General features: G+C 60.3%; 56 protein-coding genes (1 of these 56 only partly in view). 52 read left to right on the forward strand and 4 right to left on the reverse strand.

Annotation, left to right across the window (positions count from 1 at the left end; translation table 11 throughout):
• Positions 1–90 precede the first annotated feature (90 nt).
• The 13 genes from ACTQVX_RS06270 to ACTQVX_RS06330 all read left to right on the forward strand — a co-directional run bounded on the left by ACTQVX_RS06270 (position 91) and on the right by ACTQVX_RS06330 (position 12,670).
• Positions 91–657, forward strand: a complete 567-nt coding sequence (locus ACTQVX_RS06270) for a hypothetical protein (protein WP_427726912.1) — start codon at positions 91–93, stop codon at positions 655–657.
• 13 nt (positions 658–670) lie between these two features.
• Entirely contained in the window at positions 671–2,740 is a 2,070-nt protein-coding gene (gene mrdA / locus ACTQVX_RS06275) for a penicillin-binding protein 2 (RefSeq protein ID WP_154516187.1), read from the forward strand.
• Between the two features lie 9 nt (positions 2,741–2,749).
• Complete coding sequence (locus ACTQVX_RS06280; protein WP_154516190.1) at positions 2,750–3,976, forward strand: FtsW/RodA/SpoVE family cell cycle protein; 1,227 nt, start codon at positions 2,750–2,752, stop codon at positions 3,974–3,976.
• Positions 3,977–3,994: 18 nt separating this feature from the next.
• Entirely contained in the window at positions 3,995–4,924 is a 930-nt protein-coding gene (locus ACTQVX_RS06285; protein WP_441560592.1) for a YcjF family protein, read from the forward strand.
• A gap of 9 nt (positions 4,925–4,933) precedes the next feature.
• Positions 4,934–6,811, forward strand: a complete 1,878-nt coding sequence (locus tag ACTQVX_RS06290) for a TIGR03960 family B12-binding radical SAM protein (RefSeq protein ID WP_441560594.1) — start codon at positions 4,934–4,936, stop codon at positions 6,809–6,811.
• Entirely contained in the window at positions 6,808–7,620 is an 813-nt protein-coding gene (locus ACTQVX_RS06295; RefSeq protein ID WP_441560596.1) for a TIGR03936 family radical SAM-associated protein, read from the forward strand. Before ACTQVX_RS06290 ends, ACTQVX_RS06295 begins: the two co-directional genes overlap by 4 nt.
• Before the next feature lie 67 nt (positions 7,621–7,687).
• Positions 7,688–8,062, forward strand: a complete 375-nt coding sequence (gene rplU, locus ACTQVX_RS06300) for a 50S ribosomal protein L21 (RefSeq protein ID WP_035138585.1) — start codon at positions 7,688–7,690, stop codon at positions 8,060–8,062.
• A 33-nt stretch (positions 8,063–8,095) separates the two neighbouring features.
• Positions 8,096–8,353 (forward strand): 50S ribosomal protein L27, encoded by a 258-nt coding sequence (gene rpmA, locus ACTQVX_RS06305; protein WP_154516202.1) that lies wholly within the window; start codon positions 8,096–8,098, stop codon positions 8,351–8,353.
• A gap of 85 nt (positions 8,354–8,438) precedes the next feature.
• Complete coding sequence (gene obgE, locus ACTQVX_RS06310; RefSeq protein WP_195838549.1) at positions 8,439–9,905, forward strand: GTPase ObgE; 1,467 nt, start codon at positions 8,439–8,441, stop codon at positions 9,903–9,905.
• A gap of 27 nt (positions 9,906–9,932) precedes the next feature.
• A complete protein-coding gene (gene nadD, locus ACTQVX_RS06315) occupies positions 9,933–10,586 on the forward strand; it encodes a nicotinate-nucleotide adenylyltransferase (RefSeq protein ID WP_441560598.1) in 654 nt (217 codons plus the stop codon).
• Between the two features lie 87 nt (positions 10,587–10,673).
• Complete coding sequence (gene yqeK, locus ACTQVX_RS06320) at positions 10,674–11,207, forward strand: bis(5'-nucleosyl)-tetraphosphatase (symmetrical) YqeK (RefSeq protein WP_427718844.1); 534 nt, start codon at positions 10,674–10,676, stop codon at positions 11,205–11,207.
• A gap of 27 nt (positions 11,208–11,234) precedes the next feature.
• Positions 11,235–11,690, forward strand: a complete 456-nt coding sequence (gene rsfS, locus ACTQVX_RS06325) for a ribosome silencing factor (protein WP_427726898.1) — start codon at positions 11,235–11,237, stop codon at positions 11,688–11,690.
• 230 nt (positions 11,691–11,920) lie between these two features.
• Positions 11,921–12,670: a transposase gene (locus tag ACTQVX_RS06330; RefSeq protein WP_441560600.1), complete on the forward strand. Its 750-nt coding sequence runs from the start codon at positions 11,921–11,923 to the stop codon at positions 12,668–12,670.
• Between the two features lie 228 nt (positions 12,671–12,898).
• Here ACTQVX_RS06330 and dinB read toward each other — a convergent pair whose 3' ends face one another.
• Positions 12,899–14,155, reverse strand: a complete 1,257-nt coding sequence (gene dinB, locus ACTQVX_RS06335) for a DNA polymerase IV (protein ID WP_427794791.1) — start codon at positions 14,153–14,155, stop codon at positions 12,899–12,901.
• Positions 14,156–14,356: 201 nt separating this feature from the next.
• On the opposite strand from dinB, the gene rpsP reads away from it, so the two are divergent.
• The 26 genes from rpsP (at position 14,357) to ACTQVX_RS06465 (ending at position 41,094) form a co-directional block, all read left to right on the forward strand.
• The gene (gene rpsP / locus ACTQVX_RS06340) at positions 14,357–14,698 is read left to right on the forward strand and encodes a 30S ribosomal protein S16 (protein ID WP_022094749.1); all 342 of its coding nucleotides are present in this window, start codon (positions 14,357–14,359) and stop codon (positions 14,696–14,698) included.
• Between the two features lie 42 nt (positions 14,699–14,740).
• On the forward strand, positions 14,741–14,986 hold the full coding sequence (locus tag ACTQVX_RS06345; RefSeq protein WP_154516529.1) for a KH domain-containing protein: 246 nt from the start codon (positions 14,741–14,743) through the stop codon (positions 14,984–14,986).
• 34 nt (positions 14,987–15,020) lie between these two features.
• Positions 15,021–15,512 carry a ribosome maturation factor RimM gene (gene rimM / locus ACTQVX_RS06350; protein WP_441560632.1) on the forward strand — a complete coding sequence of 164 codons (492 nt, stop codon included), beginning with the start codon at positions 15,021–15,023 and terminating at the stop codon, positions 15,510–15,512.
• 10 nt (positions 15,513–15,522) lie between these two features.
• Positions 15,523–16,281, forward strand: a complete 759-nt coding sequence (gene trmD / locus ACTQVX_RS06355; RefSeq protein WP_154516229.1) for a tRNA (guanosine(37)-N1)-methyltransferase TrmD — start codon at positions 15,523–15,525, stop codon at positions 16,279–16,281.
• Positions 16,282–16,283: 2 nt separating this feature from the next.
• On the forward strand, positions 16,284–16,847 hold the full coding sequence (gene lepB / locus ACTQVX_RS06360; RefSeq protein ID WP_441560601.1) for a signal peptidase I: 564 nt from the start codon (positions 16,284–16,286) through the stop codon (positions 16,845–16,847).
• Positions 16,848–16,906: 59 nt separating this feature from the next.
• Positions 16,907–17,818: a glycine--tRNA ligase subunit alpha gene (locus tag ACTQVX_RS06365; protein WP_006236091.1), complete on the forward strand. Its 912-nt coding sequence runs from the start codon at positions 16,907–16,909 to the stop codon at positions 17,816–17,818.
• A 3-nt stretch (positions 17,819–17,821) separates the two neighbouring features.
• Positions 17,822–19,918 carry a glycine--tRNA ligase subunit beta gene (gene glyS / locus ACTQVX_RS06370; protein WP_441560602.1) on the forward strand — a complete coding sequence of 699 codons (2,097 nt, stop codon included), beginning with the start codon at positions 17,822–17,824 and terminating at the stop codon, positions 19,916–19,918.
• 34 nt (positions 19,919–19,952) lie between these two features.
• Positions 19,953–20,819, forward strand: coding sequence for a pyruvate, water dikinase regulatory protein (locus tag ACTQVX_RS06375; protein WP_441560604.1), 867 nt, complete (start codon positions 19,953–19,955; stop codon positions 20,817–20,819).
• 350 nt (positions 20,820–21,169) lie between these two features.
• Positions 21,170–23,920, forward strand: coding sequence for a pyruvate, phosphate dikinase (gene ppdK / locus ACTQVX_RS06380; protein WP_441560606.1), 2,751 nt, complete (start codon positions 21,170–21,172; stop codon positions 23,918–23,920).
• Positions 23,921–24,129: 209 nt separating this feature from the next.
• Positions 24,130–24,471, forward strand: coding sequence for a 50S ribosomal protein L19 (rplS, locus tag ACTQVX_RS06385; RefSeq protein ID WP_117583231.1), 342 nt, complete (start codon positions 24,130–24,132; stop codon positions 24,469–24,471).
• 93 nt (positions 24,472–24,564) lie between these two features.
• Complete coding sequence (locus tag ACTQVX_RS06390; RefSeq protein WP_154516244.1) at positions 24,565–25,353, forward strand: ribonuclease HII; 789 nt, start codon at positions 24,565–24,567, stop codon at positions 25,351–25,353.
• Positions 25,354–25,541: 188 nt separating this feature from the next.
• Positions 25,542–26,027, forward strand: coding sequence for a YraN family protein (locus ACTQVX_RS06395; RefSeq protein WP_441031093.1), 486 nt, complete (start codon positions 25,542–25,544; stop codon positions 26,025–26,027).
• Complete coding sequence (locus ACTQVX_RS06400) at positions 26,027–27,550, forward strand: YifB family Mg chelatase-like AAA ATPase (RefSeq protein WP_154516248.1); 1,524 nt, start codon at positions 26,027–26,029, stop codon at positions 27,548–27,550. Before ACTQVX_RS06395 ends, ACTQVX_RS06400 begins: the two co-directional genes overlap by 1 nt.
• Positions 27,550–28,482 (forward strand): DNA-processing protein DprA, encoded by a 933-nt coding sequence (locus ACTQVX_RS06405; protein WP_441560608.1) that lies wholly within the window; start codon positions 27,550–27,552, stop codon positions 28,480–28,482. Before ACTQVX_RS06400 ends, ACTQVX_RS06405 begins: the two co-directional genes overlap by 1 nt.
• A 14-nt stretch (positions 28,483–28,496) precedes the next feature.
• Positions 28,497–29,834, forward strand: coding sequence for a methylenetetrahydrofolate--tRNA-(uracil(54)-C(5))-methyltransferase (FADH(2)-oxidizing) TrmFO (gene trmFO, locus ACTQVX_RS06410; protein WP_154516252.1), 1,338 nt, complete (start codon positions 28,497–28,499; stop codon positions 29,832–29,834).
• Positions 29,835–29,842: 8 nt separating this feature from the next.
• Entirely contained in the window at positions 29,843–30,751 is a 909-nt protein-coding gene (locus ACTQVX_RS06415; RefSeq protein ID WP_441560634.1) for a tyrosine recombinase, read from the forward strand.
• Between the two features lie 230 nt (positions 30,752–30,981).
• Positions 30,982–31,710 carry a 30S ribosomal protein S2 gene (gene rpsB, locus ACTQVX_RS06420; RefSeq protein WP_055285135.1) on the forward strand — a complete coding sequence of 243 codons (729 nt, stop codon included), beginning with the start codon at positions 30,982–30,984 and terminating at the stop codon, positions 31,708–31,710.
• Between the two features lie 45 nt (positions 31,711–31,755).
• Positions 31,756–32,625: a translation elongation factor Ts gene (gene tsf / locus ACTQVX_RS06425; protein WP_022094736.1), complete on the forward strand. Its 870-nt coding sequence runs from the start codon at positions 31,756–31,758 to the stop codon at positions 32,623–32,625.
• Between the two features lie 117 nt (positions 32,626–32,742).
• Positions 32,743–33,465, forward strand: coding sequence for a UMP kinase (gene pyrH, locus ACTQVX_RS06430; protein WP_427717558.1), 723 nt, complete (start codon positions 32,743–32,745; stop codon positions 33,463–33,465).
• Between the two features lie 2 nt (positions 33,466–33,467).
• The gene (gene frr, locus ACTQVX_RS06435; protein WP_006236112.1) at positions 33,468–34,004 is read left to right on the forward strand and encodes a ribosome recycling factor; all 537 of its coding nucleotides are present in this window, start codon (positions 33,468–33,470) and stop codon (positions 34,002–34,004) included.
• 1 nt (position 34,005) lies between these two features.
• Entirely contained in the window at positions 34,006–34,800 is a 795-nt protein-coding gene (locus ACTQVX_RS06440; RefSeq protein ID WP_441560610.1) for an isoprenyl transferase, read from the forward strand.
• A gap of 2 nt (positions 34,801–34,802) precedes the next feature.
• Positions 34,803–35,702: a phosphatidate cytidylyltransferase gene (locus ACTQVX_RS06445; RefSeq protein ID WP_427717552.1), complete on the forward strand. Its 900-nt coding sequence runs from the start codon at positions 34,803–34,805 to the stop codon at positions 35,700–35,702.
• On the forward strand, positions 35,702–36,889 hold the full coding sequence (gene dxr, locus ACTQVX_RS06450) for a 1-deoxy-D-xylulose-5-phosphate reductoisomerase (RefSeq protein WP_427717549.1): 1,188 nt from the start codon (positions 35,702–35,704) through the stop codon (positions 36,887–36,889). The genes ACTQVX_RS06445 and dxr overlap by 1 nt, the downstream gene beginning before the upstream one ends.
• A gap of 25 nt (positions 36,890–36,914) precedes the next feature.
• Positions 36,915–38,276, forward strand: a complete 1,362-nt coding sequence (locus tag ACTQVX_RS06455; RefSeq protein ID WP_441560611.1) for a M50 family metallopeptidase — start codon at positions 36,915–36,917, stop codon at positions 38,274–38,276.
• Between the two features lie 13 nt (positions 38,277–38,289).
• A complete protein-coding gene (gene ispG / locus ACTQVX_RS06460; RefSeq protein ID WP_441067760.1) occupies positions 38,290–39,372 on the forward strand; it encodes a flavodoxin-dependent (E)-4-hydroxy-3-methylbut-2-enyl-diphosphate synthase in 1,083 nt (360 codons plus the stop codon).
• A 12-nt stretch (positions 39,373–39,384) separates the two neighbouring features.
• Positions 39,385–41,094 (forward strand): proline--tRNA ligase, encoded by a 1,710-nt coding sequence (locus ACTQVX_RS06465; RefSeq protein ID WP_441560636.1) that lies wholly within the window; start codon positions 39,385–39,387, stop codon positions 41,092–41,094.
• A gap of 173 nt (positions 41,095–41,267) precedes the next feature.
• Here ACTQVX_RS06465 and ACTQVX_RS06470 read toward each other — a convergent pair whose 3' ends face one another.
• Entirely contained in the window at positions 41,268–42,032 is a 765-nt protein-coding gene (locus ACTQVX_RS06470) for an aminoglycoside phosphotransferase family protein (protein ID WP_154516259.1), read from the reverse strand.
• Positions 42,033–42,119: 87 nt separating this feature from the next.
• Positions 42,120–44,768: a bifunctional acetaldehyde-CoA/alcohol dehydrogenase gene (gene adhE / locus ACTQVX_RS06475; RefSeq protein ID WP_427795671.1), complete on the reverse strand. Its 2,649-nt coding sequence runs from the start codon at positions 44,766–44,768 to the stop codon at positions 42,120–42,122.
• 232 nt (positions 44,769–45,000) lie between these two features.
• Here adhE and ACTQVX_RS06480 point away from each other — a divergent pair, with 232 nt between their 5' ends.
• The gene (locus tag ACTQVX_RS06480) at positions 45,001–45,444 is read left to right on the forward strand and encodes a hypothetical protein (RefSeq protein ID WP_441548254.1); all 444 of its coding nucleotides are present in this window, start codon (positions 45,001–45,003) and stop codon (positions 45,442–45,444) included.
• Between the two features lie 229 nt (positions 45,445–45,673).
• Here the strand turns inward: ACTQVX_RS06480 and rpmB are convergent, their stop codons facing one another.
• Positions 45,674–45,862, reverse strand: a complete 189-nt coding sequence (gene rpmB, locus ACTQVX_RS06485) for a 50S ribosomal protein L28 (RefSeq protein WP_022094725.1) — start codon at positions 45,860–45,862, stop codon at positions 45,674–45,676.
• Positions 45,863–46,312: 450 nt separating this feature from the next.
• Between rpmB and pyrR the strand changes: the two genes are divergently transcribed.
• The 12 genes from pyrR to ACTQVX_RS06545 all read left to right on the forward strand — a co-directional run.
• A complete protein-coding gene (gene pyrR / locus ACTQVX_RS06490; RefSeq protein WP_138374176.1) occupies positions 46,313–46,897 on the forward strand; it encodes a bifunctional pyr operon transcriptional regulator/uracil phosphoribosyltransferase PyrR in 585 nt (194 codons plus the stop codon).
• A gap of 4 nt (positions 46,898–46,901) precedes the next feature.
• Positions 46,902–47,846, forward strand: coding sequence for an aspartate carbamoyltransferase catalytic subunit (locus ACTQVX_RS06495; protein WP_035138537.1), 945 nt, complete (start codon positions 46,902–46,904; stop codon positions 47,844–47,846).
• Positions 47,830–49,119, forward strand: a complete 1,290-nt coding sequence (locus tag ACTQVX_RS06500; RefSeq protein WP_427717534.1) for a dihydroorotase — start codon at positions 47,830–47,832, stop codon at positions 49,117–49,119. The genes ACTQVX_RS06495 and ACTQVX_RS06500 overlap by 17 nt, the downstream gene beginning before the upstream one ends.
• Before the next feature lie 92 nt (positions 49,120–49,211).
• Complete coding sequence (locus ACTQVX_RS06505) at positions 49,212–50,003, forward strand: dihydroorotate dehydrogenase electron transfer subunit (RefSeq protein ID WP_441540757.1); 792 nt, start codon at positions 49,212–49,214, stop codon at positions 50,001–50,003.
• 14 nt (positions 50,004–50,017) lie between these two features.
• Entirely contained in the window at positions 50,018–50,926 is a 909-nt protein-coding gene (locus ACTQVX_RS06510) for a dihydroorotate dehydrogenase (RefSeq protein WP_427717595.1), read from the forward strand.
• On the forward strand, positions 50,920–51,636 hold the full coding sequence (pyrF, locus tag ACTQVX_RS06515) for an orotidine-5'-phosphate decarboxylase (RefSeq protein ID WP_441540758.1): 717 nt from the start codon (positions 50,920–50,922) through the stop codon (positions 51,634–51,636). Before ACTQVX_RS06510 ends, pyrF begins: the two co-directional genes overlap by 7 nt.
• Positions 51,637–51,876: 240 nt before the next feature.
• Positions 51,877–52,185, forward strand: a complete 309-nt coding sequence (mihF, locus tag ACTQVX_RS06520; protein ID WP_006236130.1) for an integration host factor, actinobacterial type — start codon at positions 51,877–51,879, stop codon at positions 52,183–52,185.
• Positions 52,186–52,755 (forward strand): guanylate kinase, encoded by a 570-nt coding sequence (gmk, locus tag ACTQVX_RS06525; protein WP_370450596.1) that lies wholly within the window; start codon positions 52,186–52,188, stop codon positions 52,753–52,755.
• A gap of 5 nt (positions 52,756–52,760) precedes the next feature.
• The gene (locus ACTQVX_RS06530; RefSeq protein ID WP_370450597.1) at positions 52,761–53,042 is read left to right on the forward strand and encodes a DNA-directed RNA polymerase subunit omega; all 282 of its coding nucleotides are present in this window, start codon (positions 52,761–52,763) and stop codon (positions 53,040–53,042) included.
• Entirely contained in the window at positions 53,043–54,287 is a 1,245-nt protein-coding gene (gene thiI / locus ACTQVX_RS06535) for a tRNA uracil 4-sulfurtransferase ThiI (protein WP_427794782.1), read from the forward strand.
• A 214-nt stretch (positions 54,288–54,501) separates the two neighbouring features.
• Positions 54,502–55,212, forward strand: coding sequence for a helix-hairpin-helix domain-containing protein (locus ACTQVX_RS06540; RefSeq protein ID WP_441560613.1), 711 nt, complete (start codon positions 54,502–54,504; stop codon positions 55,210–55,212).
• Positions 55,209–57,510, forward strand: the 5' portion of a protein-coding gene (locus tag ACTQVX_RS06545; RefSeq protein WP_441560614.1) for a DNA internalization-related competence protein ComEC/Rec2. The gene runs 2 nt beyond the window's last position; only the first 2,302 of its 2,304 coding nucleotides appear in the window; the start codon lies at positions 55,209–55,211; its stop codon straddles the right edge of the window (only 1 of its three bases is visible, at position 57,510). Before ACTQVX_RS06540 ends, ACTQVX_RS06545 begins: the two co-directional genes overlap by 4 nt.

The raw sequence follows: 57,510 nt of genomic DNA on the forward strand, positions 1-57,510 counted from the left end.
GCGACTCAGCCTAAGGACGAGAAATCGGATGATGATTCCGACACGGCCGAAGCGTCCGATTCTGGATCGAGCGAATAGGGAGGCATGTCCATGGATCTACACGAGCAGGGGACTGGCTCCCGTGCCTTTGCAATCGCCGCTATCGTCTGCGTGCTGCTGCAGGCGGGACTGGCACCGCAAATCTCCATCGCGGGCGGCCGCGTCAACTTTATGATCATCTTGGTGTGTCTGAGCGTGTTTTCGGGCGACCCTACGCGTGCCGTCGTGTGCGGCTTTTGCAGCGGTCTGTTTTACGACCTTTCCGCCGCCGTGCCGGTGGGCGTTATGTCGCTGCTGCTGACCGTGGGCAGTTTTGCTTTGGTGCACAGCGCGGCTGGTCAGACGGGCGGCTCGCCGAGCGCGCGCGGCGTTACCGTGGGCGCCTTTGCGCTTGCCATCAACGTGGTCTACAGCATCATCTTGCTGTTTATGGGTCTGGAGACGAGCTTTGTGGTGGCCATCTTTGGGCACGCTCTGCCGTCCTCGATCCTGACGGGCTTGATTGCCATTCCGTTTTTGATGTCCGGTGCCGCTCCGCAGTCTGGCTATGGGTTCTCCGCACGCGGTGGGCGTCAGACGGGCATGCGCTTTAAGCCCAAGACCCGTAAGCTCAAATAGGGGAGGCCTCAAGATGTCTTCCCAGTTGACGGTTGTTGTCGCCGGTATCGCGCTGGTCGTGGCCATTGTGGTCGCGCTGGTCATCATGCGCCGCGGCGACTCCCGCTTTACCTACGACACACAGCACGGAACGGCCCCGCGCGCCACCGAGGGCGAGGGCAATACGGCCGCCACGGCCTTCAAGGGCCGCTTCTCCATCCTCACCACGGGCGTGGGTGCCATGTTTGCCGCGCTTGCCGTTAAGCTGTGGGGCATGCAGATGGTCTCGTCGGACTACTATGACAAGCAGGCCAAGAGCAATCAGACCCGTACCGTTACCACGCCGGCCGTGCGTGGCCGCATCTTGGACCGCAACGGCGTCGCACTGGTGCAAAACCGCCCCTCGCTCGCCGTCGTCGCCTATCGCGATCTTGCCGACGACAAGGTGCTGGTGCGTCATCTTGCCAACGTGCTCGGCATGCCGTATGTCGCGGTGCTGCGCAACATCCAGGACAATTCCGAGGGCGCGCAGAGCCTGCATACGATCGCGACTGACGTGCGCCGCTCTACCGTCGCCTACATTCAGGAGCACGCCGGTGAGTTTCCCGGCGTGAAGATCGCCGAGCGCACCGAGCGCCAGTACCCGTATGGCGAGACCGCCTGCCATATTTTGGGCTATACCGGCACCATTACCTCCGAGCAGCTCGAGGCGCAGAACAAGAAGTCGTCGGACGGCAACGAAAGCGCGGCTGGCCAGATCTCGTATCAATCGGGCGATATTGTGGGTCAGGCGGGCGTAGAGATTTACTACGAAAATCTGCTGCAGGGCATTCGCGGTGAGCAGACCGTGAAAGTTGACGCCTCGGGTAACGTTACCGGTCAAGCCGGCGCCGTTCCCGCCAAGGCCGGTTCTGACATTAAGCTTACGCTCGATCTTAAGATTCAACAGGCCTGCGAGACGGCTCTGGCGAATGCCATTGAGCTTGCCAAGACTACGGGCCATAGCAATGCCGGCAACGGTGCCGTGGTGTGCCTTGACCCCAACAACGGCGAGATCTTGGGCATGGCAAGCGAACCCAAGTTTGATCCTTCTGTCTTTATCGGCGGTGTTTCCAATGACGTGTGGACCGAGCTTAACGATGACGAGGGCTCGCATCCGCTGCTCAACCGCGCCATTAGCGGCCAGTACATGTCCGCCTCGACCATCAAACCCCTCTCGGCGTTGGCTGGCCTCGAATTTGGCACGTACACTTCGAGTCAAACGACCAACTGCACGGGATATTGGACCGGCTTGGGCAAATCTTGGGGAAAGTACTGCTGGCTGCACTCCGGCCACGGCACGATGACGCTGCAGTCCGGTATCGCCAACTCCTGCGACCCCGTGTTCTACGATATGGGCAAGGCCTTTTTCTACAACGACCAGCATCCCGAAGGCCTGCAAGAGGTCTTTCGCCGTTGGGGCCTGGGCAAGACCTGCGGCATCGACCTGCCGAGTGAGGGTGCGGGCCGCATTCCCGATGCCGAGTGGAAAGAGTCGTACTTTACCGACGCCTCGGCCGAGGACCGCAAGTGGAATGCCGGCGATATGACCAACATCGCCATCGGCCAGGGCGACATTCTGGTGACACCGCTGCAGATGGCCTGCGCCTACATGGGTATTGCCAACGGCGGCAAACAGTATGTGCCGCATGTGTTCTTGTCTGCTGTCTCGCGTGATGGCGACGGCGATGCCTACAAGTACAACGGCAAGGGCAAAAAGAAGCGCCTTGAGGCCCAAATTAACAACGATGCCGATCTTGCGCTGGTCCGCAACGGCATGCACGATGTGATTTACTCGGCGTCGACTTCGACCGCCGCGCACTTTAACTCCCTGACCCCTACGGTCTACGGCAAGTCCGGCACGGGCGAGAAGAGCGGCGAGGACGATTACGCGTGGTTTTGCGCCTACGCGCCGGCCGATGACCCCAAGTACGTGATCGCCACTGTCTTGGAACAGGGCGGTGGCGGCTCCGATACCGCGCTGCACGTTGTGCGCGATGTCCTCGGTGCGATTTATGACGAGCCCGACACGTCGACGGCCACGGGCGATTCCTCGGTTCGATAGGAGGTTGCGATGGACTTTTCGCCGGCGGACCTGTTCCGCTCAACCAAAACCGGCTCTCGCAGCAGCCTGGACCGCGTCAACAAGCAGATTTCCGCATCGCGCGGAACGTTTCGCCAAAAGGTGCACGTCGGCGTGCTGTTGGCGACTGTGGCGCTCGTCACCTATGGCGCCATTATTATCTGGTCCGCCTCGCAGTTTAAAGCCGATGCCTCGTTCTCGCGTCACCTGCTGGGTATCGGTATTGGCGCGGTGCTGGCGGTGCTCGTCTGGCGCACCGACCTGCGCGGCATTTCCAACTTTTCGACGGCCCTGCTCGTCATCGATCTCATCGTGATCTTCTCGCCTAAGATTCCGGGCCTGTCCTACACGGGCGGCTTGGGAATGACGGGTTGGATCAAGATTCCCGGTATCGGTTTAACATTCCAGCCCGTTGAGCTTGCCAAGCTCATCACCATCTTCTTTATGGCCACGCTTGGCTCGCAGTACAACGGGCGCATCGATACCGCTCGCGACTACATTAAGCTCTGCGGCATGCTGTCCGTTCCGTTTTTGGCCGTCGTCGCCATGGGCGATTTGGGCTCGGGTCTGGTCGTGCTGGTGTCGGGCGCCATCGTCATCTGCATGAGCGGTGCACGCCGCGAATGGGTGCTGTCGACTTTGGCTCTGCTCGTGGGTTTGGTGGCGCTCGTCCTGGCGCTCGATTCGGTCTTCGATTCGCTGCTCGGCCACGATGTGCTCATTAAGCAGTACCAGATGAATCGTCTGACGGTCTTTATCGACCCCGACAACGCCGATTCGGACGATGCGTACAACCTGCAGCAGTCGTTGATCGCGGTCGGCTCGGGCGGTTTCTTTGGTAAGGGGCTGGGGCATGCGACGCAGTCGGCCGGCGGCTTTCTGCCCGAGTTCCATACCGACTTCGTCTTCGCCTTTTTGTCAGAGACGTTCGGCTTCTGCGGTTCCTTTTTGTTGCTGTGCCTGTACGTACTGCTCATTTTCTCGACGATCCGCGTCGCCTTTAAGTGCGAGTCTCTGTTTCTACGCTTGTCATGCGTGGGTATTGTCGGCATGTGGGCATTCCAGACGTTCGAGAACATCGGCATGTGCATTGGCATGATGCCGATTACCGGTATTCCGCTGCCGTTTATTAGCTTTGGTTCGTCGTCGATGATGATCCAGTTGTTGACGGTGGGTATCGTACAATCCATATGGCGGCATCGTTCGGGCGCCGCGTAACCGCTGGAGGGGTTTGCCATGAAGATTCCCGTGGAAAAGCTGACCCGCGCTTTTAAAATGGGCGCGACCACCAAGAGGGATTCCGATACGCCGGTACGCGTTTCGGTCTACCTGGATTCGACCGCCTCGCGTTTTTTGGTCGAGACGGTTCGCGATGCCTTTGTGCCGCAGACGACCTCGGGCATTGTGCGCGTTGAGCGCCTGGGTGAGGAGCGTATCGTCCCCAAGACCGATACCGACGTGGTGCTGGTGCTTTCGTGCGGTTCCGACCGCCTTGAGAGCGCCGTGCAGGAGCTCGTCATTGCCGGCGCGCCCGTGTGCGTGCTGGCCGAGTCCGCTGTCGAGGTGCCTTTTATCCAGGAGTCCACGCCCATGCTCGGCGTGGTGGCGGCCACCGATAAGACGTATCTGCTCGAGACGCTCGCCCGCTGGATCCTGGACCGTACGGAAAAGGAGACGGCCTTTGCGGCGAACTTTGGCTTTATGCGCATCGCCGCCGCCAACCGCATCATCACCTCGTGCGCGCTTACCAATATGGCGACGGGCGCGCTGGTGTTTTTGCCGGGGGCCGATTATCCCGTTATGGCGCTGGCGCAGGTTGGCATGCTCTTTGAGCTTGCGGCTATCTTTGGGCGCGGCATTAAGCCCGAGCGCGGCTATGAGGTCGCGGGCGTGCTTGCCGGCGGCTTGGTAATGCGCGCCGTCACTCGTGCCCTGGTAAAGCAGACGCCGCATATTGGGTTTGCCGTCAAGGCACTCTCCGCCGCCGTCGGCACCTATGGCATGGGTCGTGCGCTCGTGTCTCTCTACGAGCGCGATATCGACTACAGCCGTGCCAACGAGGTGGTTGCCGCCACGTTCTCGCGCGTCCGCGACCTGGTGACCACGGTTGCCGGCGCTACCCGTCCCATGAATCCTTTTGAGGATGCATCCGATCTCGCTGCTTAGGGGTTTCTTTTGCGCGTTCCATACCAAGACTGTTTTCATTTGATCGAGCCGCTGCTCGCGAAGGTCGAAAAGCCGAGTCGCTATATCGACCACGAGTGGGGTACGCTCTCCAAGGCCGATGCCGACTATCGTTGCTGCATGATTTACCCGGACGTGTACGAGGTCGGCCTGCCCAACCAGGGTATCGCCATCCTGTACAACATCCTTAACCAGGCCGAGGGCATCTCCTGTGAGCGCGGTTATGTGCCGTGGCCCGATATGGGCGATGCCATGCGCGAGGCCGGTATCCCGCTGCTGTCGCTCGAAGGCGCAGCGCCCGTAGCCTCGTTTGATATCGTCGGTATGCACGTGCCGCACGAGATGGCCGTGACAAACTTTCTCGAGGCGCTCGACCTCGCCGGCATTCCGCTGCTGGCGGCCGACCGCACCGAGGACGATCCCATCATCGTCGCCGGCGGACCTTCGGTTTATAACCCCGAGCCGTATGCGGCCTTCTTCGATGCCATTCTGATTGGCGAGGGTGAGGAGTCGCTGCTCGAGATCTGCCAGTTGCATCGCCGCCTGCGTGACGAGGGCGTCCCGCGCGCCCAGATTGTCGAGCAGCTCGCGACCGTCTCCGGTACCTATGTGCCGTCGCTGTACGAGGTGCGCTATGACGAACCCTGCTCACCGCACGGCTATACCGTGCCGCGTGAGGGCAAAGACGTCCCGCCGGTGGTCTACAAGCGCGTCGTCGAGGACTTTGGCGCTACTAATCCGCTGTCGCAGTCGTGCGTGCCCTATGCGCAGCTCGTTCACGATCGCCTGTCTATCGAGATCCTGCGTGGCTGCGCTCGCGGTTGCCGTTTTTGCCAGGCCGGCATGACGTATCGCCCGGTGCGCGAGCGTTCGGCAGACCAGATTGTGTCCTCGGTGATCCAGGGCCTGGAAAAGACCGGCTATGACGAGGTGTCGCTTACCTCGCTTTCGACCACCGACCACTCCTGCATCCGCGACGTGCTTGGCAGGCTCAACCGCCGCCTGGAAGATACGGGCATTCGCGTGTCCATTCCCTCGCAGCGCCTGGATTCGTTTGGCGTGGATATGGCCGAGTCGGTCGCCGGCGAAAAGAAGGGCGGCCTGACGTTTGCCCCCGAGGCCGGTAGCCAGCGCATGCGCGACATCATCAACAAGAATGTGACCGAGGAGGACGTGGACCGCGCGGCGAAGGCGGCCTTCGAGGCCGGCTGGAACCGCATGAAGCTCTACTTTATGATGGGTCTTCCCGGTGAGCGCGATGAGGATATCGTGGCCATCGCCAACCTGGCCGATCACGTGCTGGAACTCGGCCGCTCCGTAGTACCCAAGGCGCGGCGCGGCTCCATCTCGGTGTCCATCTCGGTGTCGGTGTTTATTCCCAAGGCCGCCACGCCTTTCCAATGGTGCCCGCAGCTCGATTACGACGACGTCAAACGCCGTCAGAAGCTCCTCATTACGAGTGTTCGCAACCGTGCGGTCCGCGTGCACTACCACGATGCCGAGACCTCGCTTATCGAGGCGGCGCTGTCTCGTGCAGGCCGCGACATGACGCCTGTCATCATCGATGCCTGGCGTGCCGGTTCGCGTTTTGACGCCTGGGTGGAGCATTTCTCGCTCGATAACTGGAAGGAGGCCGCGGCCAAAAACGGCATCGACCTCAACGAGCTCGTGCACCTGCCCTACGAGCTGGACTGGCATCTGCCCTGGGAGCACGTGAGCCCCGGCTGCTCGCGTGGCTTCCTCGAGCGCGAGTACCGTCGCTCGCTGGAGGGTGTCACGACGCCCGACTGCACCCGCACGTCGTGCACCGGCTGCGGAATCTGCCCCACGCTCCACGCCAAGAACGTATTGGTGGGTGATCGCGCATGAGTGAGCGCTTGACCGACAACCCCACGCTCTTTAGGCTTCGCGTTCGCTACGGCAAGCGCGATCGTCTCAAGTACCTGGGCCACCTGGAACTGATTCATACCATTGAACGCATCGTGCGTCGCGCGGGCCTGCCCTATGCCGTGACGCAGGGTTTCTCGCCGCATATGCGTGTGGGTTTTTCCTCGGCGCTGCCCGTGGGCACGTCGTCGACCTGCGAGTGGTATGACCTGTTTATGACCGAGTTCGTCGCGCTCGACGAGGCCTTTGGGCGCCTGGCCGCGGCATCTCCGGCCGATTTGGCGCCCATCGAGGCCGCATACATCGACGTGCGCACGCCGGCGCTCACGGCCCAGCTCACGCGCCTGTCGTATCGTATCGACCTGCATCTGGACCCTGAGGCGCCGGTCGCTGTCGACGAGGTGCGTCGCGCAATCGACACGTTGCGCGCGGCCCACGGCATCGACTATGCGCGCGGCAAAAAGAGCAAGCGCCTGGACTTGGACCATACGCTCGTGGGTTACGAGCTTAAGGCGGGGGAGCGCTCGGACCATCTGGTGCTCATACTCGACACCCATGCCGACAACGAGGGCTCCATGCGTCCGGAAATTTTGCTTTCTGCTGCTGATGTTTTGTTGCAGGGCTTGACCCCGGGCGTCGATGCACCTATTGTTTCCACCGGTATGCAAGACCTCGTGACCATCTGCTCCTACGATGTCGAGCGTCAGAATCAAGCATGCGAAGACGACGAGGGCCGACTCGTCAGCCCCATACCTGTGCGAACTTGTGGATTTGCTCCACATACTCGTTGACGGGGGTATTATCGCCTGCTACTATATTCGGCTGTTGCACTAACTGATGCATGAAGGGCAAGTAAACATGTACGCAATCGTTAACACGGGCGGCAAGCAGTACAAGGTCGCCACCGACGATGTCATCACCGTCGAGAAGATCGAGGGCAATGAGGGCGACAAGGTCACCCTGCCGGTCATCTTCCTCAACGATGGTAAGAAGATCGTCACCGATCCCGACAAGCTGGCCAAGGCCAAGGTTACCGCTCAGATCGTTGAGCAGTTCAAGGGCGAGAAGCAGCTGGTCTTCAAGTTCCACAAGCGTAAGCGCTATCGTCGTCTGAAGGGCCACCGTCAGCAGCTCACCAAGCTGAAGATCGTGAAGGTTCAGGCTACCTCCCGCGCCAAGAAGGCTGTCAAGGCAGAGGCTGAGGCTGTTGCCGAGGCTCCCGTCGCCGAGTAGATTACACTCGTAACGAAAGAGTAGGTATACACAATGGCACACAAAAAAGGACTCGGTTCCTCCCGTAATGGCCGTGACTCCCGCGGTCAGCGCCTTGGCACGAAGCGCTTCGCCGGCCAGACGGTAACCACGGGCACGATTCTCGTCCGTCAGCATGGCACGCACATCCACCCGGGTGCGAACGTTGGCCGTGGCAAGGACGACACGCTGTTCGCGCTGGTCGACGGTACCGTTGAGTTCCACAAGGGTATCAAGCACAGGGTCAGCGTACGCCCGCTCGCGAACGCGTAATTCACCCTTCATAGAGCACATATGTGGGAGGCACTTGAGTTTTAGGATTCAAGGGTCTCCCTCTTTTTTGTAGGAGGCGATTCTGTTGTCACAGTTCACCGATATCAGCCGCATTAACGTTTGCGGCGGCGACGGCGGAGCCGGATGCATGTCGTTTAGGCGCGAGGCATTTGTTCCCAAGGGCGGCCCCGATGGCGGCGACGGCGGTCGTGGCGGCAATGTCGTCATCCAGGCCGATGCTCAGCTGTCTTCGCTGATCGATTACCGCTTTAAGCATCACTTCCGTGCCGAGCGCGGCACGCACGGCCAGGGTGCCCGTCGCAATGGCAAGAGCGGCGAGGACCTGATTTTGAAAGTTCCCATGGGCACCGTAGTCCGCGAGCTCGATCCCGAGACGCAGACCCCGATGTTCGAGATTGCCGACCTGGTGCACGATGGCGAGCGCGTTGTCGTGGCGCCCGGTGGGGCCGGCGGTCTGGGCAACACCCACTTTGTGACGTCGGTGCGCCGCGCGCCCGCGTTTGCCCAGCTGGGTGAGCCAGCCGAGGAGCACTGGATCGAGCTCGAGATGAAACTTATGGCCGATGCCGCGCTCGTGGGCTTTCCCTCGGTGGGCAAGTCCTCGCTCATCGCGCGTATGAGCGCCGCCCGTCCCAAGATCGCCGACTACCCGTTTACCACGCTCGTGCCCAATCTGGGCATGGTGCGTGCCGGCGAATATTCTTACGTCGTTGCCGACGTCCCCGGTCTCATCGAGGGTGCGAGTGAAGGCAAGGGCCTGGGTCACCAGTTCCTGCGCCATATTGAGCGCACTGCTTTGATCATGCACGTTGTCGATATGACGGGCGGTTTTGAGGATCGCGATCCGGTTGAGGACTATCGCATCATTAATCGTGAGCTCGAGCAGTATGGTGCCGAGCTCTCGGAGCGCCCGCAGATCGTTGTCGCCAACAAGTGCGATGCGCCGGGCACGGCCGACAAGATTGCCGACCTTAAGCGTGCAGCGCTCGATGACGGCCATATGTTTTTTGCCGTTTCCGCCGTTACGGGTGCCGGCCTCAACACCCTGATGCTTGCCGTGGGCGAGCAGGTGGCTAAGCTCCGCGCGGAGCTTGCGGTCTCTGATGAGCCGGTCGATTTGCGCGATGAGGAGTGGGAGCGTCGCCGCCTGCAGCGCGAGAAGCGCTTCCGCATTGTTGAGGAAGAGCCCGGTGCTTTCCGCGTGGTTGGTCGCGCGATCGAGCGCATGGTTATCCAAACCGACTGGGAAAACGAGGAAGCCGTTATCTACCTGCAGCATAAGTTTGCGCGCATGGGTGTCGACGATGCGCTCGAGAAGGCCGGCTGCCGTGCGGGCGACGAGGTTCGCATTTGCCAGCGCGCCTTTGACTTTGAGGGCGCCGAGGACTTCTCGGAATACGAGGACGAGCTCGAGGATGCAGGCGTTGAGGTTATTGACGTAGCGGCCGAGGGTGCGGACGTGGCTCATGTCACCGAGGGCTCCGAAGGCGCTACCGAAGTCGACGTTATTGAGACCCCGGAGGGCGAGTAAGCCATGTCGCTGCGCGGTGGAATCGGAATGCCTGAGCTGCCCATCAAGGATGGGCACGAGTTTCGGCTTGGCATTATGGGCGGCACCTTTGACCCGATTCATTACGGGCACTTGGTTACCGCCGAGCAGGCTCGCGAGTCGCTCGACTTGGACGCTGTGCTTTTTATGCCGGCCGGCTCTCCTGCCTTTAAGCTCGACAAACCGGTGACGCCTGCTGAGGACCGTTATGCCATGACGGTCCTCGCGACTGCCGCGAACCCGGCCTTTTTGGCAAGCCGCTTCGAGATCGATCGTGCCGGTGTCACCTATACAGCCGATACGCTGCGTGCCCTTCGCGAGTTTTACCCGCCACAGGTGAAGCTTTACTTTATTACGGGCGCCGATGCGATTATCGATATTGTGACCTGGCACAATGCTCATGAGATTGCCGAACTGGCAACCTTTATTGCTGCGACACGTCCCGGCTTTGACATCGATACGGCCCGGGCGAGGATTAAGGAATCGGGGCTGCCATTCGATGTGCGCTATATTCAGATTCCGGCGCTGGCAATTAGCTCGACCAACATCCGCAAGCGGGTTGCCCGCGGCATGAGCGTGCGCTATCTTACGAGCGAGTCCGTGCTCGGCTATATCCGTAAACGCGGCCTGTATGCCGATCTTGGGCAAGACGATTTTGATTGACGGGGGGAAACGTTGTCGGTAGAAGATCAGTTTGAGGGCGACGAGCGCGCGCTCTTGACGCGTATCCACGAGTTGCTCGATGTGCGCATGAAGGATAAGCGTAAGCGCTACGTGCATTCGCTCGGGGTTGCCGAGACGGCGCTGCACCTAGCCGAGGTATACGGCGTCGACCGCTTTGATGCCGCTGCCGCCGGCCTGATCCATGACTGGGACAAAGTACTCTCCGACGACGAGCTGGTCACGCGCGCCCTGCATTATGGCATTAAGATTGCCGGCTCTCCGTCTGCCGCGACGCCGCTTTTGCATGGCCCGGTTGCCGCCTATGAGCTTCCGCAGCTTTTTCCCGAGCTGTCGCCGGCGGTCTTTCAGGCTGTCGACCGTCACACCGTGGGCGCTTGCGACATGACGCCGCTCGATATGGTGGTCTTTGTGGCCGATGCCATCGAACCCAACCGCCACGGCGATTATGCCCATGCGCTGCGCAAGATGGTGGGGAAGTCCTCGCTCGACGAGTTGTTCTTCTCCTGTTTTGCGCAGGGTCTGGTCTATGTGATCCAGTCCGGGCGCTATCTTTATCCCACGGCTATTACGATTTACAACCATTACGCCCAGCTGCGCTAGTTCGGGCTGTCTAGAAAGAGGTATTCCATGGCCGATGAGACCATGACTGACGAGCAGATTCTTGAAGGTGCGGAGCACAAGAGTTTCGTGGCCACGTCCGACCGCACTGCCGCGACGCTCTCCGCCAGCGGTGTCGCCGCCGAGGATGTCGCCCGCGCTGCCGCGCAGGCCGCCTACGACAAGAAAGGCGAGGACGTTCAGGTGCTCGATCTGACTGAGCTTTCCGATGTGTGCGACTACTTTGTCCTTGCTACCGGCACCAACAACCGCCAGGTTGATTCCATCGTCGACGAGATTGAGGAGAAAGTCGCCGAGGCTTGCGGCGAGCACCCGTTTTCCATTGAGGGCCGCGAGCAGAAGACCTGGATGCTCATGGACTACGGTTCGGTTGTCGTCCACGTCTTCACTCCCGAGGCACGTGAGTTCTACCGCCTCGAAAAGCTCTGGGGCGACGCTCCCCAGCTCTCCCTGGACCTCCTCTAGTAGCTCATTTGGGACGGGGCTTTTTTAGCTACCCTCAAGTATTTCGCCGGGCAGTCGCGTTTTTCCGCGGCCGCCCGGCTTTCTTTTTGCCCAAAAGTAGCTAATTTGGGACGGGGCTTTTTTAGCTACTACCTACCGTTCGCCGAACATCGCGATTTATAGCCCCCAGTACGTTTTTTTCTACTCTGGCTCGGGTAACGTAATTGTCATCTGTAGAGGAGGGGATGCGTGTGACTCGGACTGCGCGAGAAATCTCTGTATATGGTTTTTACCATGTCGTCCAAAAGGGATGTGCCGACCAACTCATATTTGAGGATGACGAAGATCGGCTCTATCTGATTCGGCTGGTTGCTTCGAAATGCCAGAAGTTTAAAGTGGATGTCATCGCGTGGTGCCTTATGGATAACCATATTCATCTTCTGCTTGACGACGAGCATGTTCATCTGAGCGATTGCATGCATTCGATTACGACGGCGTATGCCATGTATTTCAACTCAAAGACAGGCAGGAAGGGGCCTGTTTTCCAGGATCGATTTAAGAGTGTGCCGATCCTCGATGATGATCAGCTGCTCAACTGCGTGAGATACATTCACGACAATCCCGCGAAGGCGAGGATTGGGACCGCTTCGCTGTATCGATGGAGCAGCTTTCGCGAGTATATGGGATATCCGGGTATCTGCAAAACGGATTGCGTTCTCGGGTTGCTCGGTGACTCTCAGAGATTTTTTGCCTTCAGCACCTCGGGTGAGCCCAATCGCTATTGCTTCCGTGACGGCGCTCATGTGAGCGACACAGATGCGCTGGAGTTTGCGCAGGCTCTTCTTAAGCCGTACGAGCCTCATCACCTTAAGGCTTTGCCAAAGGGGGCGCGCGATGCCTGCATTCGTACTTTGAAGAGCGAGGGCTTTTCGATTAAACAGATCGTCCGCCTTACGGGCATTGGACACTGCACTATACAAAAGGTCAAAGTCAAAAAATAGCTCATTTTGGACGAGGTTTGTGTTGCGACCGCGTCAGGTATGGGTTGGGTAGCTAATTTGGGACGGGGCTATTTTAGCTAACCCAACAAATCGGTTGAGTTTTATTCCGGCCCCGGGTGATTCGCTGCCAGCTGAAGGGTAGCTAAAAAAGCCCCGTCCCAAATTAGCTACCCCGTACTACCCTGACAATCTAAAGTAGCTAAAAAAGCCCCGTCCCAAATTGACTAATTAGTGGGAGGAGAAGCGTGATTGGCGGCCGAAGGATAGGGCGGTGTCGCCGAACTTGTCTCGGACTGCGTCGATGGCGACGGAGAGGTCACGGCGGTCGCTGGATTGGGCTCCGCGGTCGTCGACTTCGCAAAACAGGTCGGTCTGTATGCCGCCTTGATGATTGAAGTCACTCATGCCTATGCCGGCAAGGCGTACATGCATTCCTTCCTGCCAGATGTTGTCGAGCAACTCGATCGCTACCGCCACAAAGATGTTCTCGTCGTCGGTGGGATGGGGGAGTCGTCGCTGTGCCGAGCGACCGCTGCCGTACGAGTACTTAAGTTTGAGCGTTACCGTGGTGCCGGTAAGCCCCTGGCGGCGCAGGCGACGTCCGACGGATTCGCCCAATAGTGCAATCGCCGCTTCGATGTCCCCGCGCTCGGTCAAATCTTTCGCAAAGGTGCGCTCATTGCTTACCGACTTGACCTCACGCTCTTCATCGAGGCTCGTGACTTCGGAAACCTCGAGCCCCAACGCACGCTGGCGCATCCGCTCGCCGTTAACGCCAAAAATCGCAGACAGTGTGGATTCCGGTGCGCGCGACAGCTCGCCCAGCGTGTAAATCCGCATGCGGCGCAGCCGCTCCTCGGCCGAGCGCCCGATACCGCTCATGGCAGAAACAGGTAACGGTGCCAGAAAACGCTGCTCAGTTCCCGGGCGTACGACCGTAAGCCCAAACGGCTTGTCTCGCTCGCTTGCAATCTTGGCTACCGTTTTGTTGCAACCGACGCCGATGGAGCAGGTCACCCCCAGTGCCGCCACGCGATCGCTGATGCGTCGTACGACGAGCAGTGGGTCCTCGGGCGCAAAGCGGCCCGGCGTGATGTCGATAAAGGCCTCGTCGATGGACACGCGCTCTACGCGCGGTGTCTCGTCGGCAAGAATATTCATGACCTGTGCGCTGACCTCGTGGTAGCGGTCGAAATGCCCGTGTGTCCAAATGGCCTGCGGACAGAGGCGGCGCGCCTCGGCCGAGGGCATGGCGGAGTGCACGCCAAAGCGGCGTGCCTCGTATGAGCAGGTGGAGACGACGCCGCGCGATTCGGCGTCTCCGCCAACGATAAGCGGCTTGCCGCGCCACTCGGGATGATCGAGCATCTCCACGCTCGCAAAAAACGCATCGAGATCCATCAGACCCACCGCCGGACCCGTCCAGGGCGGCGGCGTGACGCCCGCAGTATCCTCATAACCGTATGTATGTTCGCATCTTTTCATGTCATGAGTATACCGCGCAGCTCATGTGGGGTGCGTGGATGTGCTTGCAAATCGCGAATTCTTGTCTAAGATATGGATTTGCCTTCGACTACACCGAAGAAGTTGGTCTCACGGACTTCACCTGCCCGCGTCGATGGCGTATTATGTTCAACTGTTTGTTTGTAGTTGCAGCCTAAAGCTGCTTGGTTGGAGGAGTTTCCTTTGGCAGTCAAGATTCGCCTTGCTCGTCACGGCGCTAAGAAGCGTCCGTACTACCGTGTCGTCGTCGCCGATTCCCGCGCCCCGCGTGACGGTCGTATCATCGAGGAGGTTGGCCGCTACAATCCGATGACCGCCCCCAAGACCATCAACCTCGATCTCGAGAAGATCGCCGACTGGCAGTCCAAGGGCGCTCAGCTCACCGACGCTGTCGCCGCCCTGGTCAAGGCCGCCAACGAGGGCGAGAAGACCGAGACCGTCGTCAAGAAGTCCAAGAAGCAGCTCGCCAAAGAGGCCGAGGCCGCTAAGGCTGCCGCTGAGGCCGCTGAGGGCGCCGAGGAGTAAATCGTGCCTGAGGTTGACGCTGCACAGCTCGAGGGTGAGGCAATGCTCTCAGATCGCATCGCCGATCTCGTCGAATATCTCGTTGTTCAGATCGTCGACGACCCGGATTCCGTGAGCCTGGAAGTTATCGATGGTGACGACGCCTCAACTATTGAGGTTTCGGTCGCCGAGGATGACGTCGCTAAGGTCATCGGCCGTCGTGGCCGTACCATCAAGGCCATTCGCACGCTCGCCCGTGCACTGGCCGCTCGCCTCGACACTTCCGTCGAGGTAGAGGTTCTGGGCTAGGACCTTGAGGTCCCAGTACAAAAACATCGCCCGTGTGGTTAAGCCGCATGGAAGGAAGGGGGAGGTCCTCGCGCAGCCGCTGCGGGGGCTTCCTTCTGTATTGGAGCCGGGTATGCGTGTCGCCCTGACGCCACCGGCGCTCAAGCGTGACCGCTTTTGCACGGTTACATCCGTTACCGATACGGGCGATGGCGATTTGGTTTCGTTTGAGGGCATTGACGACTTGACGGCCGCCGAGGGCATCACGGGTTGTTTCGTTCTGGCGAACCGTGATGACTTTGAGCTCGATTCACTCGATGCCGCCTATACCGACCTTATGGGTCGCGAGGTGGTTGACGATCGCTTTGGGTCGCTCGGAACGATCGTTGAGATTATGTCGACGCCCGCCAACGACGTTTGGGTTGTCGAGGGTGATCGGTACGGCGAGGTGCTGATTCCCGTGATCGAGCAAGTTGTGCTCGATCTTCCCGGTCGGGGAGCAATATCCGTCCACGTTATGGACGGCTTGATCGATATGGACGAGTAGGGAGGACAACATGCTGATCGAGACCCTTTCGGTCTTTCCCGAGATGTTTGAACCCGTCATGTCCACATCGATCTTGGGCCGTGCCCGCAAGGCCGGCCTTTTTGATTTTAAGGCGTATAACCTGCGCGACTGGACGCACGATCGCCATCGTACCGTCGATGACGAGCCGTACGGCGGTGGTCAGGGCATGCTCATGAAGGTAGAGCCTATTGCCGAGGCAATCGAGGCCATTAGCTCTGAGGGTCCCAAGCCCACCGTGGTGTTCTTTACGCCCTGCGGTGAGCCTTTTACGCAGCATGTAGCCGAGCGCCTGCTCCAAAGCGAGCGCCTGCTGTTTGTGTGCAGCCGCTACGAGGGTGTCGATGAGCGCGCGTATGCCTATGCCGACGAGCGCCTGTCGATCGGCGACTATGTGCTCACGGGCGGCGAGCTCCCCGCTATGGTCGTTGCTGACGCCGTCGTGCGTCTGATTCCCGGCGCTCTGGGAGATGAGATGAGCAACGTTGACGAATCATTCTCGACCGCCGAGGACGGAGGGCTGCTCGAGTACGCGCAGTACACCCGTCCTGCCGAGTTTAACGGCGAGGGCGTGCCTCCCGTGCTTGTAAGTGGTGACCACGCCAAGGTTGACGCTTGGCGCCGCAAGAACGCCATCGAGCGCACCTGTCGCTGGCGTCCCGACTTAATTGAGACGGCGCGGCTTACGCCCCAGGAGCGTGCGTACGCGCAGGAGATTTTGGACGCTTCGTATTCGCAGAGCGAGGAGTGAGAATGGTTCCGTCGCAGCATTCCATGCTAAAGGGCGCGTTTGAGTGGGTCGTGGTCGTCGCGATCGCACTCGTGGCCACCTTCTTGATTCGCACCTTTGTGGTCGAGCCCTTTGTGGTTCCCACCGGTTCCATGGAGTCCACGATTGAGATTGGCGACCAGATCCTGGCGCAAAAGGTGACGCTTGAGCTCGGCCAGCCTGTCAAACAGGGCGATATTGTGGTGTTCCACAACCCCGACGGCACTTCCGAGCACGATGTGCTCGTCAAGCGGGTCATCGCTACGGCCGGCCAGACGGTCAACCTGCAGGACGGCAAGGTGGTCGTTGACGGCCAAGCGCTCGACGAGGACTATACGACGGGCATGAGCTGGCCACTGTCGGTCCAGGCGCCTGGTGCTCAGGTGAGCTATCCCTACACCGTCCCTGACGGGTGCGTGTGGGTGATGGGCGACAACCGCGAGAACTCAGCCGACTCACGCTACTTTGGTCCCGTCGATCGCTCTGATTTGATCGCTGTGGCGCTTGTGCGCTACTGGCCGCTCAACCGCATCGGCGCTATCGACTAAAAACCGCTATAGTACAGTACCTAACCGTGTAATCGTTTCGACGAGGGGATATTAGAGGCATGAACGCTTCATCGCTTTCCTTCCAAGACATCATCCTGCGCCTCCAGCAGTACTGGGGCGAGCAGGGCTGCGTCATTATGCAGCCCTATGACTCCGAGGTCGGTGCCGGTACCTTCCATACCGCGACCACGCTGCGCTCGCTCGGTCCTGCCGAGTGGCGCACCTGCTATGCGCAGCCCTGCCGCCGTCCCGCCGACGGCCGCTACGGCGAGAACCCCAACCGCATGCAGCACTACTATCAGTTCCAGGTGCTCATTAAGCCCTCGCCGGTCAACGCCCAGGAGCTTTACCTGGGGTCTCTTGCCGCCATTGGCCTGGACCCCAACGACCATGACGTCCGCTTTGTTGAGGACGACTGGGAGAGCCCGACGCTCGGCGCCTGGGGCCTTGGCTGGGAGGTCTGGCTCAACGGCATGGAGGTCACGCAGTTTACGTACTTCCAGCAGGTGGGCGGCATCGAGGTCGACCCCGTGCCCGTCGAGATCACCTACGGCCTGGAGCGCATCGCAATGTACGCCCAGGGTGTCAACTCCGTCTATGACCTGGTGTGGAGCTATTTGCCCGACGGCACGCCCATGACCTACGGTGACGTGTTCCTGGAGAACGAGCGCGAGTTTAGCGCCTACAATTTTGAGGTCGCTAACGTCGAGATGATGCGTCAGAAGTTTGACGACTACGAGGCCGAGTGCCACTCCTGTCTGGAGCGCAAGCTGCCGCTGCCCGCATACGACTGCGTCATGAAGTGCAGCCATGCCTTCAACCTGCTCGATGCCCGCGGCGCCCTGTCCGCAGTCGAGCGTGCCAACTACATCCTGCGCGTCCGCGCCGTCGCCAAGGCGTGCTGCGAGGCCTATATGGCCGAGGTCGCCGGAGTTAACGAGAATGCCGACCAGGAAGGCGAGGTGGCGTAAGCCATGGCAGACGCTAAGGATTTCCTGTTTGAGATCGGTACGGAGGAAATGCCCTCCGCACCGCTGAACAATGCCGTCAAGCAGCTTGGCGATATGATCGCCAAGGGCCTCGACGAGGCCGGCCTGGCCCATGGCGAGGTCCGCGTGATCTCGAGCCCGCGTCGTCTGGCTGCGCTCGCGACCAACGTCGCCACCGCGACCGATGAGGTCCACGAGGTCAAGCGCGGCCCTGCGGCAAACATTGCCTTCGATGCCGACGGCAACGCCACCAAGGCCGCCCAGGGCTTCGCTCGCAAGTGCGGTGTGGCTGCCGAGGACCTGATCCGTCGTGAGGATACCGACGGTCGCGAGTACGTATTCGCCGAGAAGAACATTCCCTCCGTGCCGGCTACCCCTATTCTGACGGCCCTGTGCGAGAAGACGATCGCAGGCCTGCAGTGGCCCAACTACCGTAGCCAGCGCTGGGGCCACGAGCACGCTACGTTTGTGCGTCCGGTCCGTTGGATCTGCTGCCTTATGGGCGAGGACGTTGTGCCCGTGACGTTTGCCGATGTGACGAGCGGCAATACCACGCGCGGACATCGCGTGCTGGGCGCCGGTGACCATGTTGTCGCCAGCCCCGCCGTCTACGAGCAGGTGCTCGAGGACGCCGGCGTGCTCTCTGCCGAGCGTCGTCGTGAGGCCATCCTTGCCGGTATTGCCGAGGTCGAGGCTGCGCGCCCTGGCTGCCATGTCGATACGCCCAAGAAGGTCTTCGAGGAGGTCATTAACCTCTGCGAGTGGCCGACGGTGCTCGTCGGTACCTTCGACGAGGAGTTCCTCAAGGTCCCGCACGAGATCATCTGCGAGTCCATGCTCACCAACCAGCGCTACTTCCCGATCTATGACGGCGAGGGCAAGCTCACGCGTGAGTTCGTGGTCGTCTCCAACAGCAAGCCCGAGAATGCCGATCGTGTGATCGACGGCAACGAGCGCGTCGTGCGCGCCCGTCTGGACGATGCCAAGTTCTTCTACGAGGAGGACCTGAAGATCTCCCTCGACGAGTTTCGTGAGCGTCTGGCCAAGGTTGCCTTCCAGGAGAAGCTCGGCAGCGTGCTCGCCAAGTCCGAGCGCATTGAGCAGCTCGCGCTCGCTATTGCCCGCGAGGCCCATCTGGGCGCCCACCTCGCTGCCGATGCCGCTCGTGCCGCTCACCTGTGCAAGGCCGACCTGGTTTCCAACGCCGTCGTCGAGTTTACGAGCCAGCAGGGCGTGATGGGTGGCTATTACGCAACTGCGATGGGGGAGAACGACGAGGTCGCCCACGCCATTCGCGATCACTATCGTCCCCGCTTTGCCGGCGATGAGCTGCCCGAGGGCACCGCTGGCTGCATCGTGGCCTGTGCCGACAAGCTCGATACCATTGCCGGTATCTTTGCCATCGGTGAGCCCCCGACCGGCTCTTCCGACCCGTACGCGCTGCGTCGCGCCGCTATCGGCATTATCAACATCCTGCGCGATCGTCTGCCGATCGACCCCACGACGCTCATCGACTTTGCCCTTGAGCTCTATAGCGAGCAGGGCATCGAGTTCGACGCCGCCGAGGTCGCCCAGCAGGTCCGTGAATTCTTCCACGGCCGTCTGGTGAGCATGGTCCGCGACGAGAAGATTCCGGCGGATACCGTCGCCGCCGTCTCCGCGGTGCACATCATCGCTCCGTCCGTCTTCTTCGCCCGCTGCGCCGCGCTCGACGAGGCCCGCAAGAACGATGCCGAGACCTTCGACAACCTGGCTACTGCCTATGCCCGCGCCGCGCACATCTCCAAGCCCGAGCTGGGTATGGAGTACGATCGCAGCCTGATGGGTGAGGCCGAGCTCGCGCTTGCCGATGCCTCCGAGGCTGCTCAGACCGCTGTCGATGGCGCCCTTGCTGCCGAGGATTACCCGGCCGCATTTGCCGCCCTTGCCGCCCTGCGTGCCCCCATCGACCGCTTCTTCGACGAGGTTATGGTCATGGACAAGGACGAGCAGCTCCGCGATAATCGCCTTAAGCTGCTCAACCGCTTCGAGGCCGTTTTCTCTGGCATCGCCAACATCGGTGAGCTTGCCCGCAAAAAGTAAGCCAGCCTGCGCATAAGCGCAAAAGGAGCCCCGCATGGATTGCCCGGTCACCGCTCGTCCCACCGTTATCGTTATCTCCGACTCGCTCGGTGATACCGCTTGTGAGGTGGTGCTTGCGGCGTCCGGGCAATTTGATGAAGGGGCTTTTCGTCTCTTGCGCTTGCCCAAAGTGAACTCGGTGGAGCAGGTCAAGTCGTTTGTGGGCCCGCGCGTCGATGCGGACCATCGTGATATCGCCGTGTTCCACACTATCGTCGATCCGGCGCTTCGCGCCCGCGTGCTCGATTACCTGGGTATGCTGCATATTCGCTCTGTCGACCTGATCGGTCCGACCCTTGCCGTGCTGTCGTCGCTCATCGGTGTGCCGCCCAAGGGCGTTGCGGGCGTTATTCACAAAACGGATGACCGCTATTTCCACCGCATCGAGGCTATGGAGTACTTTGTCGAGCACGATGATGGACGCGGTTGCGACGACCTTTCGGGGGCCGATATCGTGCTGCTGGGCGTGTCGCGTACGTCCAAAACGCCGCTGTCGATGTATTTGGCCTATCAGGGTTACAAGGTCGCAAACGTTCCGCTGGCGCACGGCATGGAGCCGCCGAAGTCGATTTACGAGGTCGACCCGATGCGCCTGTTCGGCCTGATTTCGACCGTTGACGTAATTTCTGAGATTCGCGACAGCCGCTTGGGCGATGACTACGCCCGCGCCGTCGCCGGCTCCTATGCCGAGCCCGAGAGTGTGCGCAGCGAGCTTGAGGAAGCCCGTGCCCTTATGAAGCGCCTAGGCTGCTTTGTGGTGCGAACCGACGGTAAGGCGATTGAGGAGAGTGCATCCGAGATCATCGGTCATTTGGAGGAAATCCAAGAAGCTCGAGCCCGTCGTGCCGCTCGCCGCGCCTAACAAAAGTAGCTAATTTGGGACGGGGCTTTTTTAGCTACCCCGGCTGAGGCCGCGAGCTTTTTGGCCGATTGCCGACGGGGTAGCTAAAAAAGCCCCGTCCCAAATTAGCTACTTATGGTAAAGCGATTTAGCAAAGTTCTTGCAGTTAACCTGCAAGTCTCGTTCACAGGTATCTTCATAAGGTAACCACCTTTATCTACCGTTTACCGTCAGTTTTACCACGTTTACCAAACCTCGCACCCTCTACGCAAGCACTTCCAATACCCGCCGTATAGTACCCTCACGGCTCGCATCCGGCGGGTCGATTCGTTACCACGGTCGTGCGCGACAGCGCATGGAAGGGGAGTATCGTGAGCGATTGCAAGAGGGTTTACCGTTTTGGAACCGATGCCCAGGGCACCTGTGTCACTGAGGGCGACAAGTCCATGAACTTCGTGCTTGGCGGCAAGGGTGCAAATCTTGCCGAGATGAGCCGCATCGGCCTGCCTGTTCCCGGTGGCTTTACCATTACCTGCCAAACCTGTGTCGAGTACTCCGGTGCCGGCAACGTGTGGCCCGAAGGCGCACTCGATGAGATCGTTGCCGCCGAGGCCGATCTCGAGGCCCGCTGCGGCAGGAAGCTTGGTGACGCATCCGACCCGCTGCTCGTGTCGGTTCGCTCGGGTGCTCCGTTCTCCATGCCCGGCATGATGGACACGGTCCTCAACTTGGGCCTTAACGACGACTCCGTTCTGGGCCTCATTGCCCAGACGCAAAACCCGCGTTTTGCCTGGGATAGCTACCGCCGCTTTATCCAGATGTTCTCCAACGTCGTTATGGGTGTCGATGCCGACTTGTTTGAGAACGCCCTGACCCAGGCTCGCTTGGTCGCCGGCGTTCGCGTCGATTCCGAGCTTTCGGCCGAGGACCTGCAGGAGCTCGTCGAGACCTTCAAGGGCATCTTCTCCGAGAACGTCGAGGCTGCCCTGTATCCCGAGCTCGAGGTTGTCGACGGCAAACCCGTCTTCCCGCACGATCCGGAGCTCCAGCTGCGCCTTGCCATCCAGGCCGTCTTTGGCAGCTGGATGAACGAGCGCGCCTGCATCTACCGCAAACAGCATGGCATTTCCGACGAGCTCGGTACCGCCGTCAACGTCCAGGCCATGGCTTTTGGCAACAAAGGCGAGACCTCTGCGACCGGCGTCGCCTTTACGCGCAATCCGGCCGATGGCACCAAGGAGTTCTACGGTGACTTTTTGGTTAACGCCCAGGGTGAGGACGTCGTCGCCGGCATCCGCAACACTGAGCCCATCGCCGACCTCAAGACCACCCCGGGCCTCGAGTCCGCTGGTGAGGAGCTCGAGCGCGTTTTCCTGACGCTCGAGGATCATTACCGCGATATGTGCGATATCGAATTCACCATCGAGCAGGGTAAACTTTGGATGCTTCAGACCCGCGTGGGCAAGCGCACCGCTACCGCCGCGCTGCGCATCGCTATCGAGATGGTCGAAGAGGGCCTCATCACCCGCGAGGAGGCCGTGAGTCGCATCGATCCCGCGCAGCTCGACCAGCTTCTGCATCCGCAGTTCGATTCCTCCAAGAAGTACGAGGCCCTGGCCTGCGGCCTTAACGCCAGCCCCGGCGCCGCCGTGGGCGAGGTCGTGTTCTCGAGCGACGATGCCGTCGCGCGCGCCAACGAGGGCCACAAGGTCATTCTGGTTCGCTGGGAGACCAACCCCGATGACTTGAAGGGCATGGTCGCTGCCGAGGGCATCCTTACCAGCCACGGCGGCAAGACGAGCCATGCCGCCGTTATCGCCCGCGGTATGGGTACGCCCTGCGTCTGCGGCGTTGAGCGCTTCCATATTGACGCCGCCGAGAAGGTCGTGCGCATCGAGGGCAGCGACCGCGTGCTTCACGAGGGCGACATCATCTCCATCGACGGCACCCAGGGCATTGTCGTCGATGGCGCCGTCGATCTGGTCTCCGCTGAGCTCACCGGCGACCTGGACACCATTCTGTCCTGGGCAGACGAGATTCGCCTGGACGAGACCGACGGTCACGCCAACCACGTGCGCGTCAACGCCGACAACCCCGAGGATGCCGCGCTCGCACTCGAGTTTGGCGCCGAGGCCATCGGCCTGTGCCGCACCGAGCACATGTTCCTGGGCGACCGCAAGAACATCATCCAGAGCTTTATCCTGTCCGACGACGAGGCCGTGAAGCAGCAGGCCCTGGCCGACCTGCTCAAGGTTCAGACTGAGGACTTTCTGGCGATGTTTAAGACCATGTCCGGTCGCGATGTGGTCGTTCGCCTGCTCGATCCGCCGCTGCATGAGTTCCTGGATAATCCTCGCGAGCTCGAGGTCGCCATCACCAAGAAGGAAGCCGCCGGCGCCAGCGAGGAAGAGCTTGCCACCCTGCGTGCCCGCCTGCGTCGAATCGACGGCATGGTTGAGTCCAACCCGATGCTCGGCTTGCGCGGTGTGCGCCTGTCCGTTGTCTTTGGCGATCTGCCGCTCATGCAGGTTCGCGCCGTCGCCACGGCTGCTGCCCGCCTTATCAAGGAGGGCGTTGACCCGCGCCCCGAGATCATGGTCCCGCTCGTTTCCATCACAGCCGAGCACGTCCAGACCCGCGAGGTCATCGAGCGCGTGATCGCCGAGGTATCCGCCGAGGAGGGCGTCGAGCTCAATATTCCCGTGGGCACGATGCTCGAGCTGCCGCGCGCCTGCATGGTCGCCGACGAGATCGCCCACCATGCCGACTTCTTCTGCTTTGGCACCAACGACCTCACCCAGACAACCTTCGGCTTCTCGCGCGACGACGCCGAGGCCAAGTTCATCCCGCTGTACATGCACAAGAAGATCCTGAAGGATAATCCCTTCGAGACCATCGACGCGGCGGTGCTCGAGCTGGTGCGTATGGCAGTCGAGATGGGTCGCGCCGCCAACCCCGACATGCACTTTGGCGTGTGCGGCGAGCACGGCGGCGACCCCAAGTCCATCAAGGGCCTGTTCAACGTGGCCGATGTGGACTACGTGTCCTGCTCGCCCTATCGCGTGCCCCTCGCACGACTGGCTGCCGCCCAGGCCAAGCTCGATGCCAAGCGTTCCGCCTAGCGTTTAGTGTATAGACCCCTAGCGTAGCCCCCTTCATGCCGCCCGTCTCATTTGTGAGGCGGGCGGTTATCATGTGCGGGTTTTGTCTTTTTGTCTGCGAAAAAAATTGTTCTTGCAGCAGAAACCCGCGCGTGTATACTCGAATATGTTTGTTCAACTACGTGCCGGCCAAGGTGGTACGGCACCTCTAGAAGAGTAAGGAATTGCACATGGATTACATCCGCGCAATCGAGCGTCAGCAGATCCGCGAGGACATCCCGCAGGTCCGCGTCGCCGACAACGTCAAGGTTCACTACCGCATTAAGGAAGGCGACCGCGAGCGCATCCAGGTTTTCCAGGGTGACGTCATCCGCATGGCCGGCGCCGGTGCCCGTGAGACCTTCACCGTCCGCAAGATTTCCTTCGGTGTCGGTGTTGAGCGTACCTTCCCGCTTCACAGCCCCAAGATCGCCAAGCTCGAGGTCGTCCGTCATGGTCGCGTCCGTCGCGCCAAGCTGTACTACCTCCGCGACAAGGTGGGCAAGGCTGCTCGCATCCCCGAGAAGCGCTAAGAAGATCGCAGCGTCTGTCCACTCGTTTGGACACAAGGGTCACCTTCGGGTGGCCCTTCTTTTTATCTGATTTCCATGCAAGGAGGGCCTGGTATGGCCAATATGACGAGCTCGATTTCGGCATCGCAGGTTGCCGGCGAGCTGGCGAGTGCCACGTTCGAGGAGATTCCCGCCCTCGTGGAGCACTATCGCGAGGATCCGCGCCAGCAGGTGATCAAGGCTTGCGAACGCGCACTTAAGCGCCATGCCAAGGAACTTTCCGAGCGCGAGCGCGTCAACGGCATGTACGAGCTTATGCATGAGCTCGGCGGCGATGGCGTGGTCGTTGGCGTTGACGAGGTGGGGCGCGGCTCTGTCGCCGGCCCGCTGACGGTTTGCGCCGTCTGCCTTCCCATGGAGCCGCGCGTTTGGGGCATTAACGATTCCAAAAAGCTCACGCCTGCCCGTCGTGAGCTGCTCTCGGTGCAGATTGCCGAGGTGGCTACGGCCATTGGTTTTTGCCATATCGCTCCTGCGGATATCGATGAGATGGGCATGGCCCGCGCCATCCGCGCTGCCGTCGCGGGCGCGGTAGCCGATACGGGGCTCGAGCCCGATTGCGTGCTTATGGACGGCAACCCCTTGGGCGCCGTTCCCAACGAGCGCGATGTGGTCAAGGGAGATGCCAAAATCGCCTGCATCGCCGCTGCTTCCATTATGGCCAAGGTCACGCGTGACGAGATGATGGTCGAGTACGATGCCGAGTATCCCGAATATCATCTTGCTGAGTCAAAGGGCTATGCGAGCCCCGAGCACATTGAGGCTATTCGTAAACATGGCCTTTCTCCGTTGCATCGTGTGAGCTTCTGCGGAAATTTTTTGCAGACGGAGCGTCTTTTTTAAGGCAAATATGGAGACAGGGACTTCTGGAATTTTATAAACCAGCTGGTGGGGACCGCATGCAACGCAATTGTTGCATGCGGTCCCTTTTTTGTTTGTTTTTGGTTGGACTTTGGTTTTCTTTTGGTACTTACCCGCAAGAAAGGCGGCCCCATGATCGGGTCAATATCGTGCGCGGGAAAGGAGACCCCATGTGCGCCGCAAGTGCAAAGAGCAAGACGCAACAGCTCAAAGAGCTTTGGGAGAACGGGGAGATTGATTGCGCGTCGATTACGCCTGGGTTCATTAAGGGCCTCAGTCCTCGAGAACTGGGCATGCTGGGCGAGCTTATTGCAATCGATTACTTTCGCGAGCGCGGTTATGCCCTCTTGGAACAGGGCTACCGGTGTCCCGAGGGCGAGGCCGATCTGGTACTGCTTGATGAACTTGATGATGTCGTGGTGATGGCTGAGATCAAGACAAGGCGCGTCGCCCTAGATTGCAACACGCGGGTCTTTCCCGAGGAGGCGGTGGACGCCCAGAAGCAGCGTCGCTACCGCCGTATCGCGAGTTGTTACCTTATGGATCACTATCCCCTTAAGGCGATTCGCTTCGACGCGGTGGGCGTTACTATCCGCGGCGGTCATATTGCGGAGATTGAGCATCAATACAACGCATTCGATTGGCAGGTATCGTGATGGCGTTTGACACCTTTGCCGTCCACGCTGCATGTATTCGTGGCGTCGAGGCGATTCCCGTCACGGTCGAGGTCTCGCTTGCCGGCGGTATTCCGGGTATCCAAATGCTTGGCATTCCAAGTATGGAGGTGATGGAGTCGCGTGGCCGCATACGCTGCGCAATGCGCTCGGCGGGATTTGAGATTCCACGGGCGGGCATTACCGTCAACTTGGCTCCGGGCGACATCCGTAAAACGGGCAGTGGTTTTGACCTGCCGATTGCCATCGCGGTACTGGCGGCCGATGGGCAGATTCCCCGCGACCATCTAGACCATTGCCTTATTGCCGGTGAGCTCGGGCTGGATGGTAGCGTGCTGCCCGTAAAAGGCGAGGTTGCGTTTCAGTTGTTGGCGCGTGATATGGGCCTGTCCTTTATTGCGGGAAGGTCGGATCAACATGTGCCGCTTGCCGGTGTGGACTGTGGCTTTATCGACCATCTGTCTCAGCTCGCCCGCGGTATGGGCGAGGCGGCTCGGCATTATCTGGATTCCGAGGGTGTCGAGGCGTCGTTTGAGCCAGAACTTGATTATGCCGATGTGCTGGGGCAGGAGGTTGCCAAGCGCGGCATTGCGCTCGCGGCGGCGGGGGAGCTCGGCCTGCTTATGATTGGCTCGCCGGGTTCGGGCAAGACCATGCTCGCACGCCGCATGACGGGTATCTTGCCCGAGCTTTCTCTCGAGGATCAGCAAGAGGCGCTGTGCATCCATTCGGTCTTGGGCGAGAACATCGATGGTTTGCTGGCGGGACACCGGCCGTTCCGTAGCCCCCACCACAGCATTTCGACTGCGGGCCTTATTGGCGGCGGACGGCCGGTGCACCCGGGCGAGATTAGCCTAGCGCACGGCGGCGTGCTCTTTTTAGACGAGCTTGCCGAGTTTCCCAACAGCGTGCTGCAGACACTCCGTCAGCCCATAGAGCGCGGCTACGTCAAGATCGTACGCGTCGATGGGGCTTTCACGTTTCCCTCGCGGTTCCAGCTGCTTGCCGCGAGCAATCCCTGTCCCTGCGGCTTTTTGGGCGATCGCGAGGTACCGTGCCGCTGCTCGGCTTCGATGGTTGAGCGCTATCGGTCTAAGCTGCGTGGTCCCTTGGCCGATCGTATTGACCTTATGATTGACGTGACCCGACCCGACCCGCAGGTAATTATCGAGGGCGCCGAGGGTATGTCGTCAGCTGAACTACGTGACTATGTTGTGCGGGGTCGGGCATTTCGTGCTTGGCGCGAGTCCCGTATGGACGATGCAGATGCCGAGGCCGAGGACGATGAGTCACGTTCCATCGACGGCGTCGTTTCGACCTTTGCGCTCGATGGGGCAGCGGAAAAGTGTGTGCTCGGCCTGTCGAGGCGCACACATCTCACAGGGCGCGGCATCGTGCGCTTGGTGCGTATCGCGCGCACGATTGCCGATGTTGCCGAAAGTGAGCGGGTAACCCAAGACCACGTGCTCGAGGCGGCGATGTACCAGGGGAGGAGGGACCAGTAATGCCCGAGGAGACTTTTGAGCTGCATCCCGGTGATGCGTTGTATCCAGCTACCGTTTTGGAGCTCTCTGATGTACCCCAGACGCTTTATGTGCGTGGCGATCCCGCCGCACTGTCGACGCCCGCGCTCTCCATCATCGGCGCTCGCAAGGCCTCGCCGTACGGCCTTGCCGTGGCAGAGCTGGCCGCGAAAGTTGCGGTCGAGGCGGGGGTGACGGTGGTCTCGGGCGGTGCGGTCGGCTGCGACCAGGCCTCGGGTTGGGCCACGGTCAACGCTGGTGGCAGGCACGTCGTGGTGTTGGGTACGGGCGCCGACGTGGTTTACCCGCGCTCGAGTGCAGGGCTCATCGCGCGCACGATCGATACGGGCGGCGCGGTCGTGTCCATCTCGCCTTGGGGTATGGGGCCACGCAAGTTTGCCTTTCCGCGGCGTAACCGGGTGATTGCCGCGCTTTCGCAGGCGCTCTTCGTGTCGGAGGCCGGCATGCCCTCGGGCACGTTCTCGACAGCGGAGGCCGCCATGGACCTGGGGCGCGAACTGCTCGCGGTACCGGGCTCCATTTTGTCACCAGAGTCGCGTGGGACCAACTACCTCATCGCCAACGGTGCCTGCTGCATTGTTGACGAGGAGTCTATTGAGATGGCCATCTCGCGAATTTACGGCACCCTGCGCTATTCGCGTCCCGATGCGCCCGGTATCGCCGATCTGGACCCCACGCAGCAGGCCGTGATGCACGCGCTCATTGCCTCGCCGCTCAAGGTCGATGACATTGCCGCGCTCGTCTCCCTCGATGCCGTCGGCGTGCTCAAACTCCTGGGCTCACTCGAGCTCGGGGGACTCATCGAGCGCATGATGGATGGAAGGTATGCGCCCTCAAAGTTTGCGCTTCACGCCCAGACGCCCTTCGGTCACAATGGAAAGCGTGTCAATTAGAAAGGTGTTTGCAGATGCTGTTTGATCAAGTGACGGTTATCGGTGGCGGTCTGGCGGGATCGGAATGCGCGATTCAGCTGGCAGATCGCGGGTTTGCCGTAAAGCTGTGCGAGATGCGGCCGCTGGTGACCTCTCCTGCCCACCATACCGATCACTTGGCGGAGCTCGTCTGCTCCAATTCGTTTAAGTCGACCCGACCCGATTCCGCCGCCGGCCTGTTGAAGGCCGAACTCGAGCGTATGGGTTCGGTGCTGCTCGACTGCGCTCATCGCGCTGCCGTTCCCGCTGGTGGCGCCTTGGCAGTCGACCGTGTTAAATTCTCCGAGCTCGTCGAGGCCGAGGTTGCCGCCCGTCCCAATATCGAGGTCGTTCACGGCGAGGTCACCCAGATTCCCGAGGGCCATGTGGTTATCGCCGCGGGTCCCTTGTGCTCGCCGGCGTTGAGCGGGGAGGTCATGAAGCTCGTCGGTGGTGATTCCCTGGCGTTCTTTGACGCCGCGGCCCCGATTGTCGATGCCTCGACGCTCGATATGGATGTGCTGTTCTCGCAGTCGCGCTACGAGGAGCAGGGGAGCGGCGACTATCTCAATGCCCCGCTCAACAAGGAGGAGTACGAGGCCTTTATCGAGGCGCTTACCACGGCCGATCGCGTGGTGCTCAAGGACTTTGAGGGCGGGGACCTCTTCCAGGCCTGTCAGCCAGCCGAGGAGGTTGCGCGCACGGGCAAGGATGCCATCCGCTTTGGCGCTATGAAGCCCGTCGGGCTCACCGACCCGCGCACCGGTCGCCGTCCCTGGGCGGCGATTCAGCTGCGCGCCGAGAACAAGGAGAAGACCGCCTATAACCTGGTTGGTTTTCAGACCAACCTGACCTTCGGCGAGCAGAAGCGCGTTTTTCATATGGTTCCCGGTCTGGAGAATGCCGAGTTCTTCCGCTATGGCGTCATGCATCGCAATACCTTTGTCGATGCTCCCCATGTGCTCGATGGGACCTTCGCCGTGCCCGGCACGGGCGTGCGCCTTGCCGGACAGATTACCGGTACGGAGGGTTACATGGAAGCGGTCGCGACGGGTCTCCTCGCTGCGCTCAATACCTATGCCGAGGCTATCGAGGTTGCTCCTGTCGAGCTGCCGCGCGTGGGCGCTCTCGGCGCGCTCGTGGGCTATGCGACCGATCCTGCTACGGTCGGATATCAGCCCATGCATGTTAATTTTGGCCTGGTGCCTCCCCTCGAGGACGGTAAACGCCGCAGCAAACGTGAGCGCTATCAGGCCTATGCGGATCGTGCCCTTAAGGCCTTGGATTCCTATCTGGAATCGCGCTCCGACCTGTTTGGAGGCGACCGGTCATAGCCTTTGACCTGTACGGTGCCGTCGACTCGTTCATAGCCTATATTGCACGCGTCGAGGGGCTTTCTTCTAACACTGTTATCGCTTACGGCTCTCGTCTGGAGCGTTTTGCCACTTGGTGCGAGCGTGGGGATATCGATGCGCGCACGGCGGACGTACGTACCGTTCGTATGTATCTGGCGGAGCTGTCGCGCGAGCAGGTGGCGCCCAGGACGATTGCGGCGCACCTGTCTGCCATTCGTTCGTTCTATCGATGGATGGCTGCCGAGGGTCTTATCGATGGAGACGCTGTCTCTGCGATTGCCTCGCCCAAGCTTCCACGCGATTTGCCCGGAGTGCTGACCACCCAGCAGGTTAAGGCACTGCTTGCAGCGCCAGACGTTTCAACGCCTGCGGGACTGCGCGATGCGGCGATGCTCGAATTGCTCTATGCATCTGGGGCTCGCATCTCTGAGCTTGCGGCACTCAATGTTGAGTCCATTGCTTGGTCCGAGCGAACGCTGCGGCTTTGGGGTAAGGGGAGCAAGGAGCGTATCGTGCCCCTGTATCGGCGTGCTCTCGATGCGACCCGCCGCTATATTGAGGAAGGAAGACCGGAGCTTCTTGCTCAGGCAAAGCGTGGCGACGGTACGAACGGCGTGCATCCGCTGTTTATCTCGGCACGCGGCAACCGTATGAGCGCCGCCATGCTTAGGCGACGGTTTCATATGTTGGCGACGCTTGCGGGCATTCCTTCCGATATCGCCCCGCATGCGATGCGCCATACTTTTGCGACCGATTTGCTCGAGGGCGGAGCGGACTTGCGCTCTGTCCAGGAGTTGCTGGGGCATGCAAGCTTGTCCACCACGCAGATTTATACGCATCTCACGCCCGATCGGCTCAAACGCGCCGTTACCCAAGCTCTTCCGCGCGGCGAATAAGGCAGGAGATGGGTCCTATCCAATCGATCGCGCGTCCGTGTGTGTGGTTTTGATTTCGGGTTGGCAGAAAGATGTAATCCTGCTATCATTCATCGGGTTGCTTCACGGCAACAGGTTTTTATCACGCACGCGCGGCTACTTCATACCGTGGTGCCCGGGCTTTGGTAGCACATGTCCGGGTTGGTTTTGGAGGATGACCCCGCGCGGAGGCAAACCACAGGAGGTTTAACATGGCTACCAAGATTAATATCCGCACCCTGCTCGAGGCCGGCTGCCACTTCGGTCACCAGACCCGTCGCTGGAACCCCAAGATGAAGCCGTTCATCTTCGGTGAGCGCAACGGCATCTATATCCTCGACCTCAAGCAGACCATTCTTGACGCCGACCAGGCATACACCTTCGTCAAGAACGTTGCCAAGGGTGGCAACGTGCTGTTCGTCGGCACCAAGAAGCAGGCTCAGGAGGCCGTCAAGAACGCCGCTGAGCGCGCCAACATGCCTTACATCAACCAGCGTTGGCTCGGCGGCATGCTGACCAACTTCGTCACCATCCGCTCCCGCATCAACCGCATGGAGGAGCTCGAGGCCATGGTCGAGGACGGCCGCATGGCTGTTCTTCCCAAGAAGGAGCAGGCTGTTCTGGGTAAGGAGCTCGCTAAGCTCCAGACCAACCTCGGTGGCGCCCGCGACATGAAGGGCCTGCCCCAGGCTCTCTTCGTCATCGACACTAAGCGCGAGGAGAACGCCATCAAGGAGGCCCAGCGCCTGAACATCCCCGTCGTCGCTCTGATCGATACCAACTCCGATCCCGACGAGGTCGAGTACGGCATCCCCTGCAACGATGACGCCATCTCCGCTGTCACCCTTATGTGCGAGCTCATGGCCGACGCTTGCCTCGCTGGCTCCGGCAAGGAGCAGGTCTCCGAGGCCGAGATGGCCGCTGAGCCCAAGGCCGAGTAAATCAGTCCTAATTAAGTCTTTTTCATCTCTTTGAAAGGAACCACAATGGCCCAGATTACCGCCGCTATGGTCAAGCAGCTCCGCGAGATGACCGACTCCCCGATGATGGAGTGCAAGAAGGCTCTCGTCGAGGCTGACGGTGACATGGACGCCGCTGTTGACGTTCTGCGTAAGAACGGCCTCGCTAAGGCTGCCAAGAAGGCTGGCCGCGAGACCAACGAGGGCGCTGTCGCCGCGTTCGTCTCCGAGGATGGCAAGACCGGCGCTCTGCTCGAGCTCTCCTGCGAGACCGACTTCGTCGGCTCCAACGCCAAGTTCACCGGCTTTGCTTCCAAGGTCGCCGAGGTTGTCGCCACCACCGAGCCGGCCGATGTCGACGCTCTGCTCGAGAAGCCGATGGGCGAGGAGACCGTTTCCTCCGAGCTCACCGAGATGATTCACATCATGGGAGAGAACATGAAGATCTCCCGCTTCGCCGCCCGCAAGGCCGAGAACGGCGCTCTCGCTTCTTACATCCACATGGGTGGTAAGATCGGCGTCCTCGTCGAGTTTGCTTTCGAGAAGGCTGAGACCGCTCAGGCTGAGTCCTTCAAGACCTTTGCCCACGACGTTGCCCTTCAGGTTGCCGCTGTCGCTCCGATCTGCGCTACCCGCGATCAGGTTCCGGCCGAGACCGTCGAGCATGAGAAGCAGATCTACATGGCTCAGGCTGCCGAGTCCGGCAAGCCCGAGGCCATCCAGGAGAAGATGGCTGTTGGCCGTCTGGAGAAGTTCTACAAGCAGTCCGTGCTCACCGAGCAGGAGTTCATCAAGGACAGCTCCCTCACCATCAAGAAGTACGCTGAGCAGGTCTCCAAGGAGCTCGGCGATACCATTACCGTCGTTGCCTTCGACCGTCTGGTCCGTGGCGAGTAAATAAGCTCTTGTAGCTGGTAATGAGCAGGCTGTGGGTTTTACTCACAGCCTGCTTTTTCATGGCTCCAAGCAGAGCCTTTGATATCATATTGAGAGTCTAATTAAAGGAGGATCGCTTTGTCCGACATCCGATATAAACGCGTGCTTCTGAAGCTTTCCGGCGAAGCACTGATGGGCGATGGCCACTATGGCATCGACCCCAAGGTTACCGACCATCTTGCCAAGCAGGTCAAAGAGCTGCTCGCCGTTGGCCATGAGGTCGGCATCGTTGTCGGCGGCGGCAATATTTTCCGCGGCATGGCTGGAGCTGCCGGCGGTATGGAGCGTGCTCAGGCCGATTACATGGGCATGCTTGCAACCGTTATGAACGCGCTCGCCCTGCAGGATGCCTTCGAGCATAACGATGTTCCCTGCCGCGTTATGAGTGCCATCCAGATGAACGAGATTTGCGAGCCCTATATTCGTCGTCGCGCCATCAATCACCTGTCCAAGGGCAATGTCGTTATCTTCGCGGCCGGCTCGGGCAATCCGTACTTTACGACTGACACCGCCGCGGCCCTTCGCGCCTGCGAGATCGGTGCGGAGATTCTGATTAAGGCCACCAAGGTCGACGGTATCTACGACAAGGATCCCGTCAAGTGCGCCGATGCCGTCCGCTTTGACAAGATCACCTATCACGAGGTGCTCGTCCGCGGCCTGCAGGTTATGGATTCCACGGCTACGGCCCTGTGCCAGGATAACCGTATGCCCATTTTGGTCCTCAACATCGATGGCGAGGACAACGTCAAGCGCGCGCTTTCGGGTGAGCCCGTCGGCACGCTCGTCTATCAGGAGGATTAAGCATGGCAGAGAACATCACCGCCCACATGGACAAGTCGCTCGAGTCCCTCAAGCATAACTTCTCCAAGGTCCGTACCGGCCGAGCCAACGCTAACATTCTGTCCGACATCACCGTCGATTATTACGGTGTTCCCACGCCGGTCACGCAGGTTGCCGCCGTAAAGACCCCCGAGGCCCACATGCTGCTCATCGAGCCGTGGGATAAGGCGCTTATCAACGCCATCGTCAAGGCCATCGGCGCTTCCGATCTGGGTATTACCCCCAACTCCGATGGCACCGTTGTTCGTCTTCCGTTCCCGGCTCCCACCGAGGAGCGCCGTCGCGAGCTCGTCAAGGAGTGCCGCGAGTACGCCGAGCAGGCCAAGGTGTCTATCCGTAACATCCGTCGCGACTTTAACAACAAGCTCGAGCGCGATGAGGAGCTCACCGAGGACGACGTCCGCCGTGAGCAGGCCAAGGTGCAGAAGCATACCGACGAGTATGTCGCCAAGGTCGAGGAGCTTCTGAAGGAAAAAGAAGCCGAGGTCATGGAGATCTAAGGTGCAATACGACGAGAACAAACTGGTCGAGTACTTTGCCGACGCCCCTGCGGGCGTCGGTTTTTCCGACCTTGACCTCAATAATATTCCACATCATATCTCGTGCATCATGGACGGCAACGGTCGCTGGGCTACGGCGCGAGGTCTTGCCCGTACCGAGGGTCACAAGGCGGGTATCGTCTCCCTTCGTGAGATCATTACTGCCTGCGTGCGTCTGGGTGTCGACGTGCTTTCCGCCTATGCGTTTTCAACCGAAAACTGGAACCGCCCGCAGCATGAGGTTAACGTCTTGATGCATCTGTTTGCCAAGACGTTTATCGATGAGCTGCCGCTTCTGAAGCGCGAAAACGTGCGTGTTGTCTTTTTGGGTGATATTTCCGCGCTGCCCAAGAAGACCCGCGACGTTTTTGAATGCGGTCTTGCCGAGTGCGCCAATCACACCGGTATGACGCTGGCGCTTGCCGTCAACTACGGCGCTCGTGCCGAGATTACCCGTGCCGCTCGTCAGCTTGCGCTCGATGCCGCCTCCGGCAAGATCGACCCTGCTGCTATCGACGATGATATGGTTGCTTCGCGCCTGTACACCGCCGGTCTTCCCGATCCCGAGCTGGTCATTCGCACCTCTGGTGAGCTTCGCCTTTCGAACTATCTGCTGTGGCAGGTGGCTTATTCCGAGTTCTATGTCACCGATACCTATTGGCCTGACTTTGATCGTTGGGGCCTTGTCGACGCCATTTTGGCCTATCAGGGCCGTGACCGTAGGTTTGGTGGACTAAGCAAGACCGAGGAGGCTTAATCGTGTCCGATCGTCCCAAGGCATCTGCTCCCAAGACGCCTGCGCGCAAAGCTGCCACTGCGGGAGCGCCTGCAGCGAAGAGCGGCACCGGTTCGTGGCTTGCGGGCTTTATTACCCGTGCCGCCGCCGGTATCGTCTACGCCGTCGTCTTTATCCTGTGCCTGGTTTTGGGTATCGTGCCCACCGCCATTTTTGTCTCTGTCATGAGCGGGCTTTGCTGCTTTGAGTTTTTCCGTATGACGAGGCTCGATGGCAAGGTCGCCAACGAGCACCTGGGCATTATTGCCGCCGTGCTCTTTCCGTTATCGGCGCTTGGCGATTCGCTTTTGCTGAACGCCCTGCTTTTTGCACTGATGCTCGCGGTGGGCATTTGGTATGTTTGGTCGCCGCGTACCCGCATCTCTGATGTGGCCGTGACGCTCATGGGTCCCATCTACACAGGCTTTATGCTGTCGGCTATTGTGCTGCTGCGCGATGCCGTGCCCGGTTTTGCCGGCGCCCTGCTTTCAGTGGGTGTTTGCGCGTCCCTTTGGGTCTCCGATTCGTTTGCCTACATCGTGGGCAGTCGTATCGGCAAACACAAGATGGTTCCCAAGATCTCTCCCAACAAGAGCTGGGAGGGCTTTGTTGGTGGCATCTTGGGCTCGGTTCTCATCTGGCTCATTTTGTGGGTGACGCATCTCTATAAGCTGAGCTTGCCCTATGCGCTGCTTTGCGGCGTGGTTGTGTCCATCCTGGGCGTTATTGGCGACCTTATCGAGTCGCGCATCAAGCGCGGTGTGGGCGTCAAGGATTCCGGTAACCTTATCCCGGGCCACGGCGGCATGCTCGATCGAAGCGATTCGCTTATCTTCGGCTGCATCACCGCGCAGCTGATGCTGATGATCGGAGGCGTGCTGTAATGTCCTTCCAGACGACCTATGGCTCCGATGGACGTCTCCGTGTTGCCATCCTGGGCTGTACGGGCTCTATCGGTACCCAGGCGCTCGATGTTTGCCGTCAGCATGCCGATCGTCTGCAGGTGACGGCTCTTTCCGTTAATTCCAGTACCACTGAGCTCGTTGCGTTTGCCCGTGAGTTTTCGGTTCCGGCTGTTGCCATCGCAGATACCGCTCACGGGTCTGATGCCGTGCTGCAGGAGCTGCCTCAGGGCACGAACGTCGGCGTTGGTGCGCAGGCGGTCTGTGATCTCGCGTGCCGTGATGATGTCGATTGCGTGCTCGTTGCCATTGTTGGCGCGGCTGGTCTCGAGGCAAGCCATGCTGCCTTGATCTCGAATAAGCGCCTTGCCCTTGCCAATAAGGAGTCGCTCGTTGTTGGCGGTGACCTGCTGATGCCGTTGGCACAGCCCGGTCAGCTTATCCCGGTCGATTCCGAGCACTCTGCAATTTACCAATGCTATCTGGGTGAGAATCCGCGCGAGGCCCATTGTATTTGGCTTACCTGCTCGGGCGGTCCGTTCTTTGGCCGTTCGCGCGAGGAACTCGACCGTGTGACGCGCGCCGATGCCCTGGCGCACCCTACGTGGGCTATGGGTGCCAAGATCACGATTGACTCCGCTACCCTCATGAACAAGGGCCTGGAGCGTATCGAGGCGATGCACCTGTTCGGTTGCGACCTCGACTTTATCAACGTGGTCGTGCAGCGCCAGTCAAAGATTCATTCGATGGTCGAGTTTGCCGACGGCTCCGTGATGGCGCATCTAGGGGTATCTGACATGCGCATTCCCATCCAGTTTGCCTTCTCGTATCCCGAGCGCTGGGATACTCCGGCTCCGCGCATCGATTTCCGCGAGTTGGGTCGGCTTACCTTTGATGCGGCCGACATGGATACGTTCCGCTGCCTGGCGCTGGCCGAGCGTGCGGGCAAGACGGGCGGCACCATGCCGTGCGTGCTCAATGCCGCCAACGAGGTCGCCGTCGATGCCTTCCTGCATGATGGCTGCAGTTTTACCGATATCGATCGCATTGTGGAATCCTGTATGGATGCGCATGATGCGCAGACGGTTGATTCGTTTGAACAGCTTCGCGGTATCGATGCGTGGGCGCGTGAAAAGGCCGCGCAAGTGCTCGTCGCAACCCGTTCTTAACCCATAAGGATTGCTTTTTCGTTTTATGGAAACTGTTCTGAGCGTTCTCTCATCGGTCTTTTGGGGCCTGCTGATGCTTTCCGTCCTCGTGTTTTTGCACGAGGGCGGCCACTTTTTGGCGGCGCGTGCCTGCGGCGTCCGGGTGACTGAGTTCTTTTTGGGCCTGCCGTGTCGCTTTGATATCCATCATACGTCTCGTCGGATCGGCACCAAGTTTGGCGTGACCCCGCTGTTGCTGGGTGGGTATGCTGCCATCTGTGGCATGGATCCGACCGATGTCTCGTATGCCGATCGCGTGCTTGCCGCCATCTATCGCCACGGCCGTGTGACGGTGGCCGATCTTGCCGTCGAGCTTGAGCTGTCCGAGGAGGATGTGCTCGAGGCCTGTGCTTTGCTGCTGGGTTGGGGCTCCATAGCTCCTTGGTATGAAGAAGGGGAAAAGCCTTCGCCTGGTTACTATCCCACCAAGTACCAGACCCTGCCGCGTGATGCGGCGGGTTATACCACCTTTGACGGCCGTCGGTTCGATCGCGAGCACGCGACTGCCGAGGGTGATGTATGGGAACTGCCGTGCGGCGAGGCCGAATTCCTTGCACGCGAGCGCTCGCACACCTATTTGGGTCAGGTCTTTGTCAAGCGTGCCTTTATGCTGCTTGCGGGCATTATCGTCAATATCCTGACGGGCTTTTTGCTCCTTATGAGCATCTATTCCATCGCGGGTGTCACGGTGCCGGTGGACACCAATGTGATCGGCCAGGTTGACGAAGGCTCGATTGCCTCCGCGGCGGGAATCGAGGATGGCGACGCGATTCTTTCGGTCGACGGAATATCGTGCTCTACCTGGATGGACGTTTACGATGCCATTGGCAAGGCTGCCGGTAAGGACGATATCGCCATTGAGTACGAGCGTGACGGCAAGAAGCATTCGACCACGGTTGCGCTCAAAGAGGACGAACGCCTAGGTGTGTATGTCTCTACGCAGGTGGTCCGTTTAGACCCCATCACGTCGGCTCGCCTGTCGTTCTCCTATGTCGTGCAGACAGCGGAGGGCGTGATGCGCCTGCTCCAGCCTCAGCATACGATGGAGATTCTCGATCGGTCCTCTTCGATCGTGGGTATTAGCGTTATGTCCTCACAAGCTGCTGCTGCCGGCCCTGCCACGTTCCTTTCGTTTGCCGCCCTCATTTCGTTCTCGCTTGGCTTTATGAACCTGCTGCCCATCCCGCCACTCGATGGCGGCAAGTTGGTCATCGAGATCATTCAAAAGATTGCGGGCCGCGAGCTTCCGCTCAAGGTCCAGACGATTGTGAGCTATGTGGGCATCGCGCTCTTTGCGCTGCTGTTTGTCTATATGCTTCGTTCCGACATCCTTCGATTTATTCTGTAGGGGAGTGTTTGGATTGTCTTTATCCCATCCTTTGCCTCGCGAGTTGACGCGCCCCGTGCATGTGGGCGGCGTGCAGATCGGTGGAGGCGCGCCGGTGGCGGTCCAATCTATGACCTGCACCGATACCGCTGATGCTCAGGCAACGCTCGCGCAAGTGTGCGCGTTGGCGCAGGCTGGCTGCGATATCGTGCGCGTGAGTGTGCCCACCGAGGCCGCGCTTGAGGGTTTCCGCACCATCTGTGCCGAGTCTCCGGTGCCGATCGTTGCCGACATCCACTTTAACCATAAGCTCGCCATTGGTGCCGTTGAGGCCGGTGCTGCCAAGCTGCGCATCAATCCCGGCAATATCGGCGATTGGGCCAAGGTTGACGCGGTGATCGATGCTGCGGGTGCCGCGGGCTGTGCGATTCGTATCGGCGTCAATGCTGGTTCGCTTGAGCAGGATATAGCTGAGCGCGACGACCTCACGCAGCCCGAAAAGCTCGTGATGTCGAGCGAACGTTTTGTCAAGCATTTTGAAGACCGCGGCTTTACGAACATTGTGCTATCGGCCAAGGCCCATAGCGTGCAAACGACGCTCGACACCTATCGTGCCCTGTCGCGTGAGATTCCCCACGTTCCGCTCCACCTGGGCGTTACCGAGGCGGGTACCAAGCTGCAGGGCACCATCAAGAGCTCGGTGGGCCTTGGCATCCTGCTGTCCGAGGGAATCGGTGACACCATGCGCGTTTCGCTCACGGCCGATCCGGTTGAGGAGCCGCCGGTCGCCTGGGGAATTTTGCAGTCGCTGGGCCTGCGTCGCCGCGGCCCCGAGATTGTCTCGTGCCCCACGTGCGCCCGCTGTCAGGTTAACCTGATCGCAATCGCCGAGGAAGTAACCGAGCGGCTTAAGAACTATGCCGCGCCACTTTCGATTGCCGTCATGGGATGTGCCGTCAATGGCCCCGGTGAGGCTTCTGATGCCGACCTGGGCGTTGCCTGCGGACGTGGTCAGGGCCTGCTCTTTTCGCATGGCCAGATCATTGGTAAAGTAGCGGAGGACCAAATTGTCGACGCGCTTATGGCCGAGGTCGACAAGCTTATTGAGGAGAAATAAATGACCCGAGCAATGTATATGTCTAAGCTGTATGCTCCGACGCTCAAAGAGGATCCGGCCGACGCTGAGCTTGCGAGCCATCGCCTGCTGCTCCGTGCCGGTATGATCCGCAAGGAGGCCGCCGGTCTCTATTCCTATCTGCCGCTCGCGTGGCGCTCGATTCGCAAGATTGAGAACATCGTGCGCGACGAGATGGACGCCGCCGGCGCCCAGGAGCTCATGATGCCCATCATGGTCGATGCCGAGCTGTGGCGTGAGTCCGGCCGTATCGATGCCTATGGCAAGGAGCTCGTGCGCTTTGATGACCGCCACGGCCGCGAGTTCGTGCTCGGCCCCACGCACGAGGAGACCGTGACTGCCCTGGTGCGCAACGAGCTGCGTTCATACAAGCAACTGCCGGTGAATCTCTATCACATCCAGGACAAGTTCCGCGACGAGTTCCGTCCCCGCTTTGGCCTGATGCGCGGTCGCGAGTTCATCATGAAAGACGCCTACAGCTTTTCTGCCACGCAGGAGAGCCTGCAGGAGGAGTATGACAAGATGAAGCAGGCCTACGCCAATATCTGCGAGCGCTGCTACATTAAGGCCCTGCCCGTCGTCGCCGATTCCGGCGAGATCGGTGGCGACACCTCCGTCGAGTTCATGGCGCTGGCAGATGCCGGCGAGGCTTCGCTGGTCTACTGCGACGATTGTGGCTTTGCTGCCGATGACGAGGCGGCAAGCACCAAGGTCGTTGTGACCGAGGGCCCCGGCGACGGCACGCTCACCAAGGTCGAGACTCCGGGTATGGGCACCATCGAGGCCGTCGCCAAGTTCTTCGGCTTCCCCGAGAACGGTACGCGCAAGTCGCTGGCTCTCATCGACGCCGAGGGCAAGCCGGTTGTGGCCATCGTTCCGGGCGATCATGAGCTCAACGACTGCAAGGCCGAGCATGTCTTTGGCAAGGGCTATCGCATGATGACCGACGAGGAGCTCCAGACCTACGGTCTGCATAAGGGCTTTATCGGACCGGTTAACCTGCCCGAGGGCATTCGTCTGGTCTGCGACGATAGCCTGCGCGAGTCCAAGCAGTGGGCCTGCGGTGCCAACGAAGTCGACTATCACTTTACCGGTGCCTGCCCCGAGCGCGACTTTACCGTCGACGAGTGGGCCGACCTGGTTACCGTCGTTGCCGGCGACCCTTGCCCGCACTGCGGCAAGCCGCTCTCCGCTGCTCGCGGTATCGAGGTTTCCCAGGTCTTCCAGCTGGGCACCAAGTACTCCGAAGCCATGGGTGCCACCTTTATGGACGAGGACGGCAAGGAGAAGCCGCTTATCATGGGTTGCTACGGCGTGGGCGTGTCCCGCTCGCTCGCTGCCGTCGTGGAGCAGCACAACGACGAGCACGGTATCGTTTGGCCGGTCTCCGTTGCCCCTTACGAGGTTGCGGTGATTCCGCTCGACCCCAAGAAGGAGGAGTGCGCTTCTGTTTGCGATCAAATCGTCGAGGGTCTGTGCGCCGAGGGTATCGAGGTTGTCGTAGACGACCGTGACGAGCGTCCCGGCTTTAAGTTTGCCGACAACGACCTTATGGGCTTCCCTTATCAGGTGGTGCTCGGCAAGCGCGGCCTTAAGAACGGCACCGTCGAGCTCAAGGATCGTGCTACGGGCGAGCGCGAGGATGTGGCGATCGATGAGGTTGTCGCCAAGGTGGCTGAGCTTGTGAAAGCAGCACGCCGTTAATCGAGCCCGCTGCGTTTAGTGCACTTGTTAAGCGGCCCTGCGTCTCTCGAGGTAGAGATGCAGGGCCGCTTTTGCGTCTAAGGGACATTTGTTGCTAAAAGGAAAACCCCGCAGCCCATGCGAGCTGCGGGGTTTTCCTTTGTGCCTCCGATGCGAAATAAATCGCTCAGATATTACTGATAATCGACGACGTCGATCCAGTTCTTAAGGAACTCATCGTTCACGTTGCGCTTACGAGCGAGCTCGGAAGCGGCGACGATGCTCGTCCACTGACGCACGACCTGCATGGGCATGTCGGCGCGATCGCAGTAGAGCTCCAGGTAGGCCTCGGCCTGGTCCTTGCTGTTGAGGGCAAAGAGCAGGTAGGTGGTGGCAACGTCGGCAGCAGGGGAGCCCTGGGTGGCGTGTGCCCAGTCGCAGACGTACAGCTGGCCGTCGTCGCCAACGATGACGTTGGAGGGGTTGAAGTCACCGTGGCAGACCTTGAACTCCTTGGTCATGCCGTCCAGACGCTCCTGAAGATTGTAGCGCGTGGTGGCATTGAGCTGATCGAGGCTGTCGATCATGCGGGCGAACTTGTCGCGCTGACGGTTGAGCAGCGGGGAGGTGTAGCCGTGGATCTCGATCTGGAGGTCGACGAACATCTCGAGGTACTCACCAAAGCGCTGGGGCTCGGCAGTCATCTTCTCGGCAAGGGTGGTGCCCGGAACCTTCTCGGTCACGAGCGCCCAGCCGTTGGCGTTCTCGAGCTGAGAAACCTCGAGAGCCTTGGGGCTGCGGATGCCGCACTCATTGATGCGGGCAAGATTCAAAGCCTCGTTGAACACGTCGGAGACGGGCTTGGTCTCGTTAAAGACCTTGACGATCTTGTCGCCCAGGTCGTAAACGACTTTGTTGCCGCGACGGACGAGCTCGGTCTTGGATTCGGGGAGCAGCATGATTGCATCCTTTCAACGATGCGATAGAAGCAGCGGCGGGGGCGTGCGTGCGCCCGTTCACCCCCGCCGAAATAACCGTGCTAAAAACTAGCAGACGGCGTAGTCCTGGGGCTCGCGGCCATAGTAGGCGTCCAGGTAGAGCTCCTTGATCTCGCTCATGAGCGGGTAGCGCGGGTTAGCGCCGGTGCACTGGTCGTTGAATGCCTGCTCGGTCATCTCGTCGAGGGTGTCGAGGAAGTACTGCTCGTCAACACCGTAGTCGGCGATGGTCTTCTTGACACCGATGAAGTCCTTGAGCTCCTCGAGCTTCGTGATGAAGTTCTCGAAGACCTCCTTGTCGTCCTTGCCCTCGATGCCGCAGTACTTGGCCATCTCGGCGTAGTTGTGCAGCGCGTTGGGGTAAGGATACTGGGAGAACGTGCCCATCTTGACGGGGGCCTCGGCGGCGTTGTAGCGCATGACGCGAGTCAGGATGATGGCGTTGGCGATGCCGTGGGGCAGGTGATGGAAGGCACCGAGCTTGTGGGCCATGGAGTGGTTGAGGCCCAGGAAGGCGTTGGCGAAGGCCATACCGGCCATGCAGGAGGCGTTGTGCATCTCCTCGCGGGCATGCGGGTCCTTGGCGCCGTTTTCGAAGCTGGAGGGCAGGTTCTCGAAGACGAGCTTGGCAGCGCGCTCGGAGAGGCCCTTGGTGTAGTCGGAGGCCATGATGGAGACATAGGACTCGATGGCGTGGGTCATGACGTCGATGCCGGAGGCGGCGGTCAGGCCGCGCGGGGCGGTCATGCAGTTGTCGGCGTCAACGATAGCCATGTTGGGGAGCAGTGCGTAGTCGGCGAGCGGCCACTTGATGCCGGTCTCCTTGTCGGTGATGATGGCGAACGGCGTGCACTCGGAACCGGTGCCCGAAGAGGTCGGGACGGCGACGAAGTAGGCCTTCTTGCCCATCTCGGGGAAGGTGAAGATACGCTTGCGGATGTCCATGAAGTCCATGGCCATGTCCTCAAACTTGCACTCGGGGTGCTCGTACATCATCCACATGATCTTGCCGGCGTCCATAGCGGAGCCGCCGCCGACGGCGATGATGACGTCCGGCTCAAAGAGAGCCATCTGCTTGGCGCCGCGACGTGCGCACTGCAGCGACGGATCGGGCTCGACGTCGTAGAAGCAGTCGTGGGCGATGCCCATCTCGTCGAGCTTGGCCTCGATGGCGCGGGTGTTGCCATTCTTGAAGAGGAACTGGTCGGTGACGATAAAGGCGCGCTTCTTGCCCATGACGCTGCCCAGCTCGTCGAGAGCGACGGGCGTGGAACCCTTCTTGAAGTAGACCTTCTCGGGAGCGCGGAACCACAGCATGTTTTCACGGCGCTCGGCCACAGTCTTAACGTTGATCAAGTGCTTCACCCCAACGTTCTCGGAGACGGAGTTGCCGCCCCAGGAGCCGCAGCCCAGGGTCAGAGACGGCTTCATGCCAAAGTTGTACAGGTCACCGATGCCGCCGTGCGAGGACGGGGTGTTGATGACGATACGGCAGGCCTTCATGACATGCTCGAACAGGCTGATCTTATCGGCCTGGGCGGGATGCACGTACAGAGAGGCGGTGTGGCCCGGGCCACCGGCGAGTACCAGGTGCTCGGCCTTGTCGACGGCCTCCTGGAAGTCCTTGGCGTGATACATGGCCAGGACAGGGGAGAGCTTCTCGTGGGAGAACTCCTCCTTGGCGGGGTCGGTGGAGGTGACCTCGGCGATCAGGATCTTGGTCTTGGCGGGAACCTCGATACCGGCGAGTTCGGCGATCTTGGCGGCAGCCATGCCGGGGATGCGGTGATCGAGAGCGCCGTTCTTGAACATGGCGCCGCGCAGGGCCTCCATCTCGGCACCCTGCTTGACGAAGTAGCAGCCGCGCTTCTGGAATTCGGCCTTAACCTGGTCATAGATGGTGTCGATGACGGTCACGGACTGCTCGGAAGCGCAGATCATGCCGTTGTCGAAGGTCTTGGAGTGGATGATGGAGTTGACGGCGAGCAGCACGTCGGCGGTGTCGTCGATGACGACCGGGGTGTTACCGGCGCCAACGCCCAGGGCGGGCTTGCCCGAGGAGTAGGCGGCCTTGACCATGCCCGGGCCACCTGTGGCGAGGATGATGTCGACATCGCGCATGACCATGTTGGTCAGCTCGATGGAGGGGACATCGACCCAGCCGATGATGCCCTCGGGGGCGCCGGCCTTGACGGCGGCGTCAAGCACGAGCTTGGCGGCGGCGATGGTGCACTTGGCGGCAGCCGGGTGCGGGGAGATGATGATGGCGTTGCGGGTCTTCAGGCTGATCAGCGTCTTGAAGATCGCGGTGGAGGTGGGGTTGGTCGTCGGGATGACGGCGCCCACGATGCCGATGGGCTCAGCGATCTTGGTGATGCCGTAGGCCTCGTCGCGCTCAATGACACCACAGGTCTTGGTGTTCTTGTAAGCGTTGTAGATGTACTCTGCGGCGTAGTGGTTCTTGATGACCTTGTCCTCAAGAACGCCGCGACCGGTCTCCTCGATGGCCATCTTCGCCAGCGGGATACGAGCCTTGTTGGCGGCCATGGCGGCCTCGTAGAAGATCTTGTCGACCTGCTCCTGCGTGTACGTAGCAAAAAGCGCCTGGGCCTCTCGCATCTGAGCGAGCTTAGCCTCAAGCGCCTCTACGTTGTCCACAATTGCGGGAGTAGTGTTTTCCGGTGACTTTTTCACCATTTGTGTCTCCTTGCGATCGGAGATTTACCCTACGTGTTGCATGATAGCAAGAAATTATTCGGCGAACGGTAAGATTCCCGTAAAAGGCACACTAAAACGCTTCAATCTACTGAAGCGTTTTAATTAAAATATCAGCCTGGCATCGGCCCGCTCATTGGGGACAGACTTATATGAGTGCTTTCATTCATTTGGGACAGACATCGTTTTGCCATTTCGCTGTTCTGGACCTGTTATGGCGGTGCAGCTGCTCGATTATATCCATCTCAATCCTGTGAAAGGTGCGCTCGACTCACTCGAGGCGTACCGATGGTCAAGCTTCAAGGCATATCAGCTGGGCTACGATCCCTTTGACATTTGTGACGCGGCCCCTATGCTCGATATTGTCGGAGGCTCCCGTTGCTATTGCGAACATCTCAAGGAAGCTGCCGGGCGCATCTGGTCGGTGGAGGTTCTTCCACGCCGTCGGATCCCCGATGAGGAGGCCCTTTCCGTTGCGCGCGAAGTCCTGCCGAGCATAGATCCTACGCTGCTTAAGGCCCTGCCACGCCCCGAACGCGATGCCTGCCTGCTGAGGCTCCGGCAGGCACATCTCACGGTCAAGCAAATTGCCCGTATCACCGGTATCGGCGCTACAAGTGTGACCAAGGCCACCGCGGGCTGGAAGGAAGCTGCGTGAGGCAGGGGCCGGAGCTAGTCGGGGCGCCGCAGACATGCATCATGTCTGTCCCCAATGAGTGAAAACACCCATGTAAGTCTGTCCCCAATGAGCGAAAACACCCATGTAAGTCTGTCCCCAATGAGTGCAAAAAGGCGCCCTCCACAAGAGAGGACGCCTTTGGTAAGTTCTATGTGAACGCGAGGTCTTTGACCCGGAGAGTCCGAGGTACTTGTTGGTAAGACCTTATTTAGGAGCGCGCAACCTTGCCAGACTTAAGGCAGGTGGAGCAAACGTTCATCTTGCGACGGTGACCATCGACGACGACGTAGACACGCTGGATGTTGGGGCGGAACTTACGGTTGGTGACGCGGTGAGAGTGGCTGATGGAGCGACCGGCAACGGGGTGCTTACCGCAAACTTCGCAAACTTTGGACATAACTGACCCTCCTTGGGCGACAAACGAACATGTCGCGTTAACAAACAAGCCTGAACTATAGCACAGAAGCAGCTCCCTGTGCGTAATCTACACAGAGATATTTCTCTTATGGCGATAGTGCCCACGCTACGGCCCTGGACGTAGATCCGATTTGCGTGTAGCAGAGGGGATTATGCCAGCTCGCATCGACGTTTTCAAGCTTGTCCCGCAAATATATATAGGTTTATGGAGCGTTGAGTCCGTTTGCGGATTGCTTCGTATTAATGCTCGCAATTAAGCTCGGGGTTGGCTACACTATCCCTTGACCATTAAAGGGGTACGAGATACCCACATGGATTTATATTGCTGCCATAGAGCAGTCCTTCCTGTGGGTGTCTGGTCCGCTTTGAGCGGTCGGGCATCTATTTTTTTGACTGTATCAGCAGTCAAGACATGTGAGGAAGGAGATCGATGGGCACGACTTCCCCCAAGGCGGTCATCATGGACGAGACCGCCGTCAACCGAGCGATGACCCGCATCGCGCACGAGATTCTCGAGCGCAACGAGGGCTGTGAAGACCTCGCTCTGGTCGGCATCGTCACGCGCGGCGACCTTCTGGCAAAGAAGCTCGCCGAGGCGATCAAGGAGATCGAGGGTGTTGACGTTCCGCTCGGCAGTCTGGACATCAGCTTCTATCGCGATGACTATGCGACTAACTTCGCTCCCGCGATCCACGCTACCAACATTCCCTTCAGCGTCGACGGCAAGCGCGTCGTTTTGGTGGACGACATCCTGTACACGGGCCGCACCATCCGCGCCGCTCTGGACGCCGTTATGGACCTGGGCCGTCCGAGCCGCATCGAGCTGGCAGTTCTCGTTGACCGCGGTCACCGTGAGCTCCCTATCTCGCCGGACTTTGTCGGCAAGAACGTTCCCTCGTCGCACGAGGAGAACGTGCACCTATATATGAAGGAAGTCGACGGCCGTACCGCTGTCGAGATCAACGACGTCGCGCCGGGTTCCCACGTGGGCTCCGCGCCGCTGGGAGGTGAGTAGTACCGTGGCGTTCAATCATAAGCACCTGATCGACATTACCGAGTACTCCGAAGAGGACATCAAGCTCATCCTCGAGACCGCCAAGGCGTTCTCCGAGGTCAACGAGCGTGCCATCAAGAAGGTCCCCACGCTCAAGGGCAAGACCATCGTCAATATGTTCAACGAGCCCTCGACGCGTACCCGCAGCTCCTTCGAGCTCGCCGAGAAGCGTCTTTCGGCCGACAGCCTCAACTTTGGCGGCTCCTCGACCTCCACGGTCAAGGGCGAGAGCCTCGTCGATACCGTCGAGACGCTCAACGCCTACAAGATCGACTGCATCGTCGTGCGCGACAAACATGCCGGTGCCCCCTACATCGTCACGCAGAATTCGCCTGCGAGTGTTATCTGCGCCGGTGACGGTAAGCACAACCACCCCACGCAGGCTCTGCTCGACCTGTACACCATCTGGGAGCACAAGGGTGACTTCCACGGTCTGAAAGTCGCCGTCGTCGGCGACATCGCCCACTCCCGCGTTTGCGGCTCGCTGATCCCCGCGTTGAAGATCATGGGCTGCGAGACCTACGCCGTCGCCCCCGGCACGCTGCTGCCGCCGGCGCCCGAGGTTCTGGGCTGCGACCACGTGACGAGCGACCTCGATTCCGTCCTGCCCGAGCTGGACGTCGTCTACATGCTGCGCGTACAGCAGGAGCGCCTCGAGGGTGCCCCGTTCCCGACCATTCGCGAGTACCACAAGCTTTTCGGCCTGACCAAGGACCGTGAGAAGCTCATGAAGCCCGACGCGATCATTTGCCACCCGGGCCCCATCAACCGCGGCGTCGAGTTCGACTCCTATATGGCCGACCACCCGCAACGCTCCGTCATCCTGGAGCAGGTCTACGCCGGTATCTGCGTGCGTATGGCTATCCTGTATCTGCTGCTTGGAGGTGCCGATAATGGCCTTGCTTCTTAAGAATGCCCACGTCGTCGATCCGTCCGTCGAGCTTGACGGTGTCGTTGACGTCCTGATCGACGGCGACAAGATCGCCGAGGTCGGCGAGAACCTCGCCGCCGAGGGAGCCGAGGTCCGCGACCTTTCCGGTAAGTACCTTGTCCCTGGCCTGGTGGACATGCACGTCCACCTGCGCGAGCCCGGCTACGAGGTCAAAGAGGACATCGAGAGCGGCACCCGCGCAGCTGCCAAGGGCGGCTTCACTGGCGTGTGCGCCATGCCCAACACCGACCCCGTTACCGATAACGGTACCGTTGTTGAGTTCATCAAGTCCCGCGCTGCCGAGGTCGGCCACTGCCGCGTCTATCCTTCTGGCGCCATGACCCGCGGTCTTAAGGGCGAGGCTATGTCCGAGATGGGCGATATGGTCGCCCACGGCGCCGTCGCCTTCACCGACGACGGTCGCGGCGTGCAGGGTGCAGGCATGCTCCGTCGCTGCATGGATTACGGCAAGATGTTCGGCAAGGTCTTCATGAGCCATTGCCAGGACGAGGACCTGGTCGGCCACGGCCAGATCAACGAGGGCAAGGTTTCGACTCGTCTGGCCCTCGAGGGCTGGCCGGCTGCCGGCGAGGAGCTCCAGATCGCCCGCGACATCGAGATCGCAAAACTGACCGGTGCCAAGCTGCACATCCAGCACATCTCCACCGCCCATGGCCTGGAGCTCGTGCGTGCCGGCAAGGCCGCTGGCGTTCAGGTTACCTGCGAGGCCACCCCGCATCACATGTTCCTGACCGAGAACGACCTGGACGAGACCTACAACACCTCGCTCAAGGTTAACCCGCCGCTGCGTACCGACGAGGATGCCGAGGCCATCCGCCAGGGTGTCATCGACGGCACCGTCGACGTCATCGTCACCGATCACGCTCCCCACACGCCGTGGGAGAAAGCCCGTGAGTTCGAGCTCGCGCCCTTTGGCATGATCGGCCTCGAGACCTCGCTGTCGCTCGTGCTCACCGAGCTGGTCAACACGGGCAAGATGGGTATGGGCCGCATGGTCGAGCTCATGGCTATTAAGCCGCGTGAGATCCTGGGCCTCGACCAGGTTCAGGTCAAGGCGGGCTCTGTTGCCGACCTGACCGTCTTCGACGCGTCTGTCACCTGGACGGTCGGCGAGGACGGTTACGAGTCGCGCGCCGAGAACTCCGGTTTTGCCGGCCGCACGCTCACCGGTCGTGCCACCGATGTGTTTGTCGGCGGTAAACAGACGCTTGCCGACGGCTGCATCTGCTAGCATAGCCTTATCGCTTTTGCGCGCGGTGCCCTTGCGGTGCCGCGCTTTCTGTTCGTTTGGTCCATGCAACTGCATGGGGGATTGGAGCGTCTATGCCCACACCTTCCACTGCACGCGTGCACGACTTCGAGGTCGTCTCGAACCAGGAGATCGCCGACGGCATCTTCTCGCTCGTTATTTCGGCCCCCAAGCTTGCAAGTGCGCTCAAGCCCGGTCAGTTTGTGAACATCGCCGTGCCCGGCGATGCCTCTTCGCTGCTTCGCGTGCCCTTGAGCTTCTATCGCTCTGACGCCGAGGCCGGTACCGTCGAGCTGTGGTACGCCGTCGTGGGCGACGACACCCGTCGTCTGTCGCAGATGGGCCCCGGCTCCAAGTCCAACCTGTTGGGCCCTGGCGGCCGCGGCTGGCTGGTACCCGAGGGCACCAGGAAGGCGCTGCTCGTGGCGGGCGGCATCGGTGTTCCGCCCGTGCTGTGCCTCGCTGGCATGCTTGCCGAGCAGGGCGTGGCCGTTGACGTGTGCCTGGGTTTTGGCACCGCGTCCAAGGTCGTGGGCGTCGATGAGTTCCGCGCGCTGGGAGCCACGGTCAACGTGTGCACCGACGACGGCTCGTTGGGTACGCACGGCTTATGCACCGATCCTGCCGCTGAGCTGCTCGGCAAGGGCGGTTACGACTACGTCGCCAGCTGTGGTCCCGCCGTTATGATGAAGAAAGTCGCCGCCGCTGCCGCCGAGGCCGGCGCGTACTGCGAGGTGTCGCTCGAGCGCATGATGAGCTGCGGCTTTGGTGCCTGCAACACCTGCAATGTCGAGACGGTCGACGGTATGAAGGGCGCCTGCATGTGCGGCCCCGTGTTTGATGCTTCCAAGGTGGTGGTCTTCTAGTGGGTACCGTGAACATGTCCGTCGATTTCGGCGGTGTCAAGATGCAGAACCCCATCAACACCGCAGCCGGTACCTTTGGCTACGGTTGGCAGTTCCAGAACTTCTTTGATGTCTCCCAGCTGGGTGCCATCACCACCAAGGGTTGCGCTGCCGAGCCCTGGCCCGGCAATCCCGCACCCCGCATGGCCGAGATCCCCGGCGGCATGATCAATTCCGTGGGCCTGCAGAACCCCGGTGTGGCCGCTTTCGCCCGCGAGTCCGGTCCGTGGCTCGAGCAGCTCTCCAAGGACGGTTGCCAGGTCATCTGCCAAGTTGCCGGTCACTCCGTTGATGAGTTCGTGCGCGCGCTCGAGATGTATGTCGAGCTGTGCCCCTGGGCTGCCGGCTATGAGATCAACGTGAGCTGCCCCAACATTGCCGCCGGCGGTGCCGCCATGGGCTCCACGCCCGAGGGCGCCTCTTCCGTTATGGCTGCCTGCCGCAAGGTGACCGATAAGCCGCTGTTCGTTAAGATGGCTCCGGTCAACGTCGCCGAGATCGCCCGCGCCCTCGAGGCTGCCGGCGCCGACGGCCTTTCGGTCATCAACTCCATCCAGGGCATGGCCATTGACGTGCACACCCGCAAGTCCCGTGTGGCCAAGCCCAAGGGCGGCCTTTCGGGCCCGCTGTGCCACCACATCGCCGTGCGCATGGTCTGGGAGGTCGCCCAGGCCGTCGATATCCCCATCAACGGTGTCGGCGGTGTCATGACCGGCGAGGATGCGGCCGAGTTTATCCTGGCCGGCGCCACCTGCGTGTCGGTCGGCATGGCCAACTTCGTCGACCCGTGTGCTTCGCTTAAGATCGCGCACGAGCTCGAGGCCTGGGCGGAGTCCCAGGGCGTAAAGGACATCAACGAGCTGGTAGGTGCGTTCGAATGCTAGAGACCGATGCCCGCGACCGTGTTATCGTCGCCCTCGACTGCGACCGTGAGCGCGCACTCGAGCTCGCCCACGAGCTTTCGGGCCATGCCGCCTGGCTCAAGGTGGGCATGACGCTCTATTACGCCGAGGGTCCCGAGATCGTCAAGACGTTCAAGGATTTGGGCTTTAAGGTCTTCCTCGACCTCAAGTTCCATGACATTCCGCATCAGGTGCGCGGTGCCGCTCGCTCGGCCTCGCTTGCCGGTGCCGACCTGCTCTCGGTCCACGGCTTGGGTTCGGGCGCCATGCTCGCTGCCTGCCGCGAGGGTGCCGAGGAGGCGCGCGAGGACCGCGCCAAGCTCGTCGCCATCACCGTACTTACGAGCATGAATCAGGACGCGCTGGCGGAGATCGGCGTCGAGTCGCCCGTGGCCGAGGAGGCCGCTCGCCTGGCAAAGCTCGCTCAGGCCAACGGCATCGACGGTATCGTGTGCTCGCCTATGGAGGCTCACGACATGCGTGAGCTGCTCGGCCCCGCCGCGCTGATCGTGACTCCGGGTGTGCGTCCGGTGGGTGCCGCCCTGGGCGATCAATCCCGTGTGGCGACACCTTCCCAGGCTATCGAGCGCGGTGCGAGCCACATCGTGGTGGGCCGTCCTATTACCGGCTCCGACGATCCGGTTGCGGCCTTTGACGCCATCGTCGCCGAGCTGGTCGAAAACGTCGCGTAAAAGATTCCCTCAAGTCACCACTTTTGGGTCTTATTAGCACAAATTAGCCCTTGTGCCTGCGAAAACTTTCCCATCCTTTGTGTGGAATCGCAGGTCAGGGGCTCAACTTTGACCTCCGTATATTGCACTTTTCGCAGGTATCGTCTAACCTATGGAGCCGTCGATTGGGCATTTAGTGCGTTTGACGTGCTAAAATGCCAATTATTGCATCAGATATAACCCAACTATTTGGAGGTTCGAATGGCACTCCCTCAGCTTACCGACGAGCAGCGTAAGCAGGCTCTTGAGAAGGCTGCCGCCGCACGTCACGCCCGCGCTGAGCTTCGCGAGCAGATCAAGAAGGGCGAGAAGTCTCTCGAGTCCGTGCTCAACTCCGATGACCCCATCGCTTCCCGCATGAAGGTTTCCACCCTCATCGAGTCTCTGCCCGGTTATGGCAAGGCCAAGGCCGCCAAGATCATGGAGGAGCTCGGCATCTCCGCTACCCGTCGCGTCCAGGGCCTCGGCGTCCGTCAGCGCGAGCAGCTCCTCGAGCAGCTGACCAAATAAGTGAGCGCTCAGGATTCAAAGCTCTTTGTGATTTCTGGACCGTCAGGTGCAGGCAAGGGCACGCTCGTCACTCGTGTGCGCGAGCGCCGCTCGAACCTGGGCCTGACGGTTTCGGCTACCACGCGAGCGCCACGTAAAGGTGAGGTCGACGGCGTCAACTACTTTTTCCTGACGCGCGAGGAGTTCGACCGCCGCGTGGCAAACGGTGAGTTTGTTGAGTGGGCCGAGGTCCACGGTAACTGCTACGGCACGTTGGTGAGCGAGGTCGCATCCAAGCTCGCCTCTGGCTCGTCTCTGATCTTGGAGATTGACGTCCAGGGTGCCCTGCAGGTCAAGGAGCGTTTCCCCGAGGCCGTGTTGATCTTTATCAAGCCGCCTTCGCTTGAGGTGTTACGCGATCGCCTGGTCGGTCGCGGTACCGAGACGCCCGAGACGATCGAGCTGCGCATGGCAAACGCCGCCGATGAACTTGCCCTTGCCGACCGCTACGACGACGTCGTGGTGAATGACGATCTCGACCGCGCGACCGATGAGCTCGTTCGCGTTCTCGATATGCATGAAAGGATCTGAGGTCCGTGTCCGTTGTAAAGCCTTGTATTGACGATCTTCTGGAGAAGACCGATCACAACCGCTTCCTGCTCGCCTCGCTTGCCTCCAAGCGCGCCTGCGACATTAACAGCATGCTGCGCGGCCAGCACAACCGCGTGCTTGCCGTTCAGGATGTCGATGACATTACCATTGGCCTCTCCGGCGCCGATACCATCTCGATGGCTATGGACGAGATTGTCGACGGCGATATCTCCTACGACGAGGCTCGTTACAAGAAGGCGCTCGGCCACAAGGTTGCTGAAGCCTAAATGGCAGCTCGCGTCTGCCTGGTCCACTATCACGAGGTTGGACTGAAGGGCAAGAACCGCGCACATTTTGAGCATATCCTCATGGATAACATCAAGGCGGCCTTGGCCGCCTTTTCCGTGAATGCCGTGTCTCGAATTTCCGGTTATATCCTCGTGACCTTTAACGAGCATCAGGCCGACGAGGCGGCGCGTGTCATTCGCACCGTCCCCGGCGTTGCCCGCGTGTCCCTGGCATATCACACCAACCGCGACCCGCAGGAGTACTGCGCCGCCGCCGTGAAGGCGCTGCGCGAGTTTGGTCCTTTTGATTCGTTTAAGGTGCATGCCAAACGCTCTAACACCGACTACGAGCTCACCTCGATTGATATCAATCGTCAGGTTGGCGAGGTACTGTGCGAGGCCTTCCCCGATAAAAAGGTCCAGATGCACGACCCCGACGCGATGGTGCACGTACTGGTGGTCCAGGGTAGCGTTTACGTGTATGCGCGCTCCGAGCGCGGCGTGGGCGGTCTGCCGGTGGGTTCCGCCGGCAAGGTTGTGACGCTCCTGTCGTCGGGCATCGATTCTCCGGTGGCGACCTGGATGCTCGCGCGTCGCGGCGCGGTGTGCGTGCCGGTACATTTCTCCGGTCGTCCGCAGACACCCGATACGAGCGAGTATTTGGTGCAGGACATTATCCGTGCGCTTGCGCCGGGCGTCCAGATTGGCCGCCTGTACGTGGTGCCGTTTGGCGATTGCCAGCGTGAGATTTCCGTCACCTGCCCCAGCAACCTGCGCGTGATCATGTATCGCCGCATTATGTATTCGGTTGCCGAGCGCATTGCGCATATCGAGGGCGCCAAGGCTATCGTGACCGGTGAATCGCTCGGTCAGGTTGCCTCCCAGACGCTCGAGAACATTATGGCCGTCAACGAGGCCGTCAAGATCCCCGTGTTCCGCCCGCTGATCGGTTCGGACAAGCAGGAGATCATCGCGCGTGCCGAGGAAATCGGTACCTTCGATATCTCGACCGAGGCTGCTCCCGATTGCTGTACGCTCTTTATGCCGCGCCGCCCCGAGACGCACGCAAAACTCGATGCCGTGCATGAGGCGTGGGAGCTGTTCGATCACGAGGAGATGATTGAGCGCTTGCTCAAACAGACCGAGTACATCGACTTCGAGAGCAACACGTACAAGGCCCCTAAGACCTTAAAACGTAAACATCCTCAGCTTGCTCCACGTGAGATTTACCAAGATCACGAATAATGTTGTGTATAGACCGGCGGTGCATTTGCATCGTCGGTCTCAATCTATCTGGGCATTAGGCGATAAACGGTTCATTTGTCGACGTGTATCTGAATAAATGGACACTATCCTGCAAGGTTTGGGTCAGCTTTTGGTTTGACTTCGATAACCGGTGTGGGCGTGCGGAGGCTACGGCGCTCGTTTCCTGACACGATGGTGTTGGGAGGTGTTTGCTATGGCGCAACGCGAGCAACACGAACGGGTTAAACGGATGGACCGCTGGGCAGAAAAGCTGCTCGGCCATAAGGCGATGGTCGTGGCGATTCTGATTGTCATTGCCGCCGCGAGCGGCTTGGCGATGGCAAGTTTTGGTAGCCGCTCCAGCGGCGTGTCGTTTGAGCGTGGTGATGAGGCGGGCGCCTCGGATGTGCGCGGAGCCGGGGATGGGTTACCTGGTGATGCCGATGAGTCGTCTGCCAAGAGTTCTTCTGCTGCTGAGGTGTACGTCGATGTCGATGGCGCCGTTGCGAGGCCTGGCGTGTACCGGCTCAAAGACGGAGCGCGGGTGTCCCAAGCGATCGATGCCGCCGGAGGGCTTACGGCTGAGGCGGATGTGACAGGGCTTAATCGTGCGTCCAAGATCACAGATGGTCAAAAAATCTATGTTCCGATGGTGGGGGAGCAACAAGCGGCTGCGGCGGTCGGCGGGGTCGATAGCGGTGCTGCCATGACTGTTGGTGCGGGGTCTTCGTCGGGGCTTGTGAATATCAATACGGCAAGTGCGGCGGAACTGCAGACGCTTTCGGGCATCGGGCCTTCTACGGCCCAGTCGATTATCGATGAGCGGACTCAAAACGGGGCCTTTGCCTCGGTCGATGACCTCATGCGCGTATCGGGGATCGGTGAGAAAAAGCTCGCCAAAATTAAAGATTGCATCTGCGTATGAGTGTGTCCGAGTGCGAGCATGTGATGCCGCCGCGGCCCCTGATGCCGTGGACGATGGCCCTTTGTTCTGGCTTGTGTGCGAGCTGCGGCCTGGTGCTTAACGTGGCAGCCGATTTGCTGCTGGGAGAGCGGGCAGCGCCCGTCACATTGCTTATGGCCATTCCCGTTGCGGCTGCCGCGTGCATCGTATTGGCTCGGTTTTGTATGCGTCTTGTGAGGTGGAGGCGATGGCTGTATGCCGCGTCCCTCGGCCTCCTGGCGGGAGCGGTCGTGTCCGCGGGTTGGGCGATAGGGGCGCTGCGTGCTTCGACGGCACTGGATAATCGAGCTGCGAGCAGTCTCGAGTTTGTTGTACAGGGTGACCCATCCATCAATGACGGGACGTACTCCTATACCTGTGATTCATATGCGGGCGAAAAGCGCTTGGGCGAGATACGGCTGTCGTGTGATCGTGAGCTCAGCGCCGGTTCGCGTGTGCATGTTGTCGGTCGAATGTCGCGTTTTGAGAATGATGCGTATGGGCGCTCACGCGTGCTTCGGGGTGAGCTTCGAAAAGTTAAGGTCATCCGGTTGGTATCGGTTGGCGAAGGCTTTCCGGGGCCGTTGCCCTGGCTGCGAAACGAGCTCCTTGCCGTTATCGCGCCCGAGACCGATCCGGCGCGTTCGCTCATTGCCGGCGTTGTCTGCGGACGCTCCTCCGAGCTGCGTGCCCAGCCGGCGGGCGATTTGTTTTCGGTAACGGGCACCGCACATCTTATCGCCGTCTCGGGCAGCCATCTTGCCATCGTTGGGTTTGTGATTGAGAGCGCCCTGCAAAAGACTCGCCTCTCTCGTGGGCTGCAGAGAGGGCTGTTGGTGCTGGCCCTCGCTGCCTATGCCGTCTTTACGGGCGCTTCGCCCTCGGCCGTGCGCGCGTGCTGTATGGTGGCGGTGACGCTTATCGTCAACGGCGCCGGACGTCGTCGGCATGGCCTTTCGGCTCTATTTTTGACCATGACAATCTTTATGTTGCTGCGGCCGACAGTATTGTTCGAGATGGGTTTTCAGCTATCGTGCGCCAGTGTTTTTGCCATCCTTTGTTTTTGCCCCTACGCTACCTACGCCTTGGGCGAGCTGGGCGTGCCATCGGGGGTTGCCAGTATTTTGTCCGTCACGCTGTGCTCGCAGATCGCGACACTTCCCGTAACCATTCCCGCATTTGGGATGTTTTCGCTCATTGCTCCGCTTGCAAATGCCGTGATCGGTCCGGTGATAAGCGTGCTGCTCGCATCTTCGGTTGTGCTGGTGCCTTGCTCGCTTGTGCCGCTCTTGCGTCACGGGGCGCTTGTGGTGCCCATGGCTATCGCTCGCTGTGCCCTGTTCTTTGAGCAGCTCTTTGCTGCCGTTCCGGGCGCATCCGTAAGCGTGCCGCCCGATACGCCCTTGGTATACGTGGTTCCTTTTTCGCTGGTGGTCCTCTTGGTCTTGTGGCCACGCCCCAGCGCGCGGCCCATGGCAGTGGGGCTGCTGTGTTTGATGCTTGCGGCGGGCGTTCCGTATGTCTATTGGGATCGATGTGCGCCGCCTTCGGTGACAGTCCTTGATGTTGGCCAGGCCGATGCGATTCTGGTTCGTCAAGGTGGCGCCGTGGCGCTCGTCGACTGTGGGCTCGACGCGCGCGTGGTGTCGGCGTTGGTTCGCAATAACGTCCACCATATCGACGCCGTCTTCGTGACGCATTGGGATGAAGACCATTGGGGCGGTCTTCCCGACGTACTCGATCGGTTTTCGGTGGGAACCATTGCGGTTGCGGCGGATGCGCTGGGCAGCGCGCCTGCTGAGGTCCTGAATCGCCCAAGTGTCACGTATCGGCAGGTGGCTCGCGGAGACACAGTCGATATCGGCGCATTTCGGGCTCGTGTGATGTGGCCGTTTGATACGGTTGACGGTGAGGGCAATGAGGACTCGCTTGTCTTGCTGCTCTCCTATGCTCAGGAAGGCAAAAGCCTGCGTATGCTCCTCACTGGTGATGCCGAGCTCGATCAGGAGCGCGAGTTTGTACAGGAGGTGGGTGATATCGATGTGCTCAAGCTGGGGCATCACGGCTCAAAAGATTCTGTCGATACAGACCTGCTGGAAACCCTTAAGCCCGAGCTCTCTATTGCGAGCGCGGGCGAGGGCAACCGCTACGGCCATCCATCCGATGCCTGCATCGATGCCGTTAGCGATGCGGGCGGCGCGTTCGCATGCACTATCGAGAGAGGCGACATTACCGTCTCGCCGACTGCGGCCGGTTTTGCCATGCGATGTCAGCGACCGT

This window comes from Collinsella sp. LCP19S3_A6, assembly GCF_052122015.1.
Lineage (GTDB): Bacteria > Actinomycetota > Coriobacteriia > Coriobacteriales > Coriobacteriaceae > Collinsella.

Coding starts and splice junctions, on each gene's coding strand:
- ACTQVX_RS06270 (WP_427726912.1), top strand. CDS start 91: ATGGATCTACACGAGCAGGGGACTGGCTCCCGTGCCTTTGCAATCGCC.
- mrdA (WP_154516187.1), top strand. CDS start 671: ATGTCTTCCCAGTTGACGGTTGTTGTCGCCGGTATCGCGCTGGTCGTG.
- ACTQVX_RS06280 (WP_154516190.1), top strand. CDS start 2,750: ATGGACTTTTCGCCGGCGGACCTGTTCCGCTCAACCAAAACCGGCTCT.
- ACTQVX_RS06285 (WP_441560592.1), top strand. CDS start 3,995: ATGAAGATTCCCGTGGAAAAGCTGACCCGCGCTTTTAAAATGGGCGCG.
- ACTQVX_RS06295 (WP_441560596.1), top strand. CDS start 6,808: ATGAGTGAGCGCTTGACCGACAACCCCACGCTCTTTAGGCTTCGCGTT.
- rplU (WP_035138585.1), top strand. CDS start 7,688: ATGTACGCAATCGTTAACACGGGCGGCAAGCAGTACAAGGTCGCCACC.
- rpmA (WP_154516202.1), top strand. CDS start 8,096: ATGGCACACAAAAAAGGACTCGGTTCCTCCCGTAATGGCCGTGACTCC.
- nadD (WP_441560598.1), top strand. CDS start 9,933: ATGCCTGAGCTGCCCATCAAGGATGGGCACGAGTTTCGGCTTGGCATT.
- yqeK (WP_427718844.1), top strand. CDS start 10,674: ATGAAGGATAAGCGTAAGCGCTACGTGCATTCGCTCGGGGTTGCCGAG.
- rsfS (WP_427726898.1), top strand. CDS start 11,235: ATGGCCGATGAGACCATGACTGACGAGCAGATTCTTGAAGGTGCGGAG.
- dinB (WP_427794791.1), bottom strand. CDS start 14,155: ATGAAAAGATGCGAACATACATACGGTTATGAGGATACTGCGGGCGTC.
- ACTQVX_RS06345 (WP_154516529.1), top strand. CDS start 14,741: ATGCTCTCAGATCGCATCGCCGATCTCGTCGAATATCTCGTTGTTCAG.
- trmD (WP_154516229.1), top strand. CDS start 15,523: ATGCTGATCGAGACCCTTTCGGTCTTTCCCGAGATGTTTGAACCCGTC.
- lepB (WP_441560601.1), top strand. CDS start 16,284: ATGGTTCCGTCGCAGCATTCCATGCTAAAGGGCGCGTTTGAGTGGGTC.
- ACTQVX_RS06365 (WP_006236091.1), top strand. CDS start 16,907: ATGAACGCTTCATCGCTTTCCTTCCAAGACATCATCCTGCGCCTCCAG.
- glyS (WP_441560602.1), top strand. CDS start 17,822: ATGGCAGACGCTAAGGATTTCCTGTTTGAGATCGGTACGGAGGAAATG.
- ACTQVX_RS06375 (WP_441560604.1), top strand. CDS start 19,953: ATGGATTGCCCGGTCACCGCTCGTCCCACCGTTATCGTTATCTCCGAC.
- rplS (WP_117583231.1), top strand. CDS start 24,130: ATGGATTACATCCGCGCAATCGAGCGTCAGCAGATCCGCGAGGACATC.
- ACTQVX_RS06390 (WP_154516244.1), top strand. CDS start 24,565: ATGGCCAATATGACGAGCTCGATTTCGGCATCGCAGGTTGCCGGCGAG.
- ACTQVX_RS06395 (WP_441031093.1), top strand. CDS start 25,542: ATGTGCGCCGCAAGTGCAAAGAGCAAGACGCAACAGCTCAAAGAGCTT.
- ACTQVX_RS06400 (WP_154516248.1), top strand. CDS start 26,027: ATGGCGTTTGACACCTTTGCCGTCCACGCTGCATGTATTCGTGGCGTC.
- ACTQVX_RS06405 (WP_441560608.1), top strand. CDS start 27,550: ATGCCCGAGGAGACTTTTGAGCTGCATCCCGGTGATGCGTTGTATCCA.
- trmFO (WP_154516252.1), top strand. CDS start 28,497: ATGCTGTTTGATCAAGTGACGGTTATCGGTGGCGGTCTGGCGGGATCG.
- rpsB (WP_055285135.1), top strand. CDS start 30,982: ATGGCTACCAAGATTAATATCCGCACCCTGCTCGAGGCCGGCTGCCAC.
- tsf (WP_022094736.1), top strand. CDS start 31,756: ATGGCCCAGATTACCGCCGCTATGGTCAAGCAGCTCCGCGAGATGACC.
- frr (WP_006236112.1), top strand. CDS start 33,468: ATGGCAGAGAACATCACCGCCCACATGGACAAGTCGCTCGAGTCCCTC.
- dxr (WP_427717549.1), top strand. CDS start 35,702: ATGTCCTTCCAGACGACCTATGGCTCCGATGGACGTCTCCGTGTTGCC.
- ACTQVX_RS06455 (WP_441560611.1), top strand. CDS start 36,915: ATGGAAACTGTTCTGAGCGTTCTCTCATCGGTCTTTTGGGGCCTGCTG.
- ACTQVX_RS06465 (WP_441560636.1), top strand. CDS start 39,385: ATGTATATGTCTAAGCTGTATGCTCCGACGCTCAAAGAGGATCCGGCC.
- ACTQVX_RS06470 (WP_154516259.1), bottom strand. CDS start 42,032: ATGCTGCTCCCCGAATCCAAGACCGAGCTCGTCCGTCGCGGCAACAAA.
- adhE (WP_427795671.1), bottom strand. CDS start 44,768: ATGGTGAAAAAGTCACCGGAAAACACTACTCCCGCAATTGTGGACAAC.
- ACTQVX_RS06480 (WP_441548254.1), top strand. CDS start 45,001: ATGGCGGTGCAGCTGCTCGATTATATCCATCTCAATCCTGTGAAAGGT.
- rpmB (WP_022094725.1), bottom strand. CDS start 45,862: ATGTCCAAAGTTTGCGAAGTTTGCGGTAAGCACCCCGTTGCCGGTCGC.
- pyrR (WP_138374176.1), top strand. CDS start 46,313: ATGGGCACGACTTCCCCCAAGGCGGTCATCATGGACGAGACCGCCGTC.
- ACTQVX_RS06500 (WP_427717534.1), top strand. CDS start 47,830: ATGGCCTTGCTTCTTAAGAATGCCCACGTCGTCGATCCGTCCGTCGAG.
- ACTQVX_RS06505 (WP_441540757.1), top strand. CDS start 49,212: ATGCCCACACCTTCCACTGCACGCGTGCACGACTTCGAGGTCGTCTCG.
- ACTQVX_RS06510 (WP_427717595.1), top strand. CDS start 50,018: ATGTCCGTCGATTTCGGCGGTGTCAAGATGCAGAACCCCATCAACACC.
- pyrF (WP_441540758.1), top strand. CDS start 50,920: ATGCTAGAGACCGATGCCCGCGACCGTGTTATCGTCGCCCTCGACTGC.
- mihF (WP_006236130.1), top strand. CDS start 51,877: ATGGCACTCCCTCAGCTTACCGACGAGCAGCGTAAGCAGGCTCTTGAG.
- thiI (WP_427794782.1), top strand. CDS start 53,043: ATGGCAGCTCGCGTCTGCCTGGTCCACTATCACGAGGTTGGACTGAAG.
- ACTQVX_RS06540 (WP_441560613.1), top strand. CDS start 54,502: ATGGCGCAACGCGAGCAACACGAACGGGTTAAACGGATGGACCGCTGG.